This is a genomic window from Ferrovibrio sp., assembly GCF_025869515.1.
Classification (GTDB): Bacteria; Pseudomonadota; Alphaproteobacteria; order Ferrovibrionales; family Ferrovibrionaceae; genus Ferrovibrio.
Genome location: NZ_JAOZVR010000012.1, coordinates 55,727 through 96,885, shown reverse-complemented (window position 1 = coordinate 96,885; position 41,159 = coordinate 55,727). Strand labels below are relative to the sequence as shown.

Annotated in this window: 43 protein-coding genes and 1 tRNA gene; 20 read left to right on the top strand and 24 right to left on the bottom strand. The window is 64.0% G+C overall.

Features of this window, described 5'->3' with window-relative positions; translation table 11 throughout:
- Positions 1–137 precede the first annotated feature (137 nt).
- The 5 genes from OJJ21_RS02500 to OJJ21_RS02480 all read left to right on the top strand — a co-directional run bounded on the left by OJJ21_RS02500 (position 138) and on the right by OJJ21_RS02480 (position 5,746).
- A complete protein-coding gene (locus OJJ21_RS02500; protein ID WP_297682801.1) occupies positions 138–1,652 on the top strand; it encodes a UbiD family decarboxylase in 1,515 nt (504 codons plus the stop codon).
- A gap of 120 nt (positions 1,653–1,772) precedes the next feature.
- Entirely contained in the window at positions 1,773–3,209 is a 1,437-nt protein-coding gene (locus tag OJJ21_RS02495) for an adenylate/guanylate cyclase domain-containing protein (RefSeq protein ID WP_297682800.1), read from the top strand.
- Between the two features lie 8 nt (positions 3,210–3,217).
- The gene (locus OJJ21_RS02490; RefSeq protein WP_297682799.1) at positions 3,218–3,520 is read left to right on the top strand and encodes a hypothetical protein; all 303 of its coding nucleotides are present in this window, start codon (positions 3,218–3,220) and stop codon (positions 3,518–3,520) included.
- A gap of 55 nt (positions 3,521–3,575) precedes the next feature.
- Complete coding sequence (locus tag OJJ21_RS02485; protein ID WP_297682798.1) at positions 3,576–4,931, top strand: TldD/PmbA family protein; 1,356 nt, start codon at positions 3,576–3,578, stop codon at positions 4,929–4,931.
- Between the two features lie 17 nt (positions 4,932–4,948).
- On the top strand, positions 4,949–5,746 hold the full coding sequence (locus OJJ21_RS02480) for a 3'(2'),5'-bisphosphate nucleotidase CysQ (protein WP_297682797.1): 798 nt from the start codon (positions 4,949–4,951) through the stop codon (positions 5,744–5,746).
- 22 nt (positions 5,747–5,768) lie between these two features.
- On the opposite strand, the gene OJJ21_RS02475 is transcribed toward OJJ21_RS02480, so the two are convergent.
- Positions 5,769–6,455, bottom strand: a complete 687-nt coding sequence (locus OJJ21_RS02475) for an SDR family oxidoreductase (protein WP_297682796.1) — start codon at positions 6,453–6,455, stop codon at positions 5,769–5,771.
- A 63-nt stretch (positions 6,456–6,518) separates the two neighbouring features.
- Here OJJ21_RS02475 and OJJ21_RS02470 point away from each other — a divergent pair, with 63 nt between their 5' ends.
- Positions 6,519–6,698, top strand: a complete 180-nt coding sequence (locus OJJ21_RS02470) for a hypothetical protein (RefSeq protein ID WP_297682795.1) — start codon at positions 6,519–6,521, stop codon at positions 6,696–6,698.
- Between the two features lie 3 nt (positions 6,699–6,701).
- Here OJJ21_RS02470 and OJJ21_RS02465 read toward each other — a convergent pair whose 3' ends face one another.
- The 4 genes from OJJ21_RS02465 to OJJ21_RS02450 form a co-directional block, all read right to left on the bottom strand.
- Positions 6,702–7,334, bottom strand: a complete 633-nt coding sequence (locus tag OJJ21_RS02465) for a glutathione S-transferase family protein (protein ID WP_297682794.1) — start codon at positions 7,332–7,334, stop codon at positions 6,702–6,704.
- A gap of 316 nt (positions 7,335–7,650) precedes the next feature.
- Positions 7,651–9,732 (bottom strand): molybdopterin oxidoreductase family protein, encoded by a 2,082-nt coding sequence (locus OJJ21_RS02460; protein ID WP_297682793.1) that lies wholly within the window; start codon positions 9,730–9,732, stop codon positions 7,651–7,653.
- Complete coding sequence (locus tag OJJ21_RS02455) at positions 9,733–10,866, bottom strand: FAD-dependent oxidoreductase (RefSeq protein ID WP_297682792.1); 1,134 nt, start codon at positions 10,864–10,866, stop codon at positions 9,733–9,735. It lies immediately after the preceding gene.
- A gap of 122 nt (positions 10,867–10,988) precedes the next feature.
- Positions 10,989–12,446, bottom strand: a complete 1,458-nt coding sequence (locus tag OJJ21_RS02450; protein ID WP_297682791.1) for an NAD-dependent succinate-semialdehyde dehydrogenase — start codon at positions 12,444–12,446, stop codon at positions 10,989–10,991.
- A 174-nt stretch (positions 12,447–12,620) separates the two neighbouring features.
- On the opposite strand from OJJ21_RS02450, the gene OJJ21_RS02445 reads away from it, so the two are divergent.
- Positions 12,621–12,917 (top strand): alanine-zipper protein, encoded by a 297-nt coding sequence (locus OJJ21_RS02445; protein WP_297682790.1) that lies wholly within the window; start codon positions 12,621–12,623, stop codon positions 12,915–12,917.
- Positions 12,918–12,926: 9 nt separating this feature from the next.
- Here the strand turns inward: OJJ21_RS02445 and OJJ21_RS02440 are convergent, their stop codons facing one another.
- Both OJJ21_RS02440 and OJJ21_RS02435 read right to left on the bottom strand, forming a co-directional pair.
- Positions 12,927–13,778 (bottom strand): L,D-transpeptidase family protein, encoded by an 852-nt coding sequence (locus tag OJJ21_RS02440; RefSeq protein ID WP_297682789.1) that lies wholly within the window; start codon positions 13,776–13,778, stop codon positions 12,927–12,929.
- An 83-nt stretch (positions 13,779–13,861) separates the two neighbouring features.
- On the bottom strand, positions 13,862–14,854 hold the full coding sequence (locus tag OJJ21_RS02435; RefSeq protein WP_297682788.1) for a zinc-dependent alcohol dehydrogenase family protein: 993 nt from the start codon (positions 14,852–14,854) through the stop codon (positions 13,862–13,864).
- A gap of 119 nt (positions 14,855–14,973) precedes the next feature.
- Here OJJ21_RS02435 and OJJ21_RS02430 point away from each other — a divergent pair, with 119 nt between their 5' ends.
- The 3 genes from OJJ21_RS02430 to OJJ21_RS02420 are packed head-to-tail and all read left to right on the top strand — an operon-like array spanning position 14,974 to position 16,487.
- Entirely contained in the window at positions 14,974–15,444 is a 471-nt protein-coding gene (locus tag OJJ21_RS02430) for a host attachment protein (RefSeq protein WP_297682787.1), read from the top strand.
- Complete coding sequence (locus OJJ21_RS02425) at positions 15,444–16,274, top strand: ATP-dependent Clp protease proteolytic subunit (protein WP_297682786.1); 831 nt, start codon at positions 15,444–15,446, stop codon at positions 16,272–16,274. The genes OJJ21_RS02430 and OJJ21_RS02425 overlap by 1 nt, the downstream gene beginning before the upstream one ends.
- 3 nt (positions 16,275–16,277) lie before the next feature.
- Complete coding sequence (locus OJJ21_RS02420; protein WP_297682785.1) at positions 16,278–16,487, top strand: ChaB family protein; 210 nt, start codon at positions 16,278–16,280, stop codon at positions 16,485–16,487.
- Here OJJ21_RS02420 and ppk2 read toward each other — a convergent pair.
- The 6 genes from ppk2 to OJJ21_RS02390 form a co-directional block, all read right to left on the bottom strand.
- Positions 16,484–17,263: a polyphosphate kinase 2 gene (gene ppk2 / locus OJJ21_RS02415; protein ID WP_297682784.1), complete on the bottom strand. Its 780-nt coding sequence runs from the start codon at positions 17,261–17,263 to the stop codon at positions 16,484–16,486. The genes OJJ21_RS02420 and ppk2 overlap by 4 nt on opposite strands.
- On the bottom strand, positions 17,260–18,150 hold the full coding sequence (locus tag OJJ21_RS02410) for a pirin family protein (RefSeq protein WP_297682783.1): 891 nt from the start codon (positions 18,148–18,150) through the stop codon (positions 17,260–17,262). The genes ppk2 and OJJ21_RS02410 overlap by 4 nt, the downstream gene beginning before the upstream one ends.
- Before the next feature lie 37 nt (positions 18,151–18,187).
- Entirely contained in the window at positions 18,188–19,279 is a 1,092-nt protein-coding gene (locus tag OJJ21_RS02405; RefSeq protein ID WP_297682782.1) for a PLP-dependent cysteine synthase family protein, read from the bottom strand.
- 85 nt (positions 19,280–19,364) lie between these two features.
- On the bottom strand, positions 19,365–20,657 hold the full coding sequence (locus OJJ21_RS02400) for a TRAP transporter large permease (protein ID WP_297682781.1): 1,293 nt from the start codon (positions 20,655–20,657) through the stop codon (positions 19,365–19,367).
- Positions 20,648–21,148, bottom strand: a complete 501-nt coding sequence (locus tag OJJ21_RS02395) for a TRAP transporter small permease (protein ID WP_297682780.1) — start codon at positions 21,146–21,148, stop codon at positions 20,648–20,650. The genes OJJ21_RS02400 and OJJ21_RS02395 overlap by 10 nt, the downstream gene beginning before the upstream one ends.
- A 32-nt stretch (positions 21,149–21,180) precedes the next feature.
- Positions 21,181–22,161, bottom strand: coding sequence for a TRAP transporter substrate-binding protein (locus OJJ21_RS02390; protein WP_297682779.1), 981 nt, complete (start codon positions 22,159–22,161; stop codon positions 21,181–21,183).
- Positions 22,162–22,450: 289 nt separating this feature from the next.
- Here OJJ21_RS02390 and OJJ21_RS02385 point away from each other — a divergent pair, with 289 nt between their 5' ends.
- The 6 genes from OJJ21_RS02385 to OJJ21_RS02360 all read left to right on the top strand — a co-directional run bounded on the left by OJJ21_RS02385 (position 22,451) and on the right by OJJ21_RS02360 (position 28,536).
- Entirely contained in the window at positions 22,451–23,179 is a 729-nt protein-coding gene (locus OJJ21_RS02385; protein ID WP_297682804.1) for a FadR/GntR family transcriptional regulator, read from the top strand.
- A gap of 34 nt (positions 23,180–23,213) precedes the next feature.
- Positions 23,214–24,125: a 5-dehydro-4-deoxyglucarate dehydratase gene (gene kdgD, locus OJJ21_RS02380; protein ID WP_297682778.1), complete on the top strand. Its 912-nt coding sequence runs from the start codon at positions 23,214–23,216 to the stop codon at positions 24,123–24,125.
- Between the two features lie 23 nt (positions 24,126–24,148).
- Positions 24,149–24,970 carry an NAD(P)-dependent oxidoreductase gene (locus OJJ21_RS02375; RefSeq protein WP_297682777.1) on the top strand — a complete coding sequence of 274 codons (822 nt, stop codon included), beginning with the start codon at positions 24,149–24,151 and terminating at the stop codon, positions 24,968–24,970.
- A 4-nt stretch (positions 24,971–24,974) separates the two neighbouring features.
- A complete protein-coding gene (locus OJJ21_RS02370; RefSeq protein ID WP_297682776.1) occupies positions 24,975–26,060 on the top strand; it encodes a mandelate racemase/muconate lactonizing enzyme family protein in 1,086 nt (361 codons plus the stop codon).
- Between the two features lie 14 nt (positions 26,061–26,074).
- Entirely contained in the window at positions 26,075–26,926 is an 852-nt protein-coding gene (locus OJJ21_RS02365; RefSeq protein ID WP_297682775.1) for an amidohydrolase family protein, read from the top strand.
- Between the two features lie 272 nt (positions 26,927–27,198).
- Entirely contained in the window at positions 27,199–28,536 is a 1,338-nt protein-coding gene (locus OJJ21_RS02360; RefSeq protein ID WP_297682774.1) for a DEAD/DEAH box helicase, read from the top strand.
- A 77-nt stretch (positions 28,537–28,613) separates the two neighbouring features.
- Here OJJ21_RS02360 and pcaC read toward each other — a convergent pair whose 3' ends face one another.
- Genes pcaC through pcaH form a run of 5 tightly spaced genes read right to left on the bottom strand, consistent with a single transcriptional unit; the run spans position 28,614 to position 32,519 of the window.
- Positions 28,614–29,009, bottom strand: coding sequence for a 4-carboxymuconolactone decarboxylase (gene pcaC, locus OJJ21_RS02355; RefSeq protein WP_297682773.1), 396 nt, complete (start codon positions 29,007–29,009; stop codon positions 28,614–28,616).
- Between the two features lie 10 nt (positions 29,010–29,019).
- Positions 29,020–29,802: a 3-oxoadipate enol-lactonase gene (pcaD, locus tag OJJ21_RS02350; protein WP_297682772.1), complete on the bottom strand. Its 783-nt coding sequence runs from the start codon at positions 29,800–29,802 to the stop codon at positions 29,020–29,022.
- A 23-nt stretch (positions 29,803–29,825) separates the two neighbouring features.
- On the bottom strand, positions 29,826–31,190 hold the full coding sequence (locus OJJ21_RS02345; protein ID WP_297682771.1) for a 3-carboxy-cis,cis-muconate cycloisomerase: 1,365 nt from the start codon (positions 31,188–31,190) through the stop codon (positions 29,826–29,828).
- Positions 31,191–31,218: 28 nt separating this feature from the next.
- Positions 31,219–31,791, bottom strand: a complete 573-nt coding sequence (gene pcaG / locus OJJ21_RS02340; RefSeq protein ID WP_297682770.1) for a protocatechuate 3,4-dioxygenase subunit alpha — start codon at positions 31,789–31,791, stop codon at positions 31,219–31,221.
- Positions 31,792–31,811: 20 nt separating this feature from the next.
- Complete coding sequence (gene pcaH / locus OJJ21_RS02335; RefSeq protein ID WP_297682769.1) at positions 31,812–32,519, bottom strand: protocatechuate 3,4-dioxygenase subunit beta; 708 nt, start codon at positions 32,517–32,519, stop codon at positions 31,812–31,814.
- Between the two features lie 151 nt (positions 32,520–32,670).
- Between pcaH and OJJ21_RS02330 the strand changes: the two genes are divergently transcribed.
- Positions 32,671–33,441: an IclR family transcriptional regulator gene (locus tag OJJ21_RS02330; RefSeq protein WP_297682768.1), complete on the top strand. Its 771-nt coding sequence runs from the start codon at positions 32,671–32,673 to the stop codon at positions 33,439–33,441.
- A gap of 4 nt (positions 33,442–33,445) precedes the next feature.
- On the opposite strand, the gene OJJ21_RS02325 is transcribed toward OJJ21_RS02330, so the two are convergent.
- The gene (locus OJJ21_RS02325) at positions 33,446–33,859 is read right to left on the bottom strand and encodes an acyl-CoA thioesterase (protein WP_297682767.1); all 414 of its coding nucleotides are present in this window, start codon (positions 33,857–33,859) and stop codon (positions 33,446–33,448) included.
- Between the two features lie 162 nt (positions 33,860–34,021).
- Here OJJ21_RS02325 and OJJ21_RS02320 point away from each other — a divergent pair, with 162 nt between their 5' ends.
- The gene (locus OJJ21_RS02320; protein ID WP_297682766.1) at positions 34,022–34,513 is read left to right on the top strand and encodes a MarR family transcriptional regulator; all 492 of its coding nucleotides are present in this window, start codon (positions 34,022–34,024) and stop codon (positions 34,511–34,513) included.
- 10 nt (positions 34,514–34,523) lie between these two features.
- Here the strand turns inward: OJJ21_RS02320 and OJJ21_RS02315 are convergent, their stop codons facing one another.
- The 3 genes from OJJ21_RS02315 to OJJ21_RS02305 are packed head-to-tail and all read right to left on the bottom strand — an operon-like array spanning position 34,524 to position 38,548.
- On the bottom strand, positions 34,524–35,780 hold the full coding sequence (locus tag OJJ21_RS02315; RefSeq protein WP_297682765.1) for a thiolase family protein: 1,257 nt from the start codon (positions 35,778–35,780) through the stop codon (positions 34,524–34,526).
- Positions 35,770–37,758, bottom strand: a complete 1,989-nt coding sequence (locus OJJ21_RS02310; protein WP_297682764.1) for a feruloyl-CoA synthase — start codon at positions 37,756–37,758, stop codon at positions 35,770–35,772. The genes OJJ21_RS02315 and OJJ21_RS02310 overlap by 11 nt, the downstream gene beginning before the upstream one ends.
- Positions 37,733–38,548: a crotonase/enoyl-CoA hydratase family protein gene (locus tag OJJ21_RS02305; RefSeq protein ID WP_297682763.1), complete on the bottom strand. Its 816-nt coding sequence runs from the start codon at positions 38,546–38,548 to the stop codon at positions 37,733–37,735. The genes OJJ21_RS02310 and OJJ21_RS02305 overlap by 26 nt, the downstream gene beginning before the upstream one ends.
- 126 nt (positions 38,549–38,674) lie before the next feature.
- Here OJJ21_RS02305 and OJJ21_RS02300 point away from each other — a divergent pair, with 126 nt between their 5' ends.
- Positions 38,675–40,123, top strand: coding sequence for an MFS transporter (locus OJJ21_RS02300; protein WP_297682762.1), 1,449 nt, complete (start codon positions 38,675–38,677; stop codon positions 40,121–40,123).
- 11 nt (positions 40,124–40,134) lie between these two features.
- On the opposite strand, the gene OJJ21_RS02295 is transcribed toward OJJ21_RS02300, so the two are convergent.
- Positions 40,135–40,521 carry an HPF/RaiA family ribosome-associated protein gene (locus tag OJJ21_RS02295; protein WP_297682761.1) on the bottom strand — a complete coding sequence of 129 codons (387 nt, stop codon included), beginning with the start codon at positions 40,519–40,521 and terminating at the stop codon, positions 40,135–40,137.
- A 194-nt stretch (positions 40,522–40,715) separates the two neighbouring features.
- On the opposite strand from OJJ21_RS02295, the gene OJJ21_RS02290 reads away from it, so the two are divergent.
- Complete coding sequence (locus OJJ21_RS02290) at positions 40,716–40,901, top strand: CsbD family protein (protein ID WP_297682803.1); 186 nt, start codon at positions 40,716–40,718, stop codon at positions 40,899–40,901.
- A 103-nt stretch (positions 40,902–41,004) separates the two neighbouring features.
- Here the strand turns inward: OJJ21_RS02290 and OJJ21_RS02285 are convergent.
- Positions 41,005–41,091, bottom strand: a tRNA-Leu gene (locus tag OJJ21_RS02285).
- Positions 41,092–41,159 lie beyond the last annotated feature (68 nt).

Here is a 41,159-nt window from a genome sequence, read left to right as displayed (position 1 = left end):
GTTTACACCGCCGTGATGGCCTGGCTGCTTCTCGGCGAGGCTTTTGCATTCTACCATTGGATCGGCGCGGCGCTGGTGCTGCCGGGCCTGTATTTCGCGACCCACAAACCGCAAGCCGCAACCAGGGTGCAAGCCTGATGCCTTACGCCTCGCTCCGCGATTTCATGGCCCAGCTGGAACAGAGCGGCCGGCTGGTGCGCGTGCGCGAACCGGTCTCCACCGTGCTGGAGATGACCGAAATCCAGACCCGCCTGCTCGCTGAAGGCGGGCCCGCCGTGCTGTTCGAAAACCCCGTGCGCGCCGATGGCAGCCCGAGCGACATTCCGGTGCTGGTGAATCTTTTCGGCACCGTGGACCGCGTGGCGCTCGGCATGGATCGCAGGCCGGAAGAGCTGAAGGATGTCGGCGAGACGCTGGCCTTCCTGCGCCAGCCCGAACCGCCCGGCGGTTTCCGCGAGGCGCTCGGCCTGCTGCCGCTGGTGAAAACCGTAATGGCGATGCAGCCGAAAACCGTGAGCAGCGCGCCGGTACATGAGGTGGTGTTGCAGGGCGACGAGATCGACCTCAACCAACTGCCGATCCAGACCTGCTGGCCGGGCGAGCCGGCGCCGCTGATCACCTGGCCGCTGGTGGTCACCCAGGGCCCGAGCAAGACCGACAAGACCGACCGTTTCAATCTCGGCATCTATCGCATGCAGGTGCTGAACAAAAACCAGACCCTGATGCGCTGGCTCAAGCATCGCGGCGGCGCCCAGCAGCACCAGCGCTGGAAACAGGCCGGCAAACGCGAGCCCTTCCCCGCCGCCGTGGTGATCGGCGCCGATCCGGGCACGATTCTCGCCGCCGTGACGCCGGTGCCGGACACGCTGTCGGAATACCAGTTCGCCGGACTCCTTCGCGGGAAGCGCGTCGAGCTGGTCGACTGCAAGACCATTCCATTGAAGGTGCCGGCCGAGGCCGAAATCGTGCTGGAGGGCCATGTCTCGCTGGAGGATTACCGCGACGAAGGCCCCTATGGCGACCATACCGGCTATTACAACTCGGTCGAGCAGTTCCCGGTCTTCACCATCAGCGCCATCACCATGCGCAGACAGCCGATCTACCTCAGCACCTTCACCGGTCGGCCGCCGGACGAGCCCAGCGTGCTGGGCGAGGCGCTCAACGATGTGTTCGTGCCGCTGATCCGCCAGCAGTTCCCTGAGATCGTCGATTTCTGGCTGCCGCCGGAAGGCTGCTCCTACCGCGTCGCCGTGGTCAGCATGAAAAAGGCCTATCCCGGCCATGCCAAGCGCGTGATGATGGGCGTGTGGTCTTACCTGCGCCAGTTCATGTACACCAAGTGGATCATCGTGGTGGACGACGACATCGACGCGCGCGACTGGAAGGATGTGGTCTGGGCGATGTCGACCCGCATGGACCCGGCCCGCGACGTCACCTTCGTCGAGCATACGCCGATCGACTATCTCGATTTCGCCAGCCCGGAATCCGGCCTCGGCAGCAAGATCGGCCTGGATGCCACCAACAAATGGCCGCCGGAGACGAAAAGAGAGTGGGGCGAGAAAATCCGCATGGACGCGGACGTGATCCGCACCGTGACCGAGAAATGGGCCAGACTGGGCCTGCCGGGATCGGGCAAGCCGATCTGGAAATAGCCCCGGATCGGGCGGATTCTCCACCGCCTATGACCTAAGTCACAGGACCGCCGATTGACGGCACCGGCCTTCCCCAACGACAATCGGGCCGACAGGGACAGGATAAGGCGGCGAAATTCCATGCGGCTGTGGCAAAGCCTGCGGGACCAGATTTGCGGCGGCGATTCGAAAACCGCCGCCGAAACCGATCGCCTGTCGCTCGCCTTCCGCCATGAGGAATACGAGGCGCTGCGGCTGACCATCGGCCTGCGCTATGCCGTCTGCATCATCGTCGCCACCATCCTCAGCATCGAGATGGGCTGGCCGCTGGCGCTCAACTACTACGGCTATCTCGGCGCCTTCGCCTTCTCGGCCTATCTGCAATTGCTGCTGCGCAAGCCGGAACTCGACCGGCCGTGGATGCATATCGTTTTCCCGTTCATCGACATGGCGCTGCTGACCGCCGCCATCGTGCTGCCCAACCCCTTCGACAGCCATATGCTGCCGCCGCCGATGCGGCTCGACTTCGACACCATTCTCTATGTCGCGCTGTTCGTGGTGTTGTCGGCGCTCGGCCAGTCGGCGCGCACCGTGCTTACCACCACGCTGGCCGCCATCGTCTGCTGGACCATCGGCACGATGTATATCGCCATGCAGCCCGATGTCACCTTCGGCAGCCGCTTCGACAATATCCTGAATGTGCCGATGCAGGAGCGCATCGATTATATCCTCAATCCCTGGAATGTGCGGCTGGGCGAATTCCTGTCGCGCGTGATCCTGATCGGCATGATCGGCATGCTGCTGGCGGTTGCCGTAATGCGCTCGCGCACCCTGCTGGCGCGCCAGGTCGAGAGCGAACGCGCCCGCCGCAACCTGTCGCGGCATTTCTCGCCGCATATCGCCGAGGAACTGTCGCGCATGGACGATGCGCTCGGCCAGGTGAAGCAGCTGGATGCCGCCGTGCTGTTCGCCGATCTGATCGGCTTCACCCAGATCGCCGACGACCACACGCCGGAACAGACCATCGGCATCCTGCGCGAGGTGCATCAGCGCCTGTCGCGCGCCGTCGCCGACAATGCCGGCACGCTGGATAAATATCTCGGCGACGGCATCATGGCCTCCTTCGGCACGCCACGACCCGGGCCGCGCGATGCTTCGGCCGCCCTGCTCGCGGCGCGCGCCATGCTGCGCGAGATGGACCTGCTCAATCGCCAGCGCAGGCTGCTGCGCCAGGTGCCGCTGCAGCTGGCCGTCGGCATCCATTACGGCCCGCTGACGCTCGGCAATATCGGCGACGAAACCCGCGTCGAATATGCCCTGATCGGCGAAACCGTGAATGTGGCGCACCGGCTGGAGCAGATGACCCGCAGCCTGAATGCGCAGCTCTGCCTCAGCCAGGCCTTTGTCGACAGGCTGGTGGAAGAAACCCGCGGCGACCAGGGCGCGGTGCGCGACATGGTGGCACTGAAACCGCAGCCGATCCGTGGCCTGCGCGACCGCATGGTGCTGTGGATTCTCGCCCGCCCGGCGATCACCGCCGAGGCCGACGCACCCGAACCGACGCCCACCATCCACTGACCGGATCGATGCGTTTCCGTCAGCCTCTTTCCCTCTTCCGCAAACCTCGGCCCTCCGACCGCGACCTGCTGCCGTGGTGGCATCCGGCCAGCCTGCTGCGCGGCGCCTGGAATCTGGCCTTCTCGGCCGCGCTGGGCGTCGGCATCGGCGCCATCGCGCTCGACCTGGCGGCCCAGATCGCCGCCAGGCTCACCGGCAGCGACTGGCAGGACTGGCACGCCCCCCTCAGCCCGCTCGCCTGGGTGATCGGTTGTTTTGTCGCGGTCATTGCATATATGTCCTACAGGATGGACGATAAGACCGATGCCTGAAACTGGCGCCTGATCAGTAATCGCCTGACCCCATACTTCCAGATCGAGTATTTCCATGTCCGATACCGCCAAACGCGCCGCCGATGCGCAGTCCCTGGTCGCCGACCTGATTGCCGCCGCCCGCAGGGCCGGCGCCGAGAACGCCGATGCGCTCTACCATGAATCGCGCTCGCTCAGCGCCGGCGTCCGCCTGGGCAAGCCGGAGGATGTCGAAAGTTCGGAAAGCCGCGAGCTCGGCCTGCGCGTGCTGATGGGCCAGCGTCAGGCCTGCGTCTCCACCACCGATTTTGCCAAAGCCACGCTGGACGAACTGGTCGGCCGCGCCATCAGCATGGCGCGCGTGGCGCCGGAGGATAAATTCTGCGGCCTGCCCGATCCGGCCCAGCTGGCGACACAGCCGCAGGACTTCGATCTCTTCGATGGCGTCGAGCTGGAAATGCCGCAGCTGCTGGAACGCGCCAGGACCGCAGAATCGGCCGCCATGGCGGTGAGCGGCGTGACGAATTCCGAGGGCGGCAGCGCCGGCCGTGCCTTCAGCATGTCGGCCTATGCCAATACCGCCGGCTTCAACGGGGCCGGCTGGATCGGCTGGCACAGCATCGCGGCCTCGGTGATCGCCGGCCAGGATACCGGCATGGAGCGCGACAGCGACTACGAAGCGCGCACCTATCTCAGCGACCTGCCCGCACCCGAAAGCGTCGGCCGCAATGCCGGCGAACGCGCGGTGAAACGCCTCAATCCGCGCAAGCTGGACAGCGGCGCCATGCCGATCCTGTTCGATGCGCGCGTCGCCAATGGGCTGCTCGGCCATTTCCTCGGCGCCATCAACGGCGCCGGCGTGGCGCGCGGCACTTCGTTCCTGAAAGACCGGCTGGGCGAAATGGTCTTCGCGCCGGGCATCCGCATCATCGACGACCCGCTGCGCCAGCGCGGCTTCCGCTCGCGCTGGTTCGACCTGGAAGGCGTCGCCGCCCCCACCCGCGCGCTGATCGAGGACGGCCGGCTCACCACCTGGCTGCTCGATTGCGCCACCGCGCGCCAGCTTGGCATGCAGAGCACCGGCCATGCCTCGCGCGGCACCTCGTCGCCGCCCTCGCCGTCTCCGACCAACGTGCATCTCGAGCCGGGCAAGCACACGCCGGCCGAGCTGATGGCCGATATCAGGGAAGGCCTCTATGTCACCGAGCTGATCGGCATGGGCGTGAATGGCGTGACCGGCGATTACAGCCGCGGCGCCGCCGGTTTTCTGATCCGCGACGGCCAGCTCGCCGAACCGGTTTCGGAAATCACCATCGCCAGCAACCTGAAGCAGATGTTCGCCAACCTGGTGCCGGCCAACGACCTCACCTTCCGCTTCGGCACCAATGCGCCGACCGTGCGCATCGACGGCATGACCGTCGCCGGCCGCTGACGACGAACGGCGCGCCGATGGCCACCTCGCTCAGACAGGATCATGCGCTTGCCCTCGCGGCGGCGCGCGAGGCCGGCGAGATCGCGCTGCATTTTTTCCGCGGCGATGTGAAATCCTGGAACAAGAAACCCAACGATCCCGTCTCGGAAGCCGATATCGCCGTCGACACCCTGCTGAGCGAGCGGCTGTCCGGCGCGCGGCCGGATTACGGCTGGCTCAGCGAGGAAAGCGGCATCCGGCCCGGCAAGGGCCCCAATGGCGGTCCTGCGCAATGGATCATCGATCCGATCGACGGCACCCGCGCCTTCCTCGAGCGCAAGCCGGAATTCACCATCTGCATCGCCCTGATGCATGATGGCCAGCCGGTGCTGGCGGCGATCTACAATCCGGCCAGCGACGAGATGTTCGACGCCACTGCCGGGGGCGGCGCCCGGCTGAACGGCAAGCCGATCCAGGCCTCGGGCCATGCCAGCCTGATGGAAGCGCGCTTCCTCGCCTCGCGACGCACCTTCGAACGCCATGGCTGGCTGGCACGCACGGCCAAGGCCGATTTCGCCTATCGCAACTCGATCGCCTATCGCATGGCGCTGGTGGCGGCCGGCCGTTTCGATGCCGCCATCAGCCTGACCGAGAAAAGCGACTGGGATGTCGCCGCCGCCGACCTGCTGGTGCGCGAAGCCGGCGGCCGCGTCACCACAGCCGATGGCGCGCCGCTGGTCTATGGCAGCGCGAAACACCGCCACCCCTCGGTGATCGCCACCGGCGCCTATATCTTCGATGACGTGGTCGACCTGCTGAAGACGCGCAAGCCCTGACGCCCCAAGCCTCCGGCTGCTGCTAGGTCCGGCCTGAGACCGGTATGGCGCCGCCGGTCGTCACCCGGTTGTCAGGCGAAGCCAGAAACGCGATCGTGGCGGCAATCTGGTCGGGCCTGGGCCAGGCGGCATGATCGGCGTCGGGCATGCTGGCGCGATTGGCCGGCGTGTCGATGATCGACGGCACCACCGCATTCACCAGGATATCGCGCGGCGCCAGTTCCGCCGCCAGAGCCTGGGTCAGCGCGATTACGGCGGCCTTGCTGGCGGCATAGGCGCTCATGCCGGCGCCGAGCCGTGGTTCGAGGCCCGGGCGGGCGCCGACATTGACGATCCGCCCGCCATTGCTGAAGGCACGCACCGCGGCCCGGCTGCACAGATGGCAGCTGACCAGGTTGGTATTCACCATCTCCATCAGGTCGTTCTTGCCGGTCTCCTCCAGCTTGCTCATAGCAAAGCCGCCGGCGATGTGGATCGAGGCCCAGAGTCCGTCGACGCCCTCATACAGTTGCGCCACGTCCGCCTCATTGGTCAGTTCGCAGGGGCCGACCAGCGTGACGCGGTCCTTGTATGGAAAGGTCGCGACTTCCTTCTCGTGGAGATAGGACAAGCGGCATTGCGCGCCGGCGGCCAGCAATGCGCCGACCACGGCGCGGCCGAGTGCACCGGTGCCGCCGGTGACGATGACAGTGCGGTTCTGGAAATCCATGGGGCCTCGCAGCAGACGGAGTCTGGGTTGCGGCCAGTCCAGCATGCGACCTGGCCGGACGCAATGGCGGAGGCCGGGAATCCGCGCCATCCCGCAATCGGCCCTGGAACCCTCCGTTCCCGCTGCCGTTCTGCATCGGGCAACCTGGGATGCTGCGACATGAAAATTCTCGCCTGGATCATCGGCATCGTCTTTGTCACCGGCCTGCTGGTCTGGCTCGGGATATTCAAGGCGATCTTCTGACGCTTACGGCACGCCGTTGCGGCCATGGGCACGATAGCCCGGCCGCGCGTTCAGGCGGTCGTAATAGGCCGCGACATGCCGGTAGTCCGGCCGCGCATCTTCCATGGGCACCGAATACCAGCGATGCACCGCAAGGCCGATGGGAATATCGGCCAGCGTGAAACTGCCGCCCGCGATATAGCCGCCGTTGCGCCCGAGCTGCGCATCGACGATACCGACGGCGGCATTGAACTGCTGCAGCGAGGCGGCAATGGCCGCGGCATCGAAGGCCGGATTCCTGCGCACCAGACCCATGAAGCAGGCCCGCCAGCTGTTGTTGAAATCCGAGGCCTGCCAGTCCATCCACTGCTCGATGCCCGCGCGCGCCGCCGGATCGGCCGGCAGCAGGTCGTACCGGCCCGTCTTCGCGGCCAGATAGCGCAGGATCGCATTCGACTCCCACACGATCACGCCGCCATCGTCGATCACCGGAATCATGCCCACGGGATTGAGCGCGCGGAATTCCGGCGTATCGAGCGGACGGAACCGGCCGTAGCCGCCCCAGTCCTCGCGCTTGTATGGCAGTTCAAGTTCAGCGCAGAGCCACAGCACCTTGCGCACATTGATCGAATTGGGGTGGCCGTAAATTTTCAGCATTCCGCCAGCCTGTCAGCGGCCGGTGCGGCAGCCAAGCGGATGGCGGAAAATTTATTGTCCTGCTTGTCCCACTTGTCACGATTGCCCCTCCGCCCCATCTGAGGTCCGGCGCCGGATCCGGCATGGCCGTCGCCGCCGGTGACAGAGGATCGCACCGGTCCGCGTTGGCCAGGATTGGCCAGAATTGGCTCGCGTTGGCTTCCATTGGCTCGCATTGGCCATGCGCCGGCCGCAAACGGGCGCGCAATCGGCCATGACTGGCCGGCCATGTCAGCGCCCGGGCTTCAGGATTTCAATCGGTTAGCCGGTTTCGCAGTTAAGCCGTGCGGACCCAGATCGCATTATCGTGGAAAGCGGCGCCGCCATTGGGCTTGGCGGCGTCCGCGCCGGTCAGCGCGTTGATGCCCATGCCGTCGACGAAGGCCGCATGCGGCCAGATGCTTTCCACCACCACCACGCCGCGCTGCACCCCGGCATAGAGCCGGGCATGGATGCGGATGCTGCCGCGCCGGTTGCCGATCCGCACCAGATCGCCCTCGGCGATGCCGAGACCGGCGGCGTCCTCGGGATGGAGGAACAGGGTCGGCCGGCCCTCTTTCTTGATCGAGGTCGGTGTCTCGGTGAAGCTGGTGTTGAGGAAATTGCGCGCCGGCGAGGTGATCATGCGGAAGGGATGCTCGTCGGTCGCCGGCTCGATGCTGAGCCAGTGATCGGGCAAGGCCGGCATGCCCTCGGCATCCGGCCCCATCGCCGCCCAGTCCGGGCTGAAGCGGAATTTCCGGTCCGGCCAGCCGAAGCCGTCGCTGTAATGCGCCGTCGCGAAATCCGGCTGGCAGTCATGCCAGCGGCGTTCGCGCAGGGTCGCCACATCGGGCCAGCCCGAGGCTTTCAGCGTCGCCTCCACCATCTCGATGGCGCTCATGTCGAAGCCGGGATGTTCGGCACCGAGCCGCTTCGCCAGTTCGCAGATCACATAGTGATTCTCGCGCGCCTCGCCCGGCGCCTCGACCAGCTTCGGCCCGAGCAGGATATGCTGCTGCCCGCCGGCCTGGTAGATGTCGTCATGTTCGGTGAACATGGTGGCCGGCAGCACGATATCGGCCATCTTCGCCGTCGGCGTCATGAACTGCTCATGCACGCAGGTGAACAGGTCGTCGCGCGCGAAGCCCTTCTGCACCAGCAGCGATTCCGGCGCCACTTCCACCGGATTGGTGTTCTGGATCAGCAGCGCGGTCACCGGCGGGCCGTGTCGCAGCGCCTGCGCATCGCCGGTCAGCACCGGGCCGATCTGCGACTGGTCGAGCATGCGGATGCTCGGATCGAGCGCATCGAGACCTTCGATCAGCGTCTTGTTCCAGTGGAAGATCGCGCCGTTGTTGTGAAAGGCGCCACCGCCCTCGTATTGCCAGGCGCCGGTGACGCTGGCGATGCAGGTGGCCGCATGCATGTTGACCGCGCCGTTGCGGCTGCGCGCGAAACCGTAGCCGAGCCGGATGTAATGCTTCTTTGTGCGGCCCAGCATATGGGCGAAATCGATGATCTGCTGCGCGCTCAGCCCTGTGATCGCGGCCGCCCATTCCGGCGTGCGGGTGGCGAGATGCGCTTCCAGCTCGGCCGGCACATCGGTATGGCGCGCCATGAAGTCGCGGTCGGCATAGCCGTCGCGGAACAGCACATGCATCACGGCGCAGGCCAGCGCGCCGTCGGTGCCCGGCCGCAGGATCAGCGCCACATCGGCCTGTTCGGCGGTGGCATTGCGATAGGCGTCGATCACCACGATCTTCGCCCCGCGCTCCTTGCGGGCGCGGATCGCATGGGTCATCACATTGACTTGGGTATGCACGGCGTTAGTGCCCCAGATCACCACAATGTCGCTTTTCGCCATCTCGCGCGGATCGGGGCCATGCAGGCTGCCGGTGGCGGCGATGTAGCCGGCGCGGGCGAGTGTGACGCAGATGGTGGAATGCTGGCCGGAATAGCGCTTCACGTTGCGCAGGCGATGGATGCCATCGCGCTGCACCAGGCCCATCGTGCCGGCATAGTAATAAGGCCAGACGGTTTCGCTGCCGTATTTCTTCTCGGCCGCGATAAGAGCTTCCGCCGTGCGATCCAGCGCCTCGCCCCAGGAGATCGGCGCATACTGTCCGCTGCCCTTCGGGCCGGTGCGCAGCAGGGGTTGCAGCAGCCGCTCCCTGTGGTTGGCGCGCTCGGCATAGCGCGCCACCTTGGCGCAGATCACGCCGGCGGTGTAGCTGTTCTCCTCCGCCCCGCGCACCTTGCCGATGGTACCGTTCGGCAGCAGCTCGATCTCCAGCGCGCAGGTCGACGGGCAGTCATGCGGGCAGGCGCTGTGGCCGATCTTTTTGGCGGTCGATGCCGGGGCGAAGGGTGCGTTCATCTATCTGAGGCGTGACGGGCTGAGGTCGGGCTCGGCGAGGCCGAGATCGGCCACATCCTGCGGCAAACCGCGGCCCTGCGCCAGCGCCGCGGCGACCCGCGCCATCGCCGCCGAGGTCTGGATGCCATAGCCGCCCTGGGCCGCCAGCCAGAAGAAACCGGCCTTTTCGGCGTCGAAGCCGCAGACCACCGTGCGGTCGTCGACGAAGCTGCGCAGCCCGGCCCATTTCGCCGCCAGGCGACGTACCTGCAGGGTGGACACAGTTTCCAGCCGGTCGACCGCGATGGCGATATCCATCTCATCAGGTTGCGCATCGCAGGGTTCGGAATCGGTCTCGTCGCAGGGCGACAGCAGGATGCGGCCGGCATCGGGTTTGAAATACCATTCCTCGTCGGCGTCGATCACCATCGGCCAGGCGTGAATATCGGTGCCGTTCGGCGGATCGAAGGTCACCGCGGTGCGGCGCTTCGGCTTCAGGCCGATCGGCTTCACGCCAGCCATGCCGGCGACCACGTCGCTCCAGGCGCCGGCGGCATTGATCACCACCGGCGCGGCGAAGCCGCCCTTCGTGGTCTCGACCTGCCAGTCGTTGCCGACCTTCTGCAGGCCGGTGACCTCGGCATCTGTGACCATACGACCGCCAGCCGCGGTCATGCCGCGCAGCAGGCCATTATGCAGGGCATGCACCTCGATATCCATCGCATCGGGCTCGGCCAGCGCGCCGCCGCTGACGGCTTCGGGCTTCAGCACCGGCATCAGCGCCTGGGTCTCGGCGGCCGAAAGCCGCTTCACGGTCGGCACCAGCTTGCGCATGTCGTCGTATTTGCCGTCCAGCTCGGCGGCCTGGGCCGTGCTGCCGATATGCAGCGCGCCGCGCGGGGTGAGGATCGGCACCGAGGCGAAACCGGCCGGCGGGTTCATCAGGAAATCGCGGCTGGCCACCGTGAGCGCACGGATCGGCGCATTGCCGTAAGTCTCGGCGAACAGAGCGGCCGAGCGGCCGGTGGTGTGGTAACCCGGCTGGCTCTCGCGCTCCAGCAGCACCACCTGCTTGCCGGCCCGCGCCAGCTCATAACCCGCGCCGGCGCCGGCTATGCCGCCGCCGATAATCACTACGTCGTAACGATCCGTCATGCGATCCTCTTTCCAGTCCGGGGCTGCCGCGGCATCTTTTTGTGCCGCTGGCAACACCGACTATAGAGATCGCCGCTCTACGCGACCAATACCTTCATGGCATGGCGCAATAATGCGCCGCATCAAACCCCGCCGAAACAGAGGTATTTGAGCTCGATGAAGCTGTCGATGCCGTATTTCGAGCCCTCGCGGCCATGGCCGGATTCCTTCACGCCGCCGAACGGCGCCTCGGCCGTCGAGATCAGGCCTTCGTTGATGCCGACCATGCCGTATTCCAGCTGCTCGGCCACGCGCCAGACCCGGCCGATATCGCGGCTGTAGAAATAGGCGGCCAGACCGTAGGGCGTGTCGTTGGCGAGCCGGATTGCCTCGGCTTCATCCTTGAAACGATACAGCAGCGCCACCGGACCGAAGATTTCCTCCTGCGCGGAGTCCATCTGCGTCGTGGCGTCGCCGATCACGCTGGGCTGGTAGAAGGTGCCGCCCAGCTCGTGGCGTTCGCCGCCGAGCAGCACCCTGGCGCCCTTGGCTTTGGCATCCGCCACCAGCCGCTCGACCTTGTCGAGCGCATCCTGGTTGATGAGCGGCCCCTGGTTGACACCCTCGGCGAAACCGGGGCCGGTCTTCAGTTTCTTCACGGCTTCAGTCAGCCTGGCGGCGAAGGCATCGTAGACCTTTTCCTGCACGAAGAAGCGGTTGGTACAGACGCAGGTCTGCCCGGTATTGCGGTATTTCGAAATCATCGCACCGGTGACGGCGGCATCGATATCGGCATCGTCGAAGACGATGAAGGGCGCATTGCCACCGAGTTCGAGCGACAGCTTCTTCAGCGTATCGGCGCTCTGGCGCATCAGAATCTTGCCGACTTCCGTCGAGCCGGTGAACGACACCTTGCGCACGATCGGATTGGTGGTGAGTTCCACGCCCACCTCGGGGCCGTTCGAGGAGGTGACGACGTTGAACACACCTTTCGGCATGCCGGCCTGCTCGGCCAGCCAGGCCAGCGCCAGCGCGCAGAGCGGCGTGTCTTCGGCCGGCTTGACCACCACCGGGCAGCCGGCGGCCAATGCCGGCGCCACCTTGCGGGTGATCATGGCAATCGGGAAATTCCACGGCGTGATCGCCGCCACCACACCGATCGGCTGCTTGATCACGACGATGCGTTTATCAGGCGCGTGGCCAGGAATGGTGTCGCCATAGATGCGGCGGCCCTCTTCGGCGAACCATTCGACGAAGCTGGCACCATAGGCCACCTCGCCCCTGGCCTCGGCCAGCGGCTTGCCCTGCTCCAGCGTCATCAGCGCACCGAGATCGTCCTGGTTCTGCAGGATCAGGTCGTACCATTTGCGCAGGATCGCGCCGCGCTGCTTGGCGGTCAGCGCCGCCCAGGCCGGCCAGGCCGCCTGCGCCGCCGCAATGGCGCGCTTCGTCTCGGCCCTGCCCATGTCCGGCACCTCGGCAATCAGGCTGCCATCGGCCGGATTGGTGACCTTGAAGCTCTTGCCGCTGTCCGCCTCCACCCAGGCGCCATCGATATAGGCCTGACGGCGCAGCAGATCGGCATGCTTGATATGGGTCATCGGGCGTCCTCCTCAAAAAGCCGGGCGTTACTTTGATATGCAGCGCGCGATCCGGCAATGGCCCTGGCGTATATGGCGCGAAGCAATTCGCTTGATATGCGTCAAGGGCCGGTCCGCCGGTTTCTGTTTTGATACTGATGGACTCACCGCAACTTCCATATAGGACAGGCTGCCATGTCATCCATCCGGAAATTCCTTGCCATTCTCGCCATCCAGGCCCTGCTCGCCACGGGCTGCACGCAGCTGAGCCAGGAGGATCGCGCAACCCTCGATCAGGTTCGCTCGATTGCCAACGACGCCAAGATGGAGGCGATCAAGGCCAGCGCGGCAGCCCAGGCTGCTCAAGAGGCCGCAACACGATCCGAGGCCAAGGCGACCGCCGCCGCCGATGCCGCCGTCAAGGCAGCGGCCGATGCCCGCCTGGCAAGCGAGCGCGCCGAACGAATGTTCTCGCGCAGCCAGCGTAAGTAGGATTACGCCTCAACGCTGTGGTGCCAGCACCGGTGGCAGGTCGATGCGCACCGGCATGCCGGTGCGGCGCCAAGCTGTCTCGGCCACCACATCCCAGGCGATCCTGGCATGCAGCGCCGGACCGATCACTCCCGACACCACGCCTGGTAATTCCACAGGCTCATCGGGGGTGAAATCGCCTCGCTCGTCCAATTCTGCCATCTGGTTGGCGCTGGGATGAATTTCCAGCATCAGGGCATGATCATGCCAGCCGAGCTTGACCGGCTGATAGACGACATTCACTGGTGTTCCCAGAGACACAAGCCGATAGAGCGTCGCGATATCGTTTTCGTATAGTCGGAAACAACCGTGACTGACCCTTCGGCCGATGCCATAGGGCCGGTTGGTGCCATGCATCACCATGGCGGGCCAGCCGAGATCGAGAGCAAAGGAGCCGAGCGGATTATCGGGTCCCGGCCCCACCGCATCGGGCAGTTCCGGCCGTTCGGCGCGGATTGAGGCCGGTGGAATCCAGACCGGATTCTCGCGCTTGCGTACTATGCGCGTCAGGCCGAGAACGATGGCGTCGTTATCGACGGCAATACCGATCGGAAAGCTTAAGACTGCACCACCGGACTGGAAAAAATACAGCCGCTGGTCGCCCATGTTGATGACGATTCCGTTGCGCTGTGCCGCTGGCAGAACATGTTGCTTTGGCAACAGCACGGTTCGCCCCTCCTCCGGCAGCCAGGGGTCGATGCCGCGGTTGGCCGCGACCAGTTCGCCATAACCGAGATCGTGGCGCAGGGCCAGATCAGCCAGGGTGTCACCAGGTGCCACGAGATGGTGCTCAGGCTCACCGATAATGTCACTCTCGGACATCTGGGCCAGCCCCCGTCGCGCAGCCAGCATCAGGGCTACGAAGCCCATGTGGAACAGGCCGCGTCGTGTCAGCCGGCACGCCGTCACGACTTGTCCATTGTCAGCACGGCGGCACCCTGCAGTCGCCCGGCCCGCAGATCGTCCAGTGCGCGATTGGCAGCCTGCACCGGATACGGCACCGGGTGGATCCGGATGGGAATCAGCGGTGCCAGCGCCAGGAAATCAGCGGCATCCTGCCGCGTGAGATTGGCCACGGATTTCACCATTCGCTCGCCCCAAAGCAAATGATAAGGGAAAGCCGGGATGTCGCTCATATGAATGCCGGCGCAGATCACCCGCCCGCCCTTGCGTACGGCCTGCAAAGCCACCGGCACGAGATTGCCCAAGGGTGCGAAGATGATCGCCGCATCCAGCAGTTCGGGCGGCGCCATATCCGAAGCACCCGCCCATATGGCGCCCAGTTGCCGGGCAAAATCCTGCGCGGCTTTATCGTCCGGCCGGGTAAAGGCATAAACCCGCACGCCCTGCGCCACTGCCACCTGGATCAGGATATGGGCCGCCGCACCGAAGCCATACAGACCAAGCGTTCCTGCCGCACCCGCCATGCGATAGGCGCGGTAGCCGATCAGACCGGCGCAGAGCAGCGGTGCAGCCTCGATATCGCTGATGCCATCGGGAATGCGGAAACAGTAGCGCTGATCGACAATGGCACGATCCGCATAACCGCCATCGATCTGATAGCCGGTAAACCGTGCCTCATCGCACAGATTTTCTTCGCCAGCCCGGCAGAAGCGGCATTCGCCGCAGCTCCAGCCCAGCCAGGGAATACCGACCCGTTCCCCGATGGCGAAATCCGCGACCCCGTCACCCAGCGCGCTGACCCGGCCGACAATTTCATGGCCCGGCACCAGCGGGAATTTAGCATCCGGCAATTCGCCGTCGACGACATGCAGATCGGTGCGGCAGACCCCACAGGCCGCCACCTGGACCTGTAGCTGTCCCCGGCCCGGCACCGGGGCGGGTATTTCCGTCATGATCAGGGGCCGGCCAACCGCATGCAAAAGCATTGCCCGCATCTGCGCCTCCATTGACCGGGAGTAAATTACTGCCGATCGGCCGCTGCCGGGTTGACGCATATCAACAGCCGCCGCCGGCCTTTATGGCACTGTGGCGCGCCGAACCAAGGAGAACAGCCATGGCAATCCCTCTGCCGTCTCCCACCTGGATACTGGTCGCCGATGCCAGCCAGGCCCGGATTTTCGAACTGCACAGCCTGGCCGGCCCGCTTGCCGCGGTACCGGACTTCACCATGACCGCCGAGGATACCCACGGCTTTTCGCGTGACCTGAAAAGCGATCGTCCCGGCCGCGCCTTCGCCAGCAGCGACAACCGGCGCGCCGCCGTAGAGCCGCGCCACGATCCGCACCAGCTGGCCAAGGACCGCTTCGCCGAAGCGATTGCCGAACGCCTCAATCATGCCTGCGGCGAGAAACGCTTCGTGCAGCTGGTGGTGATCGCGCCGCCGCGCCTGCTCGGCGCCCTGCGTCAGGATTTCAATGCCGCCGTTCGCGACACCGTTGCGGTGGAGATCAACAAGGATCTGGTGAAGGCCGATCGCGCCGACATCCTCGACCATGTCAAAACGGCATTGAGCCCGTCGCACTGATGGCACTCAGCGACCTGATCTGGATATTCTTCATCGGCATGGCGCTGCAGCCGATGCTGCGGCAGCGCATCCTGATCCTGATGCGTGCCCGCAAGATCATGCAGCTGCAACGGGTGCGTGGCAGCCAGGTGATCACCCTGGTGCACCGGCAGGAAACCATGCGCCTGCTGGGCTTCCCGCTGGTACGGTATATCGATATCGACGACGCCGAGGATGTGATCCGGGTGATCCGCGACACCGATCCCGACATGCCGATCGATATCATCCTGCACACACCGGGCGGACTGGCCATCGCCACGCTGCAGATTGCCGCCGCCCTGCGCCGCCACACCGGTACGGTGACCGCCTTCGTGCCGCATCTGGCGATGTCGGGCGGCACCCTGATCGCGCTCGCCGCCGACAAGATCGCGATGGCGCCGGACGCCATGCTGGGACCGATCGACCCGCAGGTCGGCGGCTTTCCGGCAGCATCGATCCTGCGAGTCCTGCGCGACAAGCCGATTGCAGAAATCGACGACCAGACCGTGATCCTGGCCGATATCGGTGAGAAGGCGACCCGCCAGCTGCGCGAGGCGGCCCTGCAGTTACTGGTCCGGCACATGTCACCCGAGAAAGCGGCAGACCTGGCCGATCAGCTGAGCAAGGGCCAGTGGACGCATGACTATCCGATCACGGTGGATGAAGCCGTCAGACTGGGTCTGCCGGTCAGCACCGACCTGCCGGACGAAGTGACGGAACTGATGCAGCTCTATCCACAGCCGGTGCGCACGACACCCAGCGTGGAGTATGTTCCGCCGGTACCGCGCCGTGCCGAGCCACCAGGCCGCTGAACCATGCCTTATGCCAGCAACGCCGATCTGCCGGCCGGTCTGCGTGAGAAACTGCCCACCCATGCGCAGGACATATTCCGCGCCGCCTTCAACCATGCCTGGCGGGATCATGGCGCCGACGCGGACCGCGAGGCGATTGCGCATCGCATTGCCTGGGCTGCGGTGAAACACCGCTACGAGAAGCAGGGCGAGCGCTGGGTGGAGCGAGTCTAGGCCGAAAGCCTGCCGTCGCGCAGGGCATCGCGATCAAAGGGAAACACAATGGCGCGGTCGGGTGCGATCTGACGCGGCTTTGCCTTGCCGCCATAGTCCAGGCGGGACAGCAGGTCGCGGATCAGGTTGAGGCGCGCCGTCGGCTTGTCATTCGCCCGTACGATAGTCCAGGGCGCGTAGGTGACGCTGGTGCGCGCCAGCATCACATCGCGGGCGCGGCTGTAGTCTTTCCAGTGTTTCAGCGCCGCCTGGTCGATGGGGCTGATTTTCCACTGCTTGAGCGGATCGTTGCGGCGGGCCTGCAGCCGCGCCTTCTGCTCGTCGCGATCAATATCGAGATAATACTTGAACAGCTGGATGCCGGATCGCACCAGCAGATCTTCGAAGATCGGCACGGCAACGAGGAAATCCTCGCACTCCTGCTTGTTGCAGAAAACCATGACGCGCTCGACGCCGGCGCGGTTGTACCAGCTCCTGTTGAACAGCACGAATTCGCCACCGGCCGGCAGATGCGACACATAGCGCTGGAAATACCACTCGCTGCGTTCGCGGTCGGACGGCTTGCCCAGCGCAACGATGCGGGTTTCGCGCGGGCTCATGTGCTCGGTGATCGCCTTGATGGCACCATCCTTGCCGGCGCCATCGCGCCCCTCCACCAGAACCAGAATCTTCTGATGATGCCGGATCAGGTGTCGCTGCAGCTTGACGAGTTCGATCTGCAGGCCCCGGAGCGCCGCATGATAGACTCCGTTATCTTTTTCCCGGGCGCGTTTCACATGCCCTCCGGCAACGGAATAAATTCGGTCTCGCCCGGCACCCTCGGCCAGTTGCCGGCACGCCAGTCGGCCTTGGCCTGTTCGATGCGGTCTTTGGAGGACGACACGAAGTTCCACCACAGAGTCCGTTCGCCATCCAGCGGCGCACCGCCCAGAACCATCAGCCGGGCGGCGCCGCGGGCGAGAATCTTCGGCTGCGCACCGGGCTTGAGCACCAGCATGGCGCCACTCTCATACACCGTGCCATCGAGAATGACTTCGCCAATGGCGACATAGACGGCGCGCTCCTCGTCATCGGGCAGCGGCAGGATTGCACCATCGCTGAGCCGGGCATCGAGGTAGACCATCGGCGCAAAAACCTGCGCCGGCGATGTGGCGCCGAAGGCAGTGCCGGCGATCAGACGCAGGCGGGCCCCGGGCTTTTCGATTTCAGGCAGACTGCTGGCCGGATGATGATGAAAGGTCGGCTCGGTCTCCTCATGCTGTTTCGGCAAGGCGAACCAGGACTGGATGCCATGCAGCGGCGCGCCGCTCTGGCGCAGCTCGGGCCGCGTGCGTTCTGAATGGGCGATGCCGCGACCGGCCACCATCCAGTTCACATCACCGGGCCGGATCGGCTGCACCACGCCTAGGCTGTCGCGATGCATGATCTCGCCTTCGAACAGATAGGTGACGGTGGCGAGACCGATATGCGGATGCGGCCGCACATCCAGGCCCTGTCCCGGCTCGAACTGCACCGGGCCCATATGGTCGAAGAACACGAAGGGACCGACATGGCGCCGCCGGGCATAGGGCAGGACGCGGCGGACCGTGAAGCCGTCGCCCAGATCGCGCAGGCGCGGCACGATCAGCAGGTCGACGGATTCGGGCAGGGCAGTGTCGGACATATTGGCCTCCTGAGAGGCCAAGACTAGCGCGATCCGTTCAGCCCTGCCAGCAGCCGTCGTTGACGATGCCGGGCAGCCGGGCCCGAACCGGCGCGATATCGATGCCCTGCCCGGCCAGCCAGGCATCGTCATAATAACTGCAGGCATAGCGGTCACCGCTGTCGCAGAGCAGCGTAACGACGCTGCCCTGCACGCCCTGGCCCTTCAGCTCGCACAGCAGCGTCAGGGCACCGACGAAATTGGTGCCGGTGGAGCCGCCGACGCGGCGACCGAGCAACTGCGACAGCAGCCGCATGGCGGCCAGCGAGGCGGCATCGGGGACCCGGATCATGCGATCGACCACATCAGGGAGGAACGAAGCCTCGACCCGCGGCCGGCCGATGCCTTCGATCCGCGAAGATTTGTCGCAGACCAGCGACGGGTCGCGGCCATGCCAGAAATCGTGGAAGACGGAATTCTCCACATCCACGACACAGAGCTGTGTCTGCAGCCGGTGATAGCGCAGATAGCGGCCGATGGTGGCAGAGGTTCCGCCGGTGCCGGCGCCAACCACGATCCAGGCCGGCTCGGGATATTCCTCGCGCGCCATCTGCTCGAAGATCGATTCGGCGATGTTGTTGTTGCCGCGCCAGTCGGTGGCGCGTTCGGAATAGGTGAACTGGTCCATGTAATGGCCACCACAATCGCGGGCCAGCCGTTCGGCCTCGGCATAGACATGGCTGGCCTGCTCCACCAGGTGGCAGCGGCCGCCATAGAATTCGATCTGCGCGATCTTCTCGGCCGACGTGGTCTTCGGCATCACCGCCACGAAAGGCAGTCCCAGCAGCCTGGCGAAATAGGCTTCCGACACCGCCGTGGAACCCGAGGACGCCTCGACGATAGTGGTCTGCGACCCGATCCAGCCGTTGCACAGGCCATAAAGAAACAGCGAGCGTGCCAGCCGATGTTTCAGGCTGCCGGTCGGGTGGCTGGACTCATCCTTGAAATAGAGCGTCAGGCCGGGAAAGGCCGGCAGCTCAAGGCGAAAGAGATGCGTATCCGCCGAGCGGTTGAAATCGGCATCGATGCGGCGCAGGGCGTCGCTGACCCAGTCGCGCGACCAAGACTGACGAATGGGGGCGGCAGGCATGCGATGTTCCTTCTGACAGGCCTAAGCCATAGCCAGAAGCGGCACCGCCGCCAAGCCTTTCACAAAGACAATCTGTGCAATCGGCCTAGTGGGTGGGGCCGAGAATCAGATTGGGCAGGAACAGCGAGAATTGCGGCACATAGGTGACCAGAAACAGCGCCGCGATCAGGGCACCATAGAACGGCCAGATGGTTTTCATCACATAGCCGATCGAGACCCCGCCGATGGCGCAGCCGACGAACTGCGTGGTGCCGACCGGCGGCGTATTCAGGCCGAGCGCGCAGTTGATCAGCATCAGCATGCCGAACTGCACCGGCCCCATGCCGTACTGCATGCAGATCGGCAGGAAGATCGGCGTGCAGATCAGGATCGTGGCCGCCATGTCGAGGAAGGTGCCGAGCACGAACAGGATCAGGTTGACCAGAAAGAACATCATCCAGGGATTGGTGGTGATGGTCGACAGGGCCTGGCCGGTCAGGTCGGCGACGCTGTACAGGCTGATCAGATAGCCGAAGGTGTTCGAGACACCGATCAGCAGCAGCACGATGCCGGTGGTCTTCACCGCCTTGGCCGCGGCCTTGATCAGGTGCTGCCATGTCAGCGACTTGTAGAGCAGCGTGGCGAGCAATATGGCGTAAACCACGGCAATGGCCGCCGATTCAGTGGCGGTGAACACGCCGCTGAGAATGCCGGTGATGATGATCACGACGACGAACAGGCCAGGCAGGGCGGCGGCGCCGGAGCGCAGCACCATGTCCCAGCCCGGAAAGGTGCCGGCCGGGTAGCCGCGCCGGATCGCCACCAGATAGGCCGCCACCAGCATGCAGAGCGTCAGCAGTGCGGCCGGGATCATGCCGGCCACGATCAGCGCGGCAATCGAAACCTTGCCGCCGGCGGCGAGCGAATAGATGATCATGTTGTGGCTGGTGGGCATCAGCGCGCCGACCAGCGAGGCATGCGTCGTCACGTTGACGGCGTAATCCGCATCATATCCCTCTTTTTTCATCATCGGGATCATCACCGCGCCCATCGCCGACACATCCGCCACCGGCGAGCCGGAGACGCCACCGAACAGCGTGCAGGCCACCACATTCGACATGCCGAGGCCGCCACGGATATGGCCGACGAGGTTCTTGGCGAACTGCACGATGCGGTCGGCGACGCCGCCATAGAGCATCAGTTCACCGGCGAAGATGAAGAAGGGAATCGCCAGGAAGGAAAAGATATTCATGCCAGCGGACATGCGCTGGAACACCACCGCAAGCGGCAATCCCTCATAAACGATGGTGGCAACGGCCGAGAGCCCGATGGCAAAAGCCACCGGAACGCCAAGCACAAGGAAACCGAAAAAGCCGACGGCCAGAATGGTCAGTGCCATGACGGGCGAACCTCTTTGCCCGCAAGCAGGGCCAGAATATGCTCAAGCGAGAACAGCGTGATCAATGCGCCAGCGATCACGAGGGGGAGATGATTGACGCCCTCGGACAGGCCGAGATTGGGAATCTTGTAGGGCATGACCGACTCGGCCAGCAGCCAGGCATTCCAGCCCATGACGATGCCGAAAACGGCAACCAGTGCATGGATCAGGATTTCCATCGACAACCGGAACCGTTCGGGCAGCACCATGACCAGCACCGATTCGAGTCCGATATGGCCGGCATCGCGCACGCCGACCGCAGCGCCGAACATGGTGACGTACAGCACCAGTACCAGCGCCACGCTTTCCGCCCAGGTCGGCGTGTCGTTCAGCACGTAACGCCCGAAGACCTGATAGGTGACGACGATGACGATGCCCAGCAGGCCCGCTACCGCCACATACATACAAAGCCGGGAAATCCAGGCGTTGATGGGGGTTAACCAACTCAGCATGGATACTCCCGGCTTCGCTTTACGTTACGCGCTTAATTGCTGTCCTGGATGCGCTTGACCAGCGCCTTCAGCTTCGCATCGCCGGCGAACTTGTCGTAAACCGGCTGCATCGCGGCCTGGAACGCCTTCTTGTCGATGTCGCTGATGATCTGCGCTCCGCCGCCTTCCACGGTCTTGCGCGAAGCCTCTTCGCGGGCATCCCACTGCTTGCGCATGAAGGGCACCGATTCCTTCGCCGCCTTGCGGATGATCTCCTGCTCGTCCTTCGGCAGGCCGTCCCAGACCCGCTTGGAGAAGACCAGCAGTTCCGGTGCCAGCGAATGTTCGGTGCGGCTGTAGAACTTCGCCACCTCGTAATGACGCGAGCTGTCGTAGGACGGCCAGTTGTTTTCCGCCGCATCGACCACGCCGGTCTTCAGCGCGGTATAGACCTCGGCATAGGGCAGCGGCGTGGCATTGGCGCCAAGCGCCTGCATCATCGCAACCCACATGTCGGACTGCTGCACGCGGACCTTCATGCCCTTCATGTCGGCGACGGTCTTGATCGGCTTCTTGGTGGTGTAGAAGCTGCGCGAGCCGCTGTCATAGAAGGCCAGGCCGATGAAACCCTGCGGCTCCAGCGCCTTCAGGATGTCGTCGCCGACCGGGCCGTCCAGCACCCGCCGCATATGTTCGGTCGACTTGAAGACGAAGGGCAGCGCCGGAACCACGGTTTCCGGGGCAATGTTGTTGAAGGCCGAGATGTTGACGCGCACCATGTCGAGCGCGCCGAGCTTGGTCTGCTCGATCGTATCCTTCTCCGAACCAAGCGCGCTCTGGCCGAATACCTTGACGCTGTGCTTGCCCTTGGTGCGCTCGTTGATCAGCTTGCCCATCTGGATGACCGCGGTGACGGTCGGATAGTCCATCGGATGTACGTCCGAGGAGCGGAATTCCTTGGCCGAGGCCACGCCGGCAAATCCGGCTGCCACCGCCAGCCCGAGCAAAGCGCGAGCCACGATACGAGTCTTCATTTTGGTTTCCTCCCTAGCGGGGCGGCTTGGCACCTGCCCGTTCACGACATGGGTTAGTCGTCGTGTTATCATACAACATTAATGAAAATCCAAGTCAACGCCGATCCCAAACGCCGCACAGATTTTATCGATTTTGGCAATTCTACACTGATATAAATGGATAATTCTGCAGATTTGGCTTCGAATGGCCAGCGTGCTGACGAATGATCTCGATCTGATGAAAGCTTCTAACCCGTCAGTTGTCATACAAGTTGAAGGATGCTAATTTTTGAATCGACCTATGGAGGATATGCCTGTGACGGCATTGCGCCGACGCGAAACCCTGACCTCGCAACTGACCAAAACGCTGACCGAGCGGATTGCCAAGGGCGCCCTGAAGCCCGGCGACAAGCTGCCGAGCGAACAGGAACTGATCGAGGAATTCGGTGTCAGCCGCACGGTGGTGCGCGAGGCGATCTCGTCCCTGCGTGCCGCCGGCCTGGTGGCGACGCAACAGGGTGTCGGCGCCTTCGTGCAGGCGGGCGCCATGTCGCAGCCCTTCCGCATCGATGAAACCAGCCTCGACCTGATCAAGGAAGTGATCAACGTGCTTGAATTGCGCATCGGCCTGGAAGCCGAGGCCGCAGCGCTGGCAGCACAGCGACGCAAACCGGAGCATCTGGAGGCCATGCGCGGCGCGCTCGACCGCATGGCGGCTGCCATCGAGGCCTCGGAAGATGCCGTGGCCCCGGACCTGGATTTTCACCAGACCATCGCCGAATCCACCGGCAATGTGCATTTCACCCATCTGTTCGGCTATCTCGGCGCCCTGATGATCCCGCGCGCCCGCGTGCAGACCTTCCGCTTTTTCGCCGATGATCGCACCGCCTATCTCAACCGCGTCAATGCCGAGCATGAAGACATCTACCAGGCGATCCTGCGCCAGGATTCCGACGCCGCCCGCTCGGCCATGCGACTCCACCTGAGCAACAGCCGCGAGCGGCTGCGCAAGGCCATGGAACAGTCGCGCAGCGTCTGAACGGTCAAAAAATCTTTCGTACCGAGGTGAACTGATGGAACCCAATGCCCTCAAGGCCGCGATTTCGACCGGTCTGCTGTCCTTTCCGGTGACCGATTTCGATGCGGCGGGCAATTTCGAGCCGAAAGGCTATCGACGCCGCCTGGAATGGCTGGCGCCCTATGGCGCCAGTGCGCTGTTCGCGGCCGGCGGGACCGGAGAATTTTTTTCGCTGGCACCTGATGAATACAGCGCCGTAATTAAAACCGCCGTTGATACCTGCAAGGGCAAGGTGCCGATCATTGCCGGCACCGGCTATGGCACCCGCCAGGCCATCGCCTATGCGCAGGAAGCCGAACGCCTTGGTGCCGCCGGCCTGCTGGTGATGCCGCATTACCTGGTCGAAGCCGATGCCGAAGGCGTCAGCCGCCATGTCGCCGCGATCTGCAAGAGCGTGAAGATCGGTGTCATCGTCTATAACCGCGGCGTCTGCCGCCTCGGCCCGGATCATCTGGCCAAACTGGCTGAGCAGTGCCCGAACCTGATCGGCTTCAAGGACGGTATCGGCGATCTGGAACTGATGGTCGCCGTGCGTCGCAGGATGGGCGACCGCTTCTCCTATCTCGGCGGCCTGCCGACGGCCGAGTTCTTTGCCGCGCCCTACAAAGCGATGGGCGTACCGGTCTATTCCTCGGCCGTGTTCAATTTCATCCCGAAGACGGCGATGGATTTCTACCGCGCCATCGCCGCCGACAACACGGCGGCCTGGACCAGGATTCTCGACGATTTCTTCATGCCCTATTCAGCAATCCGCAACCGCCGCCCCGGCTATGCCGTCAGCATCATCAAAGCCGGCGCCAAGCTGGTCGGTTACGATGCCGGCCCGGTACGCACACCACTGGTCGACTGCAGCGAAGAAGAGCATAAAATGCTCAAGGCCCTGATCGACAAGATGGGCCCGCAGTAAGCGTTGCGACGGAGGAAATGACCATGAAGCGTGTTCTGCTTACCGGTGCCAGCGGTGGCGTCGGCACCCGCCTGCGCCAGCTGCTCAAGCCGCTGTATCCTGAATTGATCCTGAGCGACCTCAAAGCACCGGCCGACCTGCGCAGCGACGAGACCTTCATCCAGGCCGACCTCGCCGACGCTGCCGCCATCGAAAAGGCCTGCGAGGGCGTGGACGGCATCGTGCACCTGGGCGGTTACTCCGTCGAAGGGCCGTGGGAGACCATCCTCAGCGCCAACATCATCGGCTGCCACAACCTGTTCGAGGCCGCGCGCAAGAAAGGCGTCAAGCGCGTCGTCTTCGCTTCCTCCAACCATGTGATGGGTTTCCACCCGCGCAGCAAGAAAATCGGCATCGAAGCCGTGCCGAAACCCGATACGCGGTATGGCCTCAGCAAGCTGTTCGGTGAGGGCCTCGGCTCGCTCTATGCCCACAAGCACAATATCGGCGTGCTTTCGATCCGGATCGGCAATTTCGGCGATAAGCCGATCGACGAGCGCCGGCTGGCGATCTGGCTGAAGCCCGATGATCTGGTGCAGCTGATCCGGATCGGCCTGGAAAAACCCGGCCTGGTCTATGACGTCGTTTACGGCATGTCCGATAACAAGCGGGCCTGGTGGGATAACAGCCACGCCCTGTCGCTGGGCTACAGGCCGAGCGGGAAATCCGAGGATTTTGCGGCGGAAGCGCTGGAAACCCAGAAGAGCCTGCCGAAGGAAGAGGTTGGCGGCTATTTCCAGGGCGGCACCGGTTTCTGCAACCTGGAATTCGCCGGCGACCTCGAAAAGCTGAAAAAGCAGTCCTGACCCCATGCGGATCAAACATGTCGATACGGTCACGCTGAAAATTCCGTTCAGCGATCTCTACGAAGGGCCGCGCGCCAAGCGGCGCGGCTGGACCGAATTCGATACCCTGCTGATCCGCATCGAGACCGAGGATGGGCTGGTCGGCTGGGGCGAGGCCTTTGCCTATGGCTGCGCCAGCGCCGTGCGGGCGATGATCCAGGATACGGTGGCGCCCCTGGTGGTCGATCAGGACATTACCGATATCGCCGCCTTCACGCTGAAACTGCAGCAGGATCTGCATATCTGGGGCCGCTACGGCATCACCATCTTCGCCATATCCGGCATCGATATCGCGCTATGGGATCTTGCCGCAAAACAGGCCGGCCAAAGTCTGGCGACATATCTGGGCGGACGGGTGCGCGACAGCGTGACGACCTATGCCAGCCTGGTGCGTTATGGCGGGCCCGAGCCGATTGCCATTATGACGCGGCGTGCCGTGGCAGAAGGCTACCGTGACATCAAGCTGCATGAAATCGCCTACGAACCGATCGCGGCGGCGCGGGCCGCCATCGGACCGGATATCCGCCTGACCACCGATGTGAACTGCGCCTGGAGCCTGGCTGAAGCCGAGGCGATGCTGCCGAAGATGAAGGCGCTCGACCTCTACTGGGTGGAGGAACCGACCTTCCCGCCCGAAGATTACGAGACTCACAAGGCGCTGAGCCGCTTCGGTGTCGCGCTGTCGGCCGGCGAGAATGCCTGCACGGCAATGGAGTTCACCCGGCTTTCGGCGGCACTGACTTTCCCGCAGCCCAGCGTGATCAAGATCGGTGGTGTCAGCGAATTCGTCAAAGCGACGCGGCATGCCGCAACGCTGGGCAAGACGGTGATGCCGCACTCGCCCTATTTCGGCCCCGGCTATTGGGCAACCCTGCAACTGGCCGCCCATCTCGAGCCGGTCGGCATGTTCGAATACATGTATGTGAAGCCTGAGGCCTATTGCGGCCATAACATTCCACTGCCGCAGCAGGGCCAGATCACCATCCCCGATACCCCCGGCATCGGCTTCACCCCCGATGACGAGACATTGCGGCGCTATCGCGTCGCCTGATTTTGGAGTCCGCCATGGAATATACCCGCGTTTTCACCGGCCCGAAACCGAAGCTGCGGATGCCCAAGGGTGCCTGTGACACGCATATTCATTTCTACGACGCCCGCTACGCCACCGTTCCCAACACACCAACGCCGCCGCCCGTCGGTATTCCGGAATACCGCCAGGTGATGGACTGGCTCGGGCTTGAGCGTGTGATCGTGGTGCAGGCCAATGCCTATGGCGATGACAACCGCCTGGTGATGGACACCACCGCCGAACTGGGGCCGGACAAGGCCCGCGCCGTGGTGGTGGTGAAGCCGGGCGTCCCCGATGCCGAACTTGAGCGCCTGACCAGCGGCGGTGCCCGCGGGTTGCGCATCATGAACCTGCTGGGCGGCACGCTGGGGCTGAATGTGGCCGAGGAAATGGCCGGCCGCATCAAGCCGTTTGGCTGGAGCATGCTGCTGCAGCTCAACGGTCGCGAGCTGCCCGAGCATGAAGCGATGATCAAACGCCTGCCGGTGAAGATCATCATCGACCATATCGGCAAATTCATCGACCCGGTGCCGGTGGATCATCCATCTTTCCAATGCCTGCTGCGCCTGATCGATACCGGCAATGTCTGGGTCAAGCTGGCCGGCTGCTATGAGACCTCGCTGAGCGGCAAGCCGGGCTACGAGGATGTCGGCCTATTGGCCAAGGCGCTGATCAAACATGCGCCCGAGCGGATGATCTGGGCCAGCAACTTCCCGCATGCCCAGGCCGCCAAATTCGGCTATCCGGACGAAGCGGCCCTGCTCGACCTGATGCTCGACTGGGCACCGAACGAAGCCGATCGCCAGAAAATCTTCGTTGATAATCCAGCAGAATTGTACGGTTTCTGACAATTACCGGTTATTTCGCTTGACGGCAGGCGTTCCAGACTCCATATACCGGCTGCCGTCCACGGACTAATACCAGCGTCGATGGCCTTTCGCGCCAGGCCGCGTGAACGAGGAGCGCTCCAACTGCTCTTTCGTCCTGCCGGGTGCCTTCAGTCTCTCTTCATTACGACCCAGGTCACGCGGGGCGTTTCATCGGTCCCCGCGTCCGACCGTTGCGCTGCAGGCGATTCACGCCCCGCGCCGTCGTATGCCCTGTTTCAAGGATTCCCCTTTTGACCAGCTTTAATGATCTTGGCCTCAACCAGGCCCTGCTCACCGCCATCACCGCCGGCAAATACACCCAGCCCACCCCGATCCAAGCCCAGGCCATTCCGCCCGTGCTGCAGGGTCGCGACCTGCTGGGCATTGCCCAGACCGGCACCGGCAAGACCGCCGCTTTCGCGCTGCCGATCCTGCATCGTCTCGCCGCCGGCAACCGCCGCCCGGCACCGAAGACCTGCCGCGCCCTGATCCTGAGCCCGACCCGCGAGCTGGCCTCGCAGATCGCCGAGAAATTCCGCTCCTACGGCCATGACTCCAAGCTGAGCGTCGCCACCGTGTTCGGCGGCGTCGGCATGAACCCGCAGGTGCAGGCGCTGGCCCGTGGCGTCGACGTGCTCGTCGCCACGCCCGGCCGCCTGATGGATCACATGCAACAGGGCACCCTGCGCCTCGACGCCGTCGAGACCGTGGTGCTGGATGAAGCCGACCAGATGCTGGATCTCGGCTTCGTGCATGCGATCAAGCGCATCTCCCAGGCCCTGCCCAAGCAGCGCCAGAGCCTGTTCTTCTCGGCCACCATGCCGCAGAACATCGCCCAGCTTGCTGCCGGCTTCCTGAAGGATCCGGTCCGCGTCGAAGTCACCCCGGCCGCCACCACGGTCGAGCGTATCGACCAGCAGGTGATCTTCATCGAAGCCGAGCGCAAGCGCGCCCTGCTGCTCGAGATCATGGCGAATCCGGACATCACCCGCGCCCTGGTCTTCACCCGCACCAAGCATGGCGCCGACCGCGTCGCCCGCCATCTCGGCACCGGCAATGTGCCGGCGGCCGCCATTCACGGCAACAAGTCGCAGAGCCAGCGCGAGCGCGCCCTGGCCGATTTCAAGGCCGGCCGCATCCGTGTGCTGGTCGCCACCGACATCGCCGCCCGCGGCATCGACGTCACCGGCGTCAGCCATGTGGTGAATTTCGAGCTGCCGAATGTGCCGGAAAGCTATGTGCATCGCATCGGCCGCACCGCGCGCGCCGGCAAGGATGGCATGGCGATCTCGCTCTGCGCCCAGGACGAACGCGCCTATCTCCGCGACATCGAGAAGGTGACGCGCCAGCGCATTCCTGCCACCGATCGTCGCGGCGACGAGAAACTGGCAGCCGCCACCGCTGCCGAGCCGCGCCACGAAAACCGCCCGCAGCAGCCGCGTCCGCATGGCCAGAACCGCAACAATCCGCGCGGCAACGGCCAGCGTCACGGTGGCCCGCGCTCGGAAGGCAGTCGCAGCGACGGCCAGCGGCCGCAGCAGCGCCAGGGCCAGCGCAGCGGCCAGCAGGCCAAGGCGACCACCCACTGAAAAGCCGATAATATCGGCAGACGCGGAAACGGCGCCTCACGGCGCCGTTTTTCGTTACCGGCCTGTGGCAGCCAGCCTCAAAACTTATGACCGTCCTTTTCCATCTGGGCGAAGACTTCCTCGGCCCAGTGGGTGGCGCTGTTGCCGGCCGGAACGCCGCAATAAACGGCCGCCTGCTTGATCACCGCACGGATGTCGTTCTTGGTCAGGCCGTTGTTGAACGCGGCCTTCACATGCAGCTTGAACTCGTCAATGCGGTTCAGCGCGATCATGGTGGACAGCACCATGCAGCTCCGCGTCTTGCGGTCCAGCGTCGTATCGGTCCAGATCTCGCCCCAGGCATAGCGGGTGATGAAGTTCTGGAAGTCGCCGTTGAAGTCGGTGATTTTCGTCAGCGAGCGGTCGACATGGGCATCGCCCAGCACGCCGCGTCGGACCTTCATGCCGGCATCATACCGATCTTTGTCATCCATCTTTCGTCTCCTAGCCGGCGAGGAAGCCGGTCAAAGCCCTGGTGAAATCGGCCGCGACCTCGACATTGGAGAGATGCGCGGCAGGGAATTCGACATAGCGGGCGCCGGGAATCGTCTCGGCCACGAAACGGCCATCCAGCGCAGGCGTCGCCAGATCATGCGTGCCGGCGATCACCATGGTAGGAGTACGAATGGCAGCGATGCTGCTGCGCTGGTCCATGTCGCGCACCGCAGCGCAGGCACCGCAATAGCCTTCCGGCCTGGTCGCCTGCAACTGGGCGGAAATCCGCTCCACTTCAGCCGGCTGAGCCTTCACGAAACCTTCGGTGAACCAGCGCTGGATGACGCCCGGCACGATGGCGGCCATGCCGCCCTTTTCGACAGCGGCGATGCGGGTATTCCATACCTCCGGCGTGCCGATCCTGGCCGCGGTGTTGCACAGAACCAGTTTGGTGAAGCGCTGCGGCGCATGCACGCCCAACCACATGCCGGTCATACCGCCCATCGACAGGCCGCAGAACATCGCCTTGGGGATATTGAGCGCATCAAGCAGCGTCAGCACGTCCTTGCCCAGGCGGTCGACCTGATAGGGCGCCGGCGACAACCCCGACCGGCCATGACCGCGGGTGTCGTAGCGCAGCACGCGGAACTGCTGCATCAGCGCCGGCATCTGCGGTTCCCACATGCCGAGATCGGTACCGAGCGAATTTGACATCACCAGGACAGGCGCATTCTCCGGCCCGTCGAAGCGGTAATGCAGGCTGACGCCATCATCGGTGGCGATTTGCGGCATGGACTCCTCCGGTCTGTTTTTGTTTAATTCCTGCGGACGGCGAGAACGCGGTCGATCAAGTCTGTCGCAACGCCGGTGTAGGCCAGCGGATCGAACAGCTTTTCCAGTTCGTCCCGCTTGAGATGCTGCATGATCGCCGTGTCTTCGGACAGCACATCGCGCAGATGGCGTTTTTCCGCCACGGCACGTTTCGAGGCTGCCTCGACCAGATGATGTGCCGCCTGTTTACCGATCTGCGTTCCCAGCGCCATGCTCACGGCTTCGGCCATGATCAGGCCCTTGGTAGCGTCAAGATTGCTGCGCATGCGCGCCGCATCGACCTCCAGGTCGCCGATCGTCTCGGCCATATGGGCGAGCGCACCGGCGCTGAGTTGCACCAGCTCGGGCAGTGTTGACCATTCGGCATGCCAGCCGCCGAGGCCACGCTCGTGTTCCTGTACCATGCCAGCCAGCAGGCTGCCGGCCAGATGCGGCACACGCGTGGCAGCCGCCAGCACGGCCGCGCAGGCCACCGGATTGCGCTTGTGCGGCATGGTGGAAGAGCCGCCGCGGCCTGCGCCGGCGGGTTCGAAAGCCTCGCCCACATCTGTCTGCATCAGCAATGCGATATCGCGCGCCATTTTGCCCAGGCTGCCGGTCAGCAGGGCCAGTGCTGTGCCCAGTTCCACCACGCGATCGCGCGCGCCATGCCAGGGCGTGGCCGGCAACGTGAGCTTCAGGTCGGCGGCCAGGGCCTCGGCCACCACCAGCCCCTTGTCGCCCAGCGCCGCCAGCGTGCCGGCGGCGCCGCCGAACTGCAGCACCAGCAGGCGCAGTTTCAGTTCGGCAATCCGCTCGCGGTGCCGTTCGATGGCATCGAGCCAGCCGGCTGCCTTCAGGCCGAAGGTGATCGGCAGGGCATGCTGCAGCCAGGTACGGCCGACCATCGGTGTCTGCCGATGCTTCGTGGCCAGCGCGGCGAGTGCCGCAGACAGTCCGGAAAGATCGGCTTCGATCAGCGCCAGTGCCGCCCGCAGTTGCAGCACCAGGCCGGTATCCATCGCATCCTGGCTGGTGGCGCCCCAATGCACGAAACCGGCGGCAGCCTTGTCCCTGGCGGCGACCCTGGCGGTCAGTGCCTTGACCAGCGGAATGGCGCTGTTGCCAGCCGTCGCCGCAGCCGCGCCCAGTTCGGCGATGTCATACAGTGATGCGTCGCACTGCATGGCGATCGGCGCCGCTGCCGCAGCCGGGATCACGCCGGTTCTGGCTTCAGCCCGCGCGAGCGCGGCTTCGAAATCGAGCATACCCTGCAGATGGGCGCGGTCGGTGAAGACCGCAGCCATCGCAGAGCCGTGAAACAGCGGGCCGAACAGGCCGGACTGCACAGAATCCGTCGGAGTCGTCATGCAGGCATGTTGCTGACCCGCGAGCGGATCAGCAATCGAAAAAGACGGTTTCGCCTTCGCCCTGCATGCGAATGTCCCAGCGATACTCCGCCTTGCCCGCCGTGCGATCGGCAATCAGGGTCGGCCGCCGGGCCGCATCCTCGACCAGCCCCAGCACCGGATCGTTGGCATTGGCCGCCGACTCGTCGGAGAAATAGATGCGGGTATAGAGATGCTTGAGCATGCCGCGCATGAACAGGCAGATCACGATATGCGGGGCCTGCAGGCTGTTGCCGGGCCCCGGTACGGCGCCAGGCTTCACGGTGGTGAAGCTGTAGCGGCCTTCCTTGTCGGTCGGCACGCGGCCGAAGCCGGTGAATTTGCCGTCCAGCGGCTTGGCCTGAGTGTCTTCCGGATGGGCGTATTTCCCATCGGCATTGGCCTGCCAGAATTCAACCAGGGCATCGGGCACCGGCTGGCCTTCGCCATCCAGCACCCGGCCGCTGATTATGATCGTCTCGCCTTTCGAGGCATCCTTGGCGATATCGTTCACCGAAAGCGGTACCAGGCCGATATGCAGGTAAGGACCGACAGTGGCCGAAGCAGTGGGCATCAGGGTCATTTCAGGTATCTCCGGACGTCTTACTTGTTTTCCATCGGCGTGGCGTCACGGCCACGCAGCACGATGTCCCACTGGTAGCCCAGGGCGAATTCCGGGATCGTGGTTTCGAAATCGAATTTCGAAACCATGCTGTCCCGCGCACGCTGGTCGGTGACGCAGTTGAAAATCGGATCGAAGGGCAGCAGCGGATCGCCCGGGAAATACATCTGGGTGACCAGACGCGTCATGAAACTGGGCCCGAACAGCGAGAAATGGATATGCTGCGGCCGCCAGGCATTGTGGTGGTTGCGCCAGGGATAGGCGCCGGGCTTGATGGTGACGAAGCGGTAGCGGCCCTCGGCGTCGGTGACGGCGCGACCGTAGCCGGTGAAATTCGGATCCAGCGGTGCATCATGCTGGTCGCCCGGATGCGGGTAGCGGCCGCAGGCATTGGCCTGCCAGATTTCGATCAGCGAATGCGGCACGGGACGGCCACTCTCGTCGAGCAGGCGACCCGACAGCACGATGCGTTCGCCCAGCGGTTCGCCGGCATGCTGCTTGGTCAGGTCGTTGTCCAGCGGGCCGACCCGGTCATGGCCGTAAACCGGCCCGGTGATCTCGGACAGCGTCTGCGTCAGCTTCACCAGGGGCTTGCCGGGCGCGCGCTTGATCGAGGACTGGTAAGGCGCATGCAGGTAGTTCGGCTGGGTGCCGGGCGCCGGCCGTTTATAGCCGATCAGTTGGGACATGGTTTCCTCCGTATGTCTCTTGTTGTGATTATAGCCCGCTGCCGACGGCCTGACGCTGATCTGCGTCAATAAATTCGACAATTCCTTGACTTATTGTGCGCTTAGCGCACAATAGTTTTATAAAGAAACATTACGGGGAGGCCGAGCGATCTTGTCAACCACTGCCATCAATGCTCGGGATTTTTCGACCTCGCTGGCCCGCGGCCTGCGCGTCATCACCGCTTTCGACCGCGATAACGACGAGATGACGCTGAGCGAAGTGGCGCGCCGCGCCGACATGACGCGCGCCGCCGCCCGCCGCTATCTGCTCACGCTCTGCGAGCTCGGCTATGTCACCGGCGACGGCAAGTATTTCCGGCTGACGCCGCGCGTGCTGGAACTCGGTTTCGCCTTTCTGACCTCGATGCATATCTGGGAACGCGCCCAGCCTTTCATGGAGCGGCTGACCGAGCAGGTGAACGAATCCTGCTCGATCTCGGTGCTGGAAGGCAGCGACATCGTCTATGTCGCCCGCGTGCCGACCAAGCGCATCATGTCGGTGGCACTGGGCATCGGCACCCGCCTGCCGGCTTTCTGCACCTCGATGGGCCGCGTACTGCTGTCCGACCTGCGGCCGAGCGAACTGGAACAGTTTTTCAGCGAGGCCAGCTTCAAGCCGCTGACCCCGCACACCATCACCGACCCTGCCCTGTTGCGCGAGCGCATCAGCGAGGCGCGCCGCGACGGCTATGCCATGGTGGACCAGGAACTGGAAATCGGCCTGCGTTCGATCGCCGTGCCGATCCGCAACCAGGCCGGCCGCGTGCTGGCCGCCATGAATGTCAGCGGCCATGCCAGCCGCATCAGCGCGGAAGAAATGCAGCAGCGCTACCTCTCTCCGTTACTCTATGCCGCGGAAGGCATCCGCATGGCGCTGGCCTGAATACTTACTCGAACAGGTTGCGAATCTCCTCCGGCACCGGCAGGGCTTTCAGCCGGCCGGGCTTGTCAGTGCGCTCTGCCGCCCAGACGCGGCGCTCATAGCCTTCCACGGCCAGCACACCGGCATTGAAGATCTGGTGACGGACGGTGAAATGCTTCTCGCCCCAGTCCGGGATTGAACTGTGCACCTCGATCACGTCGCCGAATTTCGACGGGCTGAGGAATTTGGCATTCGCCTCAGCAATCGGAATGCCGACCACGCCATACCGATCGAACACCGTGCGCATGTCGATACCGACACTTTCCCACAGATGCCGCGTCGAGGCATCGAACCAGGCGAAATAGCGCGGATAGAACACGATCCGGGCCGGATCGGCATCACCCCATTCGATGGGCACGCGGTGAATATGGGTTTTCATATTGGTTTGTCTCCCAACTATTCCGGTATTCTGGCGGTCAGGTCTCGGTGGTCAAGCCCGGCCAACCTTATTTGTTATACTGAACAACAATACTGCAGGCCGATTATCGGAATTTCGTCATGTCGATTGTCAGGCCGGCTGATTTTGTCTAAACCGGAAGCCATGGCCGCTCCCCGCCGCAAAACCACACCCGCCACAGCCGAAGTCGCAGACGAAAAGCAGCCGATCGATCTTGGCCTGCTCGACAATCTGCTGGGCTATCGCCTGCGCCGCGCCCAACTCGCGGTCTTCCAGGATTTCCTGATCGCGATGAAAGGCTTCGAGCTGCGCCCGGCGCAATTCTCGGTGCTGGCAATCATCGCCGCCAATCCGGGGCTGAAACAGTCGCGCGTCAGCGAAGCGCTGGGAATCAACCGTGCCAATTTCGTGGCGCTGCTCGATGAACTGGAGCAACGCAAACTGGCCCGCCGCGCGGCAGCACCGGGCGACCGCCGCTCGAATGCACTGTATCTGACGCCCAAAGGCGAAGGCTTCCTCAAGGAATCCTATCGCCATCTGCTGACACAGCATGAGAAACGCGTCGAGGCCGTGCTGGGCAGCGCCGACAAGCAGCTGCTGCTCAACCTTCTGGATAAACTGACGACGCTGGCTTAGTGCTTACGGCCTAGTGTTTCCTGGCAGCGTCAGGATTCTCGATCAGCAGGGCGATACCCTGTCCGCCGCCGATACAGGCCGAGGCCACGCCATAGCGCAACCCGGAACGCTTCAGCTCGCGCGCGACCGTCACCGACAGGCGCACACCGGTGGCGCCCAGCGGGTGGCCGATGGCAATGGCGCCGCCATTCACATTCAGCTTCTCGCGCGGGATATTGAGGGCGCGCATGCAGGCCATGACCTGGGCACCGAAAGCCTCGTTGATTTCGAAACGATCGATGTCATCCACGCCGATCCCGGCCTTGGCGCAGAGCGCCTGGATCGCCGGCACCGGACCGATACCCATGATTTCCGGCCGCACGCCAACGCTGGCGCCCGCCACCACGCGGCCAAGCGCAGTGCGCCCCTTGGTACGGAGATAATCGCCGGAAACGACGATGGCCGCCGCTGCGCCATCGACCACGGCGGAAGAATTGCCGCCAGTCTGCACGCCGCCGAAAGCCGGGCGGATCTTGGCCAGCGCCTCCACCGGCGAGGGCCGCACATGAGTGTCTTCGGTGACTTCCGGCATCTTGCGGCTCAGCTTGATGCCGCGGCTGTGATACCCCGCCAGTGCGAATTCCTCGCTGGCGACCGGCGCGATCTCACCCCTGAAATAGCCGTCTGCCTTCGCCTTCACCGCCCGGTCGAAACTCTCGGCGGCATACTGGTCCACCTCTTCGCGAGTGATCTGGTATTCACGCGCCAGATTTTCGGCCGTATCCCCCATCATGATGCCCGGGGCGGGATCGATCAGGGCTTCCCAGAGGAAATCCTTGAACTCGACCTGCCCCAGACGAAAGCCGTTGCGATGGGTATAGGCCGCGACCGGATTGCGGCTCATCGATTCCGCCCCCACCACCAGGCCGACTTCGGTCTGCCCCATCGAAATCTGTCCGGCAGCCTGCATGATCGCCTCGATGCCGGTGCCGCAGACACGCTGCACCAGATGCGCCGGGACTTCGATGGGCACACCCGCATAAAGCCCGACATGGCGCGGCAGCATATAGGCATCGTATGACGCCTGCGCCATGTTGCCGGCTACGACAGTGCCGATATCGGCCGCCGGCATATCGGCCTTCTTCAGCACTTCCTTCGCCACCTTGATACCGAGATCAATCGGCGACACATCGGCCAGTGCGCCCATATAGTCGGCAAAGGGTGTACGCACGCCCTCCAGCAGCCAGATATCCTCATAAGCTTGGGCGAGACCGGGTTTACGCGACATGGGCGATGCTTACCTTGGCAGTGATCACGCGGGGAGAGGGTTGCGCGGCATAAAGATCGGCGACCAGGGCCGCACGATGATCCAGCACGGCGCGCTGGTTGATCGAGCCCTTGTCGGTAACCTCACCGACATCAAGTGAGGGTGGTTCATCCAGCAGCAGGATCCGCTCGATGCGGCTGGAACTGCCGGTAGCCTGCTGGGCAAAGCTGCCCAGCAATTCGGCAAAGCGGTGGCGCACGCGCGGATCGTGTGCGATCTGGGCAAGGCCGGCATCGGCCGGCAGATCGGGACACAGCGCGCGGCAATTGTCGAGATCGACAATCACAATGCCCGCCAGCGTATCGCGGTCATGGCCGGCGATGATCACATCGCGCACGAAGGGCGCGAAATGGGCGATGAAGCGGCCGCGTAGCGGTCCGACGCTGACCCAGGTACCGCTGGTGAGCTTGAAATCCTCTGAGATGCGGCCATCGAACATCAGGCCCTTTTCAGGCTTGTCTGTATCGATGAAGCGGGCGGCATCGCCCATCTTGTAATAGCCATCCTCATCGAAGGCCTTGGCGCTGATCTCCGGCATGCGCCAGTAGCCCGGCGTGATATTCGGGCCGCGCACGCGCACTTCCAGCTTCTGCCCGTTCGGTACCAGCTTCAGGTCGAGGCCCGGCACCGGCAGGCCGATGATGCCGGAACGATCGACCGGCCAGTTGGCGCAGAGCGCAAAGGGTGCGGTTTCGGTGGCGCCCAGACCGCTGATGATCGGAATCCGCATGCCGATGGTCTCGACTGCCAGGTCTTCCATCGCGGTCCAGACATGCTGCGGCAGGGCGGCACCGGAGAAGAAAATCATCTTCAGGCGGCTGAAAAACGTCTCGCGCAATGCCCTGTCGTCACGCAGATAGGGCACCAGCATTTCAAAGCCCTTGGGCACATTGAAATACACCGTCGGCGCGACTTCGCGCAGGTTCCGCACCGTGCGTTCGATCAGGGCCGGCACTGGTTTGCCGTCGTCGATATAGAGCGAGCCACCGTTGTAGAGTGTAATGCCGATATTGTGGTTGCCGCCGAAGGTGTGATTCCACGGCAGCCAGTCGATGAAGACCGGCGGCTCTTCGGCGAAGACCGGCAGCGACTGGGCAATCATCTGCTGATTGCTGCACAGCATGCGCTGGGTATTGATCACACCCTTGGGCATGCCGGTGGAGCCCGACGTGAACAGGAATTTCGCCACCGTATCCGGCGTGACAGCGGCATGGGCGCGTTCGACCGCATCGGTGACCGCTGTCGCCAGCAGCGTTTCGAAAGTCGTCGTCATCCGGCCGTCGGGGGGATTGGCTGTCACCACCACTTCCACATCCGCCGGCACGGCAGCGGCAATCGCGGCCGCATAGCGCGTGCCGTCAGCCGCAAAAACCAGACCCGGCTTCAGCAGGCCGAGCACATGCCTGAGTTTGGCATGATCGGTGGAGACCAGGGCATAGGCCGGCGAGATTGCCGCCGACGGCACACCGACATACTGCGCTGCGAGCGCCAGCTGCACATGCTCCAGGTCGTTATCCGACAGGATCGCCACCGGACGGTCGGCCGACAGGCCGCGATCCAGCAGGGCCTGGCCGACGGCGCGCACATTGCGCAGCAGATCGGCATAGCTCAGCCGGCGCCAGCTGCCATCGCCGGCACGCTGCGCCATGAAGATGCGCTCCGGCGCTACCCTGGCCCAGTGCAGCAGGCGCTCGGTCAGTTTATCCGGATAGGCATCCAGCGGCTCTGGCGAGCGCATCAGGATGGTGCCATCCGGCAACCGGGTGAATTCTGTATCGGCGCGGCCGTAATTGACCTGGCGATGCGGATGACTCATACGCGGTGACTCCTCCCGAGTCTGTTCTGTCGCCCTCTGCTGGGGCCCCTCTGGTGGGGGTATGGCCGCCGCGGTATGCGCGGTCTGGCCGTTAGACTTACTTCTTGCCGACCTTGCCGGCACGCTTCTCGAGGAAGTCGCGGATGCGCGTCTTCGCCTCGATATCGGCCTGGGCAATCGACGAGATCATCGCTTCCATCATGTAGCCGGCTTCGGGCGAGCTGTCGGCGATGCGCGGCAGTGCATGCATGACGGCGAAATTGGTCATCGGCGCATTGGCGGCGATCTTGCGCGCCAGTTCCATCGCCGCCTTCATGCCTTCGCCTGGGCCGACCAGATACTGCGACAGGCCAATGGCGTGGCCTTCCTCGGCATTGTAGACGCGTCCTGTCAGCATCATGTCCATCATGCGGGCGGTGCCGATCAGCTTGGGGATGCGGACCGAACCACCACCGCCCACGAAAATGCCGCGCTGGCCTTCCGGCAGCGCGTAGAAGGCCGAGGATTCAGCCACGCGCACATGGGTCGAGGCCGCCAGCTCCAGGCCGCCACCGATGACTGCACCATGCAGCACGGAAATCACCGGCACCTTGCCGAACTGGATGTGGCGAAAAGCTTCATGCCACATCCGCGAGTGGAACACCCCGTCGGTCGATGACAATTCCTGCGTCGCGCTCAGATCGAGGCCGGCAGAGAAATGCTCGCCTTCACCATCCAGCACCACCACCTTCACGCCAGCCGGCGGATTGAGGAAAAATGCCTGCAGCCCGAGAACCGTGACGTTATCCAGAGCGTTACGTTTTTCCACGCGCTGCAGTTTCAGCACAGCGATGTCGCCCTCCACGCTGACCGACAAGGTGGCGGGCAGGCCGAGATTGGCGGCGGTATGGCGGTCGGCGGGGTCGAGACGCATGGTGACTATCTTTTTTGCTTTGTCCATAATTGTTATGAAGCATAACGATTTCTGTCCGGATGGCAAGACGACAGAATCCAGCCCGGAAATCCGCACCTTTCCGGCCTCGACAGGGCCAATCCCGGCATGACCGAACGGCCGGTCGAAAGCGCTGCAGATATCCGCACGGATATCCCCTGCCGGCTCGACCGCCAGCCCTGGACTCGCTTTCACAGCCTCGTGGTGGTGGCCCTGGGCATCACCTGGATTCTGGACGGGCTGGAAGTGACCCTGGCCGGGGCAGTGGCCGGAGCGCTGAAGGAAAGCCCGAGTCTGGCCTTCAGCAATGTCGAGATAGGCCTGGCCAGCAGCGCCTACCTCGCCGGTGCGGTGCTGGGCGCGCTGTATTTCGGCTGGCTGACCGACCGGCTCGGCCGCCGCAAGCTGTTCTTCATCACCCTGGCGCTCTATGCGCTGGCCACTGCCGGCACCGCCCTGTCGTGGAATCTGTGGAGCTTCGCGCTGTTCCGTTTTCTCACCGGGGCCGGTATCGGCGGCGAATATACCGCGATCAATTCGACCATCCAGGAACTGATCCCGGCCCGCTACCGGGGCTGGCGCGACCTGACCATCACCGCCACCTTCTGGATCGGCGCCGCCAGGGGCGCCGCCGGCTCGCTGGTGCTGCTCGATACAGGTGTATTCGGTGTCGCCAGTGAATCTGACTGGGGCTGGCGCATCTGCTTCCTGATCGGCGCGGTGCTGGCGCTCCCGATTTTGCTGATGCGGCGATGGATACCCGAAAGCCCGCGCTGGCTGATGACCCACGGTCGGATACAGGACGCCGAAATCGTGGTAGCCGGTATCGAACGCCATGGACCTGCACTGTCCGGCCAACCATCAACCTGGCTCCGCATCCGCCGCCGCAGCCACGTCGATCTTCGTGAACTGGCAGATATCCTGTTCCGCCGTCATCGCCGCCGGGCCCTGGTCGGGTTGAGCCTGATGGCGGCGCAGGCGTTTTTCTACAACGCGATCTTTTTCACCTATGCCCTGGTGCTGACCGATTTTTACGCCGTACCGGCCGGCGCCGTGGGCTGGTATATCCTGCCTTTCGCCCTGGGCAATGTGCTGGGACCGCTATTGCTCGGCCGGCTGTTCGACACGATCGGTCGCCGCCCCATGATCGCCGGTACGTTCATGCTCTCCGGCCTGCTGCTGGCGGTCAGCGGCTGGCTGTTCCAGCAGGGCCTGCTCAACAGCATGACGCAGACCATCGCCTGGACGATCGTTTTTTTCTTTGCCTCGGCTGCCGCCAGTTCGGCCTATCTGACGGTCAGTGAGACCTTCCCGCTTGAAATCCGCGCGCTGGCGATTGCGATCTTCTATGCCATCGGCACCGGCATCGGCGGCGTTGCCGCGCCGCTGCTGTTCAGCGCGCTGATCGAAACCGGATCGCGCAACAGTGTCTTTGCCGGCTACCTGCTGGGCGCGGCGATCATGCTGCTTGCCGGCATCGTGCAGGCGATCTGGGGCGTGGCGGCCGAGCGGCGGGCGCTGGAAGATGTCGCCCGGCCGCTCAGTGCTGCCGATTAAAGCAGCAAGCGTCAGCCGAGAGAAATCGAACCATCCTCCGCCAGCTGTCGCGCGGCCCCCTTGCGACCGCCATGTGCCTCGCGCAGCTGACGCTCGACAGCTTCGAACACATGCGTCACCACCGCAAGCTGGTCGCCCTTCGCCTCGCGGCGGGTTTCGCTGTCCTTCACCACAATGGCCGGCCGGCCACGCAATTCAAGCTCGACCGAAATTGCCAATGGCGGTTTGGCGCCCCCGGCACTGCGATGCGGAATTTCGGCAACCACGCGGCAGCCAGTGATATGGGCCTGCTGCCGCAGGCGCTCGACCCGCTGCCGGATCGCGGCGTCGAGTGCAGGCGAGCTTTCCATGTTGCGAAAGACGATCTGTAACGGCCGATCCATACCGGTCTGTGCCATATGACATCTCCTTCTGCTTTGGATGCATTTTATAACCTTTCGCTTCCGGTGTGTTCCGAAAACAGAGCTGCAGGAAGCTAAGCCGCGTTTGACAAACGGCGGAAAACGGTGCTTGCGACACTGCGGCATTTTGTCCGGAACGACATAGGCCGCATAGCGTTCTGTATACGTCAACCAACGGACAGGAGCGCATGATGGACAAGGATCGCATCGAAGGCAGTGCCAAGCAGGTCAAGGGCAGCCTCAAGGAAGCCGCCGGCAAACTCACCGGCGATGCCAAGCTGGAAACCGAGGGCCGTGCCGACAAGGTCGAGGGCAAGATCCAGAATGCCGTGGGCGGCGCCAAGGATGCCGTGCGCGATGCAGTAAAGAAGCACTGACATCGCCATTCTAAATGAAAAAGCCGGACATCCTTGCGGGTGTCCGGCTTTTTCATGTCGGCAGCGTCATATTGCTTGCGAAGTGATATCGCTTGCGAGGTGGTGGTGCCCCAGGCCGGACTTGAACCAGCACGCCCTTGCGGACAACAGATTTTGAGTCTGTCGCGTCTACCAATTTCACCACTGGGGCCCGGTATCACCGGCGCGCAGCCGGGGCGGATATTACCCAAGGTCGGGCCTGAATCAACGCCCAGCCCG

Coding starts and splice junctions, on each gene's coding strand:
- OJJ21_RS02460 (WP_297682793.1), bottom strand. CDS start 9,732: ATGAACGCACCCTTCGCCCCGGCATCGACCGCCAAAAAGATCGGCCAC.
- OJJ21_RS02325 (WP_297682767.1), bottom strand. CDS start 33,859: ATGAAAACCCATATTCACCGCGTGCCCATCGAATGGGGTGATGCCGAT.
- OJJ21_RS02410 (WP_297682783.1), bottom strand. CDS start 18,150: ATGTCCGACACTGCCCTGCCCGAATCCGTCGACCTGCTGATCGTGCCG.
- OJJ21_RS02315 (WP_297682765.1), bottom strand. CDS start 35,780: ATGTCGCGTAAACCCGGTCTCGCCCAAGCTTATGAGGATATCTGGCTG.
- OJJ21_RS02320 (WP_297682766.1), top strand. CDS start 34,022: ATGGCCGCTCCCCGCCGCAAAACCACACCCGCCACAGCCGAAGTCGCA.
- pcaG (WP_297682770.1), bottom strand. CDS start 31,791: ATGACCCTGATGCCCACTGCTTCGGCCACTGTCGGTCCTTACCTGCAT.
- OJJ21_RS02305 (WP_297682763.1), bottom strand. CDS start 38,548: ATGCGTCTCGACCCCGCCGACCGCCATACCGCCGCCAATCTCGGCCTG.
- OJJ21_RS02475 (WP_297682796.1), bottom strand. CDS start 6,455: ATGGATTTCCAGAACCGCACTGTCATCGTCACCGGCGGCACCGGTGCA.
- OJJ21_RS02470 (WP_297682795.1), top strand. CDS start 6,519: ATGGCGGAGGCCGGGAATCCGCGCCATCCCGCAATCGGCCCTGGAACC.
- OJJ21_RS02295 (WP_297682761.1), bottom strand. CDS start 40,521: ATGGCACAGACCGGTATGGATCGGCCGTTACAGATCGTCTTTCGCAAC.
- OJJ21_RS02435 (WP_297682788.1), bottom strand. CDS start 14,854: ATGCGGGCAATGCTTTTGCATGCGGTTGGCCGGCCCCTGATCATGACG.
- pcaH (WP_297682769.1), bottom strand. CDS start 32,519: ATGTCCCAACTGATCGGCTATAAACGGCCGGCGCCCGGCACCCAGCCG.
- OJJ21_RS02500 (WP_297682801.1), top strand. CDS start 138: ATGCCTTACGCCTCGCTCCGCGATTTCATGGCCCAGCTGGAACAGAGC.
- OJJ21_RS02480 (WP_297682797.1), top strand. CDS start 4,949: ATGGCCACCTCGCTCAGACAGGATCATGCGCTTGCCCTCGCGGCGGCG.
- OJJ21_RS02440 (WP_297682789.1), bottom strand. CDS start 13,778: ATGTCCGAGAGTGACATTATCGGTGAGCCTGAGCACCATCTCGTGGCA.
- OJJ21_RS02405 (WP_297682782.1), bottom strand. CDS start 19,279: ATGCCTGCCGCCCCCATTCGTCAGTCTTGGTCGCGCGACTGGGTCAGC.
- OJJ21_RS02400 (WP_297682781.1), bottom strand. CDS start 20,657: ATGGCACTGACCATTCTGGCCGTCGGCTTTTTCGGTTTCCTTGTGCTT.
- OJJ21_RS02395 (WP_297682780.1), bottom strand. CDS start 21,148: ATGCTGAGTTGGTTAACCCCCATCAACGCCTGGATTTCCCGGCTTTGT.
- OJJ21_RS02290 (WP_297682803.1), top strand. CDS start 40,716: ATGGACAAGGATCGCATCGAAGGCAGTGCCAAGCAGGTCAAGGGCAGC.
- OJJ21_RS02425 (WP_297682786.1), top strand. CDS start 15,444: ATGGCACTCAGCGACCTGATCTGGATATTCTTCATCGGCATGGCGCTG.
- OJJ21_RS02455 (WP_297682792.1), bottom strand. CDS start 10,866: ATGACGGATCGTTACGACGTAGTGATTATCGGCGGCGGCATAGCCGGC.
- OJJ21_RS02375 (WP_297682777.1), top strand. CDS start 24,149: ATGAAGCGTGTTCTGCTTACCGGTGCCAGCGGTGGCGTCGGCACCCGC.
- OJJ21_RS02385 (WP_297682804.1), top strand. CDS start 22,451: ATGCCTGTGACGGCATTGCGCCGACGCGAAACCCTGACCTCGCAACTG.
- OJJ21_RS02450 (WP_297682791.1), bottom strand. CDS start 12,446: ATGACCCATATCAAGCATGCCGATCTGCTGCGCCGTCAGGCCTATATC.
- pcaD (WP_297682772.1), bottom strand. CDS start 29,802: ATGCCGCAAATCGCCACCGATGATGGCGTCAGCCTGCATTACCGCTTC.
- OJJ21_RS02390 (WP_297682779.1), bottom strand. CDS start 22,161: ATGAAGACTCGTATCGTGGCTCGCGCTTTGCTCGGGCTGGCGGTGGCA.
- OJJ21_RS02485 (WP_297682798.1), top strand. CDS start 3,576: ATGTCCGATACCGCCAAACGCGCCGCCGATGCGCAGTCCCTGGTCGCC.
- OJJ21_RS02495 (WP_297682800.1), top strand. CDS start 1,773: ATGCGGCTGTGGCAAAGCCTGCGGGACCAGATTTGCGGCGGCGATTCG.
- OJJ21_RS02420 (WP_297682785.1), top strand. CDS start 16,278: ATGCCTTATGCCAGCAACGCCGATCTGCCGGCCGGTCTGCGTGAGAAA.
- kdgD (WP_297682778.1), top strand. CDS start 23,214: ATGGAACCCAATGCCCTCAAGGCCGCGATTTCGACCGGTCTGCTGTCC.
- pcaC (WP_297682773.1), bottom strand. CDS start 29,009: ATGGATGACAAAGATCGGTATGATGCCGGCATGAAGGTCCGACGCGGC.
- OJJ21_RS02490 (WP_297682799.1), top strand. CDS start 3,218: ATGCGTTTCCGTCAGCCTCTTTCCCTCTTCCGCAAACCTCGGCCCTCC.
- OJJ21_RS02430 (WP_297682787.1), top strand. CDS start 14,974: ATGGCAATCCCTCTGCCGTCTCCCACCTGGATACTGGTCGCCGATGCC.
- OJJ21_RS02465 (WP_297682794.1), bottom strand. CDS start 7,334: ATGCTGAAAATTTACGGCCACCCCAATTCGATCAATGTGCGCAAGGTG.
- OJJ21_RS02370 (WP_297682776.1), top strand. CDS start 24,975: ATGCGGATCAAACATGTCGATACGGTCACGCTGAAAATTCCGTTCAGC.
- OJJ21_RS02365 (WP_297682775.1), top strand. CDS start 26,075: ATGGAATATACCCGCGTTTTCACCGGCCCGAAACCGAAGCTGCGGATG.
- OJJ21_RS02345 (WP_297682771.1), bottom strand. CDS start 31,190: ATGACGACTCCGACGGATTCTGTGCAGTCCGGCCTGTTCGGCCCGCTG.
- OJJ21_RS02300 (WP_297682762.1), top strand. CDS start 38,675: ATGACCGAACGGCCGGTCGAAAGCGCTGCAGATATCCGCACGGATATC.
- OJJ21_RS02445 (WP_297682790.1), top strand. CDS start 12,621: ATGTCATCCATCCGGAAATTCCTTGCCATTCTCGCCATCCAGGCCCTG.